This is a genomic window from Devosia sp. MC1541 (assembly GCF_012847305.1).
GTDB lineage: Bacteria > Pseudomonadota > Alphaproteobacteria > Rhizobiales > Devosiaceae > Devosia.
Map to the genome: position 1 here is coordinate 229694 of NZ_JABBDZ010000001.1, position 57398 is coordinate 287091.

The 57398-nt window shown below is 56.9% G+C and carries 54 protein-coding genes and 1 pseudogene (1 of these 55 cut by a window edge); 40 read left to right on the forward strand and 15 right to left on the reverse strand.

Annotated features, from left to right (window positions below):
• The 13 genes from HKD40_RS01035 to HKD40_RS01095 form a co-directional block, all read left to right on the forward strand.
• A protein-coding gene (locus HKD40_RS01035; protein ID WP_169193864.1) for an EAL domain-containing protein crosses the window boundary here: on the forward strand, positions 1 to 445 show its 3' end. 1157 nt of this gene lie to the left of the window's left edge; the window shows 445 of its 1602 coding nt (coding positions 1158-1602); its start codon lies off the left edge, out of view; the stop codon is at positions 443 to 445.
• 100 nt (positions 446 to 545) lie between these two features.
• Positions 546 to 2825, forward strand: coding sequence for an NADP-dependent malic enzyme (locus HKD40_RS01040; protein WP_282567626.1), 2280 nt, complete (start codon positions 546 to 548; stop codon positions 2823 to 2825).
• 4 nt (positions 2826 to 2829) lie between these two features.
• Entirely contained in the window at positions 2830 to 3120 is a 291-nt protein-coding gene (locus tag HKD40_RS01045) for a Dabb family protein (protein WP_169193865.1), read from the forward strand.
• 66 nt (positions 3121 to 3186) lie between these two features.
• Positions 3187 to 3585, forward strand: coding sequence for a septum formation initiator family protein (locus HKD40_RS01050; RefSeq protein WP_169193866.1), 399 nt, complete (start codon positions 3187 to 3189; stop codon positions 3583 to 3585).
• A gap of 114 nt (positions 3586 to 3699) precedes the next feature.
• Positions 3700 to 4707: a pyruvate dehydrogenase (acetyl-transferring) E1 component subunit alpha gene (gene pdhA, locus HKD40_RS01055; protein ID WP_210256988.1), complete on the forward strand. Its 1008-nt coding sequence runs from the start codon at positions 3700 to 3702 to the stop codon at positions 4705 to 4707.
• A 91-nt stretch (positions 4708 to 4798) separates the two neighbouring features.
• Complete coding sequence (locus HKD40_RS01060; RefSeq protein WP_169193868.1) at positions 4799 to 6178, forward strand: pyruvate dehydrogenase complex E1 component subunit beta; 1380 nt, start codon at positions 4799 to 4801, stop codon at positions 6176 to 6178.
• Between the two features lie 11 nt (positions 6179 to 6189).
• Entirely contained in the window at positions 6190 to 7521 is a 1332-nt protein-coding gene (locus HKD40_RS01065) for a pyruvate dehydrogenase complex dihydrolipoamide acetyltransferase (RefSeq protein ID WP_169193869.1), read from the forward strand.
• Positions 7522 to 7533: 12 nt separating this feature from the next.
• The gene (locus tag HKD40_RS01070) at positions 7534 to 8184 is read left to right on the forward strand and encodes a GDSL-type esterase/lipase family protein (protein ID WP_169193870.1); all 651 of its coding nucleotides are present in this window, start codon (positions 7534 to 7536) and stop codon (positions 8182 to 8184) included.
• A 23-nt stretch (positions 8185 to 8207) separates the two neighbouring features.
• On the forward strand, positions 8208 to 9647 hold the full coding sequence (gene lpdA, locus HKD40_RS01075; protein WP_169193871.1) for a dihydrolipoyl dehydrogenase: 1440 nt from the start codon (positions 8208 to 8210) through the stop codon (positions 9645 to 9647).
• Between the two features lie 121 nt (positions 9648 to 9768).
• Entirely contained in the window at positions 9769 to 10719 is a 951-nt protein-coding gene (lipA, locus tag HKD40_RS01080; protein ID WP_169193872.1) for a lipoyl synthase, read from the forward strand.
• A complete protein-coding gene (locus HKD40_RS01085) occupies positions 10720 to 11163 on the forward strand; it encodes a type II toxin-antitoxin system RatA family toxin (protein WP_169193873.1) in 444 nt (147 codons plus the stop codon).
• Positions 11163 to 11438 (forward strand): antibiotic biosynthesis monooxygenase, encoded by a 276-nt coding sequence (locus HKD40_RS01090; RefSeq protein ID WP_169193874.1) that lies wholly within the window; start codon positions 11163 to 11165, stop codon positions 11436 to 11438. The genes HKD40_RS01085 and HKD40_RS01090 overlap by 1 nt, the downstream gene beginning before the upstream one ends.
• 29 nt (positions 11439 to 11467) lie before the next feature.
• Positions 11468 to 11833 carry a VOC family protein gene (locus HKD40_RS01095; RefSeq protein WP_169193875.1) on the forward strand — a complete coding sequence of 122 codons (366 nt, stop codon included), beginning with the start codon at positions 11468 to 11470 and terminating at the stop codon, positions 11831 to 11833.
• Positions 11834 to 11867: 34 nt separating this feature from the next.
• Here the strand turns inward: HKD40_RS01095 and HKD40_RS01100 are convergent, their stop codons facing one another.
• Complete coding sequence (locus HKD40_RS01100) at positions 11868 to 13343, reverse strand: AMP nucleosidase (RefSeq protein WP_169193876.1); 1476 nt, start codon at positions 13341 to 13343, stop codon at positions 11868 to 11870.
• 296 nt (positions 13344 to 13639) lie between these two features.
• Positions 13640 to 14248: a DUF1176 domain-containing protein gene (locus HKD40_RS01105; protein WP_169193877.1), complete on the reverse strand. Its 609-nt coding sequence runs from the start codon at positions 14246 to 14248 to the stop codon at positions 13640 to 13642.
• Between the two features lie 75 nt (positions 14249 to 14323).
• Here HKD40_RS01105 and folD point away from each other — a divergent pair, with 75 nt between their 5' ends.
• Both folD and HKD40_RS01115 read left to right on the forward strand, forming a co-directional pair.
• Positions 14324 to 15226 (forward strand): bifunctional methylenetetrahydrofolate dehydrogenase/methenyltetrahydrofolate cyclohydrolase FolD, encoded by a 903-nt coding sequence (gene folD / locus HKD40_RS01110; RefSeq protein ID WP_169193878.1) that lies wholly within the window; start codon positions 14324 to 14326, stop codon positions 15224 to 15226.
• Complete coding sequence (locus tag HKD40_RS01115) at positions 15223 to 15783, forward strand: DUF1643 domain-containing protein (RefSeq protein WP_169193879.1); 561 nt, start codon at positions 15223 to 15225, stop codon at positions 15781 to 15783. The genes folD and HKD40_RS01115 overlap by 4 nt, the downstream gene beginning before the upstream one ends.
• 142 nt (positions 15784 to 15925) lie before the next feature.
• On the opposite strand, the gene HKD40_RS01120 is transcribed toward HKD40_RS01115, so the two are convergent.
• Together HKD40_RS01120 and HKD40_RS01125 are read right to left on the reverse strand one after the other, a co-directional pair.
• Positions 15926 to 16429 (reverse strand): CinA family protein, encoded by a 504-nt coding sequence (locus tag HKD40_RS01120; RefSeq protein WP_169193880.1) that lies wholly within the window; start codon positions 16427 to 16429, stop codon positions 15926 to 15928.
• A complete protein-coding gene (locus HKD40_RS01125) occupies positions 16430 to 17620 on the reverse strand; it encodes a bifunctional 2-C-methyl-D-erythritol 4-phosphate cytidylyltransferase/2-C-methyl-D-erythritol 2,4-cyclodiphosphate synthase (RefSeq protein ID WP_169193881.1) in 1191 nt (396 codons plus the stop codon). It abuts the gene before it with no gap.
• 166 nt (positions 17621 to 17786) lie between these two features.
• Between HKD40_RS01125 and dusB the strand changes: the two genes are divergently transcribed.
• The 8 genes from dusB to HKD40_RS01165 all read left to right on the forward strand — a co-directional run bounded on the left by dusB (position 17787) and on the right by HKD40_RS01165 (position 27584).
• Positions 17787 to 18797, forward strand: coding sequence for a tRNA dihydrouridine synthase DusB (dusB, locus tag HKD40_RS01130; RefSeq protein ID WP_349236776.1), 1011 nt, complete (start codon positions 17787 to 17789; stop codon positions 18795 to 18797).
• Positions 18794 to 19933 (forward strand): ATP-binding protein, encoded by a 1140-nt coding sequence (locus HKD40_RS01135; RefSeq protein WP_169193882.1) that lies wholly within the window; start codon positions 18794 to 18796, stop codon positions 19931 to 19933. The genes dusB and HKD40_RS01135 overlap by 4 nt, the downstream gene beginning before the upstream one ends.
• The gene (gene ntrC / locus HKD40_RS01140) at positions 19930 to 21381 is read left to right on the forward strand and encodes a nitrogen regulation protein NR(I) (RefSeq protein ID WP_169193883.1); all 1452 of its coding nucleotides are present in this window, start codon (positions 19930 to 19932) and stop codon (positions 21379 to 21381) included. Before HKD40_RS01135 ends, ntrC begins: the two co-directional genes overlap by 4 nt.
• Positions 21382 to 21553: 172 nt before the next feature.
• Entirely contained in the window at positions 21554 to 23884 is a 2331-nt protein-coding gene (locus HKD40_RS01145; RefSeq protein ID WP_169193884.1) for a PAS domain-containing sensor histidine kinase, read from the forward strand.
• Positions 23885 to 25267, forward strand: coding sequence for a sigma-54 dependent transcriptional regulator (locus HKD40_RS01150; protein ID WP_169193885.1), 1383 nt, complete (start codon positions 23885 to 23887; stop codon positions 25265 to 25267). It abuts the gene before it with no gap.
• Positions 25268 to 25440: 173 nt separating this feature from the next.
• Positions 25441 to 25692, forward strand: coding sequence for an RNA chaperone Hfq (gene hfq / locus HKD40_RS01155; RefSeq protein ID WP_169193886.1), 252 nt, complete (start codon positions 25441 to 25443; stop codon positions 25690 to 25692).
• A 6-nt stretch (positions 25693 to 25698) separates the two neighbouring features.
• A complete protein-coding gene (gene hflX, locus HKD40_RS01160) occupies positions 25699 to 27051 on the forward strand; it encodes a GTPase HflX (protein WP_169193887.1) in 1353 nt (450 codons plus the stop codon).
• 143 nt (positions 27052 to 27194) lie between these two features.
• Complete coding sequence (locus HKD40_RS01165) at positions 27195 to 27584, forward strand: hypothetical protein (protein WP_169193888.1); 390 nt, start codon at positions 27195 to 27197, stop codon at positions 27582 to 27584.
• 157 nt (positions 27585 to 27741) lie between these two features.
• On the opposite strand, the gene mazG is transcribed toward HKD40_RS01165, so the two are convergent.
• Positions 27742 to 28557 (reverse strand): nucleoside triphosphate pyrophosphohydrolase, encoded by an 816-nt coding sequence (mazG, locus tag HKD40_RS01170; protein WP_169193889.1) that lies wholly within the window; start codon positions 28555 to 28557, stop codon positions 27742 to 27744.
• A 270-nt stretch (positions 28558 to 28827) separates the two neighbouring features.
• On the opposite strand from mazG, the pseudogene HKD40_RS01180 reads away from it, so the two are divergent.
• The 4 genes and pseudogenes from HKD40_RS01180 to HKD40_RS01195 all read left to right on the forward strand — a co-directional run.
• Positions 28828 to 29451, forward strand: a pseudogene (locus HKD40_RS01180) (circularly permuted type 2 ATP-grasp protein); the annotation flags it as partial.
• Positions 29452 to 29472: 21 nt separating this feature from the next.
• The gene (locus tag HKD40_RS01185) at positions 29473 to 30414 is read left to right on the forward strand and encodes an alpha-E domain-containing protein (RefSeq protein ID WP_169193891.1); all 942 of its coding nucleotides are present in this window, start codon (positions 29473 to 29475) and stop codon (positions 30412 to 30414) included.
• A gap of 6 nt (positions 30415 to 30420) precedes the next feature.
• On the forward strand, positions 30421 to 31221 hold the full coding sequence (locus HKD40_RS01190) for a transglutaminase family protein (RefSeq protein WP_169193892.1): 801 nt from the start codon (positions 30421 to 30423) through the stop codon (positions 31219 to 31221).
• A gap of 17 nt (positions 31222 to 31238) precedes the next feature.
• On the forward strand, positions 31239 to 31964 hold the full coding sequence (locus HKD40_RS01195) for a proteasome-type protease (RefSeq protein WP_169193893.1): 726 nt from the start codon (positions 31239 to 31241) through the stop codon (positions 31962 to 31964).
• 225 nt (positions 31965 to 32189) lie between these two features.
• Here the strand turns inward: HKD40_RS01195 and HKD40_RS01200 are convergent, their stop codons facing one another.
• Positions 32190 to 33197: a LacI family DNA-binding transcriptional regulator gene (locus HKD40_RS01200; RefSeq protein ID WP_169193894.1), complete on the reverse strand. Its 1008-nt coding sequence runs from the start codon at positions 33195 to 33197 to the stop codon at positions 32190 to 32192.
• Between the two features lie 207 nt (positions 33198 to 33404).
• On the opposite strand from HKD40_RS01200, the gene HKD40_RS01205 reads away from it, so the two are divergent.
• The 9 genes from HKD40_RS01205 to HKD40_RS01245 all read left to right on the forward strand — a co-directional run bounded on the left by HKD40_RS01205 (position 33405) and on the right by HKD40_RS01245 (position 42608).
• Positions 33405 to 34733, forward strand: coding sequence for an alpha-L-fucosidase (locus HKD40_RS01205; protein ID WP_169193895.1), 1329 nt, complete (start codon positions 33405 to 33407; stop codon positions 34731 to 34733).
• Between the two features lie 4 nt (positions 34734 to 34737).
• Complete coding sequence (locus tag HKD40_RS01210) at positions 34738 to 35586, forward strand: DUF4037 domain-containing protein (RefSeq protein ID WP_169193896.1); 849 nt, start codon at positions 34738 to 34740, stop codon at positions 35584 to 35586.
• Between the two features lie 16 nt (positions 35587 to 35602).
• Positions 35603 to 36823: a sugar ABC transporter substrate-binding protein gene (locus HKD40_RS01215; RefSeq protein WP_169193897.1), complete on the forward strand. Its 1221-nt coding sequence runs from the start codon at positions 35603 to 35605 to the stop codon at positions 36821 to 36823.
• A 69-nt stretch (positions 36824 to 36892) separates the two neighbouring features.
• A complete protein-coding gene (locus tag HKD40_RS01220) occupies positions 36893 to 37828 on the forward strand; it encodes a sugar ABC transporter permease (RefSeq protein WP_169193898.1) in 936 nt (311 codons plus the stop codon).
• The gene (locus HKD40_RS01225; RefSeq protein WP_169193899.1) at positions 37818 to 38666 is read left to right on the forward strand and encodes a carbohydrate ABC transporter permease; all 849 of its coding nucleotides are present in this window, start codon (positions 37818 to 37820) and stop codon (positions 38664 to 38666) included. The genes HKD40_RS01220 and HKD40_RS01225 overlap by 11 nt, the downstream gene beginning before the upstream one ends.
• 21 nt (positions 38667 to 38687) lie before the next feature.
• Positions 38688 to 39764 carry a sn-glycerol-3-phosphate ABC transporter ATP-binding protein UgpC gene (ugpC, locus tag HKD40_RS01230; RefSeq protein WP_169193900.1) on the forward strand — a complete coding sequence of 359 codons (1077 nt, stop codon included), beginning with the start codon at positions 38688 to 38690 and terminating at the stop codon, positions 39762 to 39764.
• A 322-nt stretch (positions 39765 to 40086) separates the two neighbouring features.
• Positions 40087 to 41127, forward strand: coding sequence for a methionine ABC transporter ATP-binding protein (locus HKD40_RS01235; RefSeq protein ID WP_248306602.1), 1041 nt, complete (start codon positions 40087 to 40089; stop codon positions 41125 to 41127).
• Positions 41120 to 41794: a methionine ABC transporter permease gene (locus HKD40_RS01240; RefSeq protein ID WP_169193901.1), complete on the forward strand. Its 675-nt coding sequence runs from the start codon at positions 41120 to 41122 to the stop codon at positions 41792 to 41794. Before HKD40_RS01235 ends, HKD40_RS01240 begins: the two co-directional genes overlap by 8 nt.
• A gap of 28 nt (positions 41795 to 41822) precedes the next feature.
• Positions 41823 to 42608, forward strand: a complete 786-nt coding sequence (locus HKD40_RS01245; protein WP_169193902.1) for a MetQ/NlpA family ABC transporter substrate-binding protein — start codon at positions 41823 to 41825, stop codon at positions 42606 to 42608.
• A gap of 58 nt (positions 42609 to 42666) precedes the next feature.
• On the opposite strand, the gene HKD40_RS01250 is transcribed toward HKD40_RS01245, so the two are convergent.
• Genes HKD40_RS01250 through HKD40_RS01280 form a run of 7 tightly spaced genes read right to left on the reverse strand, consistent with a single transcriptional unit; the run spans position 42667 to position 49671 of the window.
• Positions 42667 to 43503 carry an MBL fold metallo-hydrolase gene (locus HKD40_RS01250; protein ID WP_169193903.1) on the reverse strand — a complete coding sequence of 279 codons (837 nt, stop codon included), beginning with the start codon at positions 43501 to 43503 and terminating at the stop codon, positions 42667 to 42669.
• Between the two features lie 3 nt (positions 43504 to 43506).
• On the reverse strand, positions 43507 to 44286 hold the full coding sequence (locus HKD40_RS01255; protein WP_169193904.1) for a TatD family hydrolase: 780 nt from the start codon (positions 44284 to 44286) through the stop codon (positions 43507 to 43509).
• Complete coding sequence (gene metG, locus HKD40_RS01260) at positions 44286 to 45833, reverse strand: methionine--tRNA ligase (protein ID WP_169193905.1); 1548 nt, start codon at positions 45831 to 45833, stop codon at positions 44286 to 44288. Before metG ends, HKD40_RS01255 begins: the two co-directional genes overlap by 1 nt.
• Complete coding sequence (locus HKD40_RS01265) at positions 45830 to 46855, reverse strand: AAA family ATPase (RefSeq protein WP_169193906.1); 1026 nt, start codon at positions 46853 to 46855, stop codon at positions 45830 to 45832. The genes metG and HKD40_RS01265 overlap by 4 nt, the downstream gene beginning before the upstream one ends.
• Complete coding sequence (tmk, locus tag HKD40_RS01270) at positions 46852 to 47538, reverse strand: dTMP kinase (protein WP_169193907.1); 687 nt, start codon at positions 47536 to 47538, stop codon at positions 46852 to 46854. The genes HKD40_RS01265 and tmk overlap by 4 nt, the downstream gene beginning before the upstream one ends.
• Before the next feature lie 18 nt (positions 47539 to 47556).
• The gene (locus HKD40_RS01275; protein WP_349236777.1) at positions 47557 to 48693 is read right to left on the reverse strand and encodes a D-alanyl-D-alanine carboxypeptidase family protein; all 1137 of its coding nucleotides are present in this window, start codon (positions 48691 to 48693) and stop codon (positions 47557 to 47559) included.
• A 57-nt stretch (positions 48694 to 48750) separates the two neighbouring features.
• Positions 48751 to 49671 carry a septal ring lytic transglycosylase RlpA family protein gene (locus HKD40_RS01280; protein WP_169194176.1) on the reverse strand — a complete coding sequence of 307 codons (921 nt, stop codon included), beginning with the start codon at positions 49669 to 49671 and terminating at the stop codon, positions 48751 to 48753.
• Between the two features lie 335 nt (positions 49672 to 50006).
• Here HKD40_RS01280 and metH point away from each other — a divergent pair, with 335 nt between their 5' ends.
• From metH to HKD40_RS01295, 3 genes are all read left to right on the forward strand, one after another.
• Positions 50007 to 53750, forward strand: a complete 3744-nt coding sequence (gene metH / locus HKD40_RS01285) for a methionine synthase (RefSeq protein ID WP_169193908.1) — start codon at positions 50007 to 50009, stop codon at positions 53748 to 53750.
• Positions 53751 to 53861: 111 nt separating this feature from the next.
• Complete coding sequence (locus HKD40_RS01290) at positions 53862 to 54212, forward strand: hypothetical protein (protein WP_169193909.1); 351 nt, start codon at positions 53862 to 53864, stop codon at positions 54210 to 54212.
• Between the two features lie 23 nt (positions 54213 to 54235).
• Positions 54236 to 54391: a hypothetical protein gene (locus HKD40_RS01295; protein WP_169193910.1), complete on the forward strand. Its 156-nt coding sequence runs from the start codon at positions 54236 to 54238 to the stop codon at positions 54389 to 54391.
• On the opposite strand, the gene aqpZ is transcribed toward HKD40_RS01295, so the two are convergent.
• Entirely contained in the window at positions 54377 to 55267 is an 891-nt protein-coding gene (gene aqpZ / locus HKD40_RS01300; RefSeq protein ID WP_282567869.1) for an aquaporin Z, read from the reverse strand. The two genes, HKD40_RS01295 and aqpZ, sit on opposite strands and share 15 nt — an antisense overlap.
• A gap of 108 nt (positions 55268 to 55375) precedes the next feature.
• Positions 55376 to 56653 carry a phosphopyruvate hydratase gene (eno, locus tag HKD40_RS01305; RefSeq protein ID WP_169193912.1) on the reverse strand — a complete coding sequence of 426 codons (1278 nt, stop codon included), beginning with the start codon at positions 56651 to 56653 and terminating at the stop codon, positions 55376 to 55378.
• A gap of 179 nt (positions 56654 to 56832) precedes the next feature.
• Here eno and HKD40_RS01310 point away from each other — a divergent pair, with 179 nt between their 5' ends.
• The gene (locus HKD40_RS01310; RefSeq protein ID WP_248305852.1) at positions 56833 to 57264 is read left to right on the forward strand and encodes a VOC family protein; all 432 of its coding nucleotides are present in this window, start codon (positions 56833 to 56835) and stop codon (positions 57262 to 57264) included.
• Positions 57265 to 57398: the final 134 nt, after the last annotated feature.

Below are 57398 nucleotides of genomic sequence, written 5' to 3' on the forward strand. Positions count from 1 at the left end.
TTTTGAAATCACTGAGCGCCGTCCGCTGCGCAATACACTAGCCGCGACGAGCGTGATTTCAGGTCTCCACGCGCTGGGTTGCCGTCTGGCGATGGATGACGTCGGTACGGGGCATTCAAACCTTGCGTACCTCGCGACGCTTGGCGTTGACGTGATTAAGATCGATCGCATCTTTGTCGATATGATCAAGAAAGACACCACCCAGGTGCCAGTGCTCGATGGCCTGATTGCCATGGGCAAAGACCTTGATTGCGAGATTGTTGCTGAAGGCGTCGAAACGGAAGAGCAAGCGCTCTACCTTCGCGCGCATGGCGTCGTTCATGCTCAGGGCTATATTTTTGCACCCGCACTCAAGGCTAAAATCTTCATCGAATTGGCCACGGCCCTCCATCGCTCGGGTGGAAATGCGCGTGACGTTCTCGCACGGGTTGCGACAGCCAATTAACCCGATTGCATTGGTGCGACACAAAATGCCGCACTTGGTCTTTTCATTGCCGTGAATCGGTGGCACGTACGCTCCCAGACGAGAGTTTGGGAGATAAGTCGTGTCCTCGGATGTGAATGAACAGCGCAAAGCGCTGCGTGATGCAGCGTTGCATTTTCATGAGTTTCCCAAACCCGGCAAGCTCGAGATTCAGCCGCTAAAACCTTTGGGCAATCAGCGCGACCTGGCGCTCGCCTATTCCCCGGGCGTTGCTGCGCCTTGCGAGGAGATCGCTGCCAATCCCGATAGCGTGGCCCGCTACACCTCGCGGCAAAACCTTGTTGCAGTGATTTCCAACGGAACTGCTGTGCTCGGCCTAGGCAATATTGGTGCGCTGGCATCTAAGCCTGTGATGGAAGGCAAAGCGGTTCTGTTCAAGAAGTTCGCAGGCATCGACGTCTTCGATCTCGAAATCGACGAGCTAAACCCACAGAAGTTCATTGACGCGGTAGCGCCGCTCTGGCCGACATTTGGCGGCATCAATCTCGAAGATATTCGCGCGCCCGATTGCTTCGAAATTGAAGAGCAGCTGCGCGAGCGCATGCCAATCCCGGTGTTCCATGACGATCAGCACGGGACGGCAATTATTGTCGGTGCCGCAGTGCTCAACGGCCTGGAGCTGGCGGGCAAGCGTATTGAAGACGTCAAAATCTGCACATCAGGGGCAGGGGCAGCGGCCATTGCATGCCTCAATGTTCTGGTTGGTCTTGGCGCCAAAATCGAAAATATCTGGGTGGCCGACAAAGACGGCCTCGTCACCCACAAGCGCAACGACGTGAATGACAAATGGCGGTCGCGATTCCGCCGGACCTCTGAGGCGACAACGCTGGCGGAAGTAATCGACGGCGCAGACGTTTTTCTGGGGCTCTCCGCTCCCGGCGTGCTCTCGCCAGAGATGATTGCCAAGATGGCGTCTAATCCACTCATTCTGGCTCTGGCTAATCCGACGCCGGAAGTTATGCCGGAAGTTGCAAAGCAAATTCGTCCAGACGCCATGGTGTGTACTGGGCGCTCGGACTATCCCAATCAGGTCAATAACGTCCTCTGCTTCCCCTTCATTTTCCGTGGCGCGCTGGATGTGCACGCCACGACGATCAACGAAGAAATGAAGCTGGCTGCAGTGCGGGCGATTGCCAAGTTAGCGCACGAACCGGGATTAGAGGTTTCGCCTTCCGGTGCGCCTGCCGTCTATGGGCCGGAGCACATTATCCCAAATCCCTTCGATCAGCGCCTGATCTTGCGCATCGCGCCGGCTGTGGCGCGCGCCGCGATGGAAACCGGCGTGGCCAAGAAGCCGATTGAAGATTGGGCTGCCTATCTCGACGGTCTCAACCGCTTTGTGTTCCGCTCTGGCCTCGTGATGAAGCCGATCATTGATCGGGCGCGGGGGCAGGAAAAGCGCGTGGCCTTCGCCGATGGTGAAGATGAGCGCGTGCTGCGGGCCACTCAAGTGCTGCTCGAAGAGCGGATTGCGCGGCCAATTCTGATCGGACGTCCGGCGGTTCTTGAAGCGCGTATCGAGCGCTTCGGTCTGTCGATTAAGCCGGGCAGGGATTTTGAAGTCATCAATCCCGAAGACGATCCGCGTTACCGCGATTACGTCAGTCTCTTCCATTCACTGGTTGGCCGGGATGGCGTGACGCCCGACACAGCGCGCCATATTGTGCGCACCAATACGACGGTGATTGGCGCGCTGGCCGTAAAGCGCGGCGAGGCTGATGCGATGCTCTGTGGCTTGCAAGGGCGGTTTATCAAACATGCCCGCGACATTGGCTCTGTCATTGGTTTGCAGGACGGGCTGAACACGGTTTCAGCGCTTTCGATGCTGATCATGCCGCGCGGTGCCTTCTTCCTTACGGACACCTACGTTAATCAGAACCCAAGTGCTGATGAAATCGTCGCAATTGCTTTGCAGGCACGTCAGCACCTCAAGCGCTTCAACATTGAGGCGCGAGCTGCCTTGCTCAGCTATTCGAACTTTGGGTCGCGCGATGGCGAAAGCGCTTACAAAATGCGCGAGGTCTACAAAAAGCTCAAACGCGTCGCGCCGGACTTCATTGTCGATGGCGAAATGCAGGGCGATTTGGCGCTGAACGAAGAGTTGCGCGAGCGCTACATTCCGGATTCGGTACTAAAGGGCGAAGCCAATCTGCTGGTCTTCCCAGATCTCGACGCTGCAAACCTGTCGGCGACCTTGCTCAAGGAGATGACCAATGCTCTGGCTGTTGGGCCGATCCTGATGGGGACCAAAGCGCCAGCCCATATTCTGGCACCCTCAGTGACCAGTCGTGGTATCGTCAACATGGCTGCTATCGCGGCCAATGAAGCTGTACAGGGGTAAGGCTTTGATCCGTCATACGGTTGTATTCACTCTGCGTCATGAGTCGGGCTCTGCTGAAGAGGCCGACTTCCTGACTGCAGCGAAAATTCTTGCGGACATTCCGGGTGTTGAAGCTTTCGAGCAGCTCCGTCAGGTCAGCCCCAAGGCGGACTTCGCCTTTGGGTTCTCAATGGAATTTGCAAATTCTGAGGCCTATCAATTCTATAACGACCACCCGCATCACGTCGCTTTCGTGCGGGATCGGTGGGTGCCCGAAGTGTTGGGGTTCCAAGAGATCGACTACACAGCGCTATAAGCTGTGTGGTCCCTAACCGGACATTAAGGCTCGTCGCGGATAATGGCGTATCTATAAGGTTTCGCCATGCCAACACGTCTTAAACGCCCGCCGTTCTGGCGCCATCTTGCTTTTACAGCGGCTCTGCTCGGCGTGCAGGGGTATCTTGGTTATTCGGCTATTTCCGGGCAGTTCGGGATCGAAAATCGTGCTCAGATAATTGAGGACATTCAGGTGCTTGAGGATAAATCCTCGGCACTGCAAGCCGAGATCGACGCCTTTAAGCATCGCGTTCAGTTGATGAACCCAAAACATCTCGATCCAGACCTTATCACGGAGCGGGCGCGGGCATTGCTCAACATGGCGCATACCGACGATATTTTGGTCATGGTGAACCCAGATAACGGTAAACCAGTTTCCGGTAAATTCCAAGAATTAATCGATTCTGAGTTAAGGTCTATTATTGAAGCGGATTCAACGCTCTAATAGAGTTTTTTAAATTCGCATTGCGGAATGTTATTATAGAGACGCTTGCGGTAAGGTGCGTGAAATGGCCTGATGGGCCAATCGCATACGACCCCGACCCAAGCGGAGTGCAGCATGGCGCGCAAGGCAACGGCCTCACAGCCCAACGTCCCTCAGTTTTCTAGCGAGCAGGACCTCGAAGCGTTCCGCGAAATGCTGCTTATTCGGCGTTTCGAAGAAAAGGCCGGCCAGATGTATGGCATGGGCCTGATCGGCGGTTTCTGCCACCTCTATATCGGTCAGGAAGCTGTTGTGACCGGCATCACCATGGCCTCGGAAAAGGGCCTTGATGCGCAGATTACCGGCTATCGTGATCACGGGCACATGCTGGTTATGGGTCTCGACCCTAAGAGCGTCATGGCTGAACTGACCGGTCGGCAGGGCGGCCTGTCGCGCGGCAAGGGCGGCTCGATGCACATGTTCTCGAACGAGCACAAGTTCTACGGCGGCAACGGTATCGTGGGTGCGCAGGTTGCGCTCGGCACCGGTCTGGGCTTTGCCAATAAGTACAAGGGTGATGGCGGTGTTTCGATTGCCTATTTTGGTGACGGCGCGGCCAACCAAGGTCAGGTCTATGAGAGCTTCAATATGGCCAAGCTCTGGAACCTGCCGGTCGTTTATGTGATCGAAAATAACAAGTACGCCATGGGGACCTCCATCGAGCGTGCTGCTGCAACAACCGATTTCTCCATGCGCGGCGCTTCCTTCGGCATCGACGGCGAGCAGGTCGATGGCATGGACGTCCGCATGGTCTATGATGCCGCCAAGCGCGCCATCGAGCATGCTCGTTCGGGCAAGGGCCCGTTCATTCTTGAAATGCTGACCTATCGTTACCGTGGTCACTCCATGTCCGATCCGGCGAAATATCGCTCCAAGGACGAAGTGACGAAGTATCGCCAGGAACGTGACCCGATCGAACAGGTCCGCGCGCGTCTTCTGGAAGCCGGTATTGTGACGGAAGATGATCTCAAGAAGATCGAAACCGATATCCGCGCTGTCGTCACTGAAGCGGCGGACTTCGCGACCAATGATGCAGAGCCCGATCCTAAGGAGCTCTGGACCGATATCACTATCGAGGCATGAGCCGGCTCGGCCGCGCGCCGAGCCCCCAAACAAGTTGAGTTTCGCCGTGCGGCTTCAAAAAGCCCGGCGTTAGAAATTCTGGAGAGCAAATATGCCCCAAATCCTCATGCCCGCCCTGTCTCCCACTATGGAAGAAGGCAAGCTGGCCAAGTGGCTGGTAAAAGTTGGTGATGTCGTAAAGTCTGGCGATGTGCTGGCGGAAATCGAAACCGATAAGGCGACGATGGAAGTTGAAGCGGTCGACGAAGGCACTGTTTCGGAAATCTTGATCGCCGACGGCACTGAAGGCGTAAAGGTCAACACCCCGATCGCCGTCATTCTGGCTGAAGGCGAAGTGGCCGGCGAAAAGGCGGCTCCGGCTGCCGTTGAAGCGACCACTACGGACACTGCGGCTCCTGCCGCTGATGCGCCCGTTGCGGCGGCACCAGCCACGGAAGCGCCAAAGTTTGTCGCGCAGAACGATCCGGACCTGCCGGAAGGCGTCGAAATGGTGGAGCTCACCGTTCGTCAGGCGCTGAACGAAGCCATGGCAGAAGAAATGCGCGCTGATGGCAACGTCTTCATCATGGGTGAAGAAGTCGCTGAATATCAGGGCGCCTATAAGGTCACTCAGGGCCTGCTGCAGGAATTTGGGCCGCAGCGCGTTATCGATACCCCGATTACCGAGCACGGTTTTGCCGGTCTCGCGGTTGGTGCGGCCTTTGCTGGCCTGAAACCAATCGTTGAATTCATGACCTGGAATTTTGGCATGCAGGCCATCGACCAGATCATCAACTCGGCTGCAAAGCAGCTCTATATGTCCGGCGGTCAGGTGACGGCACCTATGGTGTTCCGTGGCCCGAACGGCGCGGCAGCACGCGTGGGCGCGCAGCACAGCCAAGACTACTCGGCATGGTACAGCCATGTTCCGGGTCTGACCGTTATCGCGCCTTACAGCGCCGCTGACGCCAAGGGCCTGTTGAAGGCTGCGATCAAGTCGCCAAACCCGATCATCTTCCTCGAAAACGAAATCCTTTATAACTCCACTGGCCTCGTGCCGAAGATGGATGATTTCGTTCTGCCAATCGGTAAGGCTCGTGTTGCCCGTCAGGGTAAGGACGTCACCATCGTGTCGTTCTCCATGGGCATGCGCTACGCTACTCTGGCAACCGAAAAGCTGGTCGCGGCTGGCGTTGACGTTGAACTGATTGACCTGCGTACCCTCCGCCCAATGGACACCGATACCATTATTGCATCGGTCAAGAAGACCGGGCGCTTGGTGACGGTTGAAGAGGGTTGGCCGCAGGGTGGTATCGGCGCGGAAATCGCTGCCGTCGTCATGGAACAGGCGTTCGATTATCTCGACGCGCCGGTGACCCGCGTGACTGGCAAGGACGTGCCAATGCCTTACGCTGCGAACCTTGAAAAGCTGGCGCTGCCAAGCGTTGACGATGTGATCGCAGCGGTCAATGCTGTGACCTATCGCTCTTAAGGAGAAGCCGGATGCCAATTAACATCACCATGCCGGCGCTCTCTCCGACGATGGAAGAGGGCAAGCTCGCCAAGTGGCACGTTAAGGAAGGGGACAGCGTCTCCTCCGGCGACGTTATCGCGGAAATTGAAACCGACAAGGCGACCATGGAAGTGGAAGCTGTCGATGAAGGCAAGATCGGTAAGATCTTGGTTGCCGAAGGCACTGACAACGTCAAGGTGAACGCGGTTATCGCGGTTCTCCTGCAGGACGGTGAAGAGGCTTCGGCGGCAGATGCGGCTCCGGCCGCAGCGCCAGCGCCAAAGGCTGAACAGCCAAAAGCCGCTGCACCTGTGCCAGCGCCTGCTGCGATGGCAGAAGCACCAAAGGCGGCAGCTCCGGCTCCGGCCAAGGCCGAAGGTAGTCGCGTCTTCGCTTCGCCATTGGCAAAGCGCCTTGCCAAGGAAGCTGGCATCGAAATCGGTTCGGTTTCGGGCACGGGTCCAAAGGGCCGCGTGATCAAGGCTGACGTTGAAGCGGCAAAGTCGGGCAAGACCCCGCTCAAGGCTGCGGCTTCTGCTCCAGCTTCGACCCCATCTTCTGCTGGCACGATTTCGGCAGGCATGACCAAGGCTCAGGTCTTGGCGCTTTACGAAGAAGGCACCTACGAGCTGGTTCCTGCCGATGGCATGCGCAAGGTCGTGGCGGCGCGCCTCACCGAAAGCAAGCAGTCGGTTCCGCACTTCTACCTGACGCTCGATTGCAAGATCGATGCGCTCATGGCCGCGCGCGAGCAGATCAATGCCTCGGCTCCGAAGAACAAGGACGGCAAGCCAGCCTTCAAGCTCTCGGTCAATGACTTCGTCATGAAGGCTTGGGCTGTGGCGCTGCAGCGCGTGCCAATGGCCAATGCGACTTGGGCAGGTGACGCGATCCTCTATCACAAGCGTTCGGACGTGGCGGTTGCCGTGTCGGTGCCAGGTGGTCTCTTCACCCCAGTGGTGCGTTCGGCAGATACCAAGACGCTGCGCGAAATCTCTGATGCGGTGAAGGATCTGGCGACCCGCGCGAAGAACAAGAAGCTCGCGCCACAGGAATATCAAGGCGGTTCGTCTTCTGTGTCGAACCTCGGGATGTTCGGCATCAAAACCTTCTCGGCTGTGATCAACCCGCCGCATGGCACGATCCTGGCTGTGGGTGCGGGCGCAGAGCGCGTTTACCCAGAAAACGGTCAGATCAAGATCGGTCAGTTCATGACCGTCACGCTCTCCTGTGACCACCGTGCCGTTGACGGCGCGCTGGGTGCGGAACTCTTGGGCGTGTTCAAGAGCCTGATTGAAAACCCGGTGATGATGCTGGCGTAAAGGGGTTTGGCGATGAAGACCATTCTCGCCTTTGGCGACAGCCTGACGTACGGGGCCAATCCGGTAACGGGTGGCCCGCGTCACGCCTATGAACACCGCTGGCCGACTGCGCTTGAACAGGGGCTTGGCGGGGCTGCACGGGTGATTGCCGAGGGCATGGGTGGTCGCACCACCGTTTGCGACGACTGGTTTGCTCCGGGCGATCGCAATGGTGGGCGCATTCTGCCGACCTTGCTGGAAAGCCATTCCCCGCTCGATCTCGTCATCATCATGCTCGGCACCAATGACCTCAAGCCAGCCATCAATGGCTCGGCCTTGCAGGCATCCTTTGGTATCCGGCGGCTGGTTCAGATCATTCGCGAGCATGCAGCAGGCAAGGCGATTGCTGCGCCTGCGATCATCATCGCCGCGCCACCTCATATTTGTGACACCGACCATGCCGATATGATCGGCCATTTCGGTGGCTTTGCGCATGCGTCGAGCCAGTCACAGCTGTTCGCCGAGCATTATGCGCGTCGCGCGGCTGAGCTGAACACGGGCTTTTTCGACGCTTCGACAGTTGCGCAGGCAGACCCGCGTGATGGTGTTCACCTCGATGAAGCGAATACACGCGCGATTGGTCTCGGTCTTGTGCCGCTTGTTAAACAGACACTGGGTCTTTGACTCAAAAATTCGTGGAGGCCCTCATGGCTGACCAATACGACCTTCTCGTTATCGGCGCCGGTCCCGGCGGTTACATCGCAGCCATTCGTGGCGCGCAGCTCGGGATGAAGGTGGGGATCATTGAGCGCGAGCATATGGCTGGCATCTGCTCCAACTGGGGCTGTATCCCGACCAAGGCGCTGCTGCGCTCTGCCGAAATCTACGGTCACATGACCCACGCCAAAGACTATGGCCTTACGGCTGAAAAGTTCGGCTTTGACCTCGACGGTATTGTGGCCCGTTCGCGCGCGATTGCTGCGCAGATGAACAATGGCGTGCAGTTCCTGATGAAGAAGAACAAGGTCGACATCATCTGGGGCGAAGCGACCATCACCAAGGCCGGTGAAGTCAAGGTTTCCCCGACCAAGAAGGCGATTGTTCAGCCGCAGGGCCCTGTGCCGAAGAATGCGCTGGGCGAGGGCACCTACAAGGCCAAGAACATCATTATCGCCACTGGTGCACGTCCGCGTCAGCTGCCGGGCATTGAAGCCGATGGCGATAAGATTTGGACCTATTTTGAAGCGCTGAAGCCTGCCGCCATGCCGAAGTCGTTGGTGGTTATGGGCTCGGGCGCGATTGGTATCGAGTTCGCATCCTTCTACCGTTCGCTTGGCGCGGAAGTGACCGTTATCGAACTGCTTTCGCAGATCATGCCGGTGGAAGACGCTGAAATTTCCGGTCTCGTGCGCAAGCGTTTGGAAAAACGCGGCATCAAGATCATCACTGAAGCCAAGGTGGCCAAGGTCGAAAAGACCGCGACGGGCGTTATCGCTCACGTTAAAACCAAGGACGGCAAGACCCAGCAGATCGCTGGCGACAAGCTGATCTCGGCGGTTGGCGTGCAGTGCAACACCGAGGGCCTCGGCCTCGAGACCGTTGGTGTGCAGCTCGATCGCGGTGCCATTGTCACCGACGGTTATGGCAAGACCAATATCGAGGGCATCTGGGCCATCGGCGACGTTGCTGGCCCACCAATGCTGGCGCACAAGGCCGAGCATGAAGCGGTTATCACGGTCGAAAAGATCGCGGGCCTACCAGTGCATGGCCTCGACAAGAGCAAAATCCCGGGCTGCACCTATTGCGAGCCACAGGTGGCTAGTGTCGGTCTGACCGAAGCTAAGGCCAAGGAAGCTGGTCGCGAGATCCGTGTTGGTCGTTTCCCCTTCGTGGGCAATGGCAAGGCGATTGCTCTGGGCGAGCCTGATGGCCTTGTGAAGACCATTTTTGACGCCAAGACTGGCGAGCTTTTGGGCGCGCACATGGTCGGCGCGGAAGTGACCGAGCTGATCCAGGGCTTTGTGGTGGCGATGAACCTCGAAACCACTGAAGAAGACCTGATGCACACGATCTTCCCGCATCCGACCCTGTCGGAGTCGATGAAGGAATCCGTGCTCGATGCCTATGGTAAGGCTCTGAACATCTAAGTTCGATACAAGCTTTGCTGCTCCCGCTTTTGGCGGGGGTAGCCCAATAGCTGAGTGAGTTGGGGTTGAACCCGCCGCTCAAGGGAGCGATATAACGGGAAGTTTCCCAGTCAGGACTGATATGGTCACGCTCATCGACAATTCGGCCAAGCCGCGTCACCCGGAAAAGGCCAATCGCCCCGATAGTATCGTCTTGCGCAAGCCGGACTGGATCCGCGTGAAAGCGCCGGGCTCGCCAATCTATAAGGAAACCCAGCAGATCGTGCGCGAGAACAATCTCGTTACGGTTTGCGAAGAAGCGGGTTGCCCTAATATCGGTGAGTGCTGGAGCAAGAAGCACGCGACCATGATGATCATGGGGGAAATCTGCACCCGTGCTTGTGCATTCTGTAACGTCCGCACCGGCATGCCTGGGCCACTCGATCCGCTCGAGCCTGAAAACGTCGCTAAGGCCGTCAACAAACTTGGTCTTGAGCATGTGGTGATCACCTCGGTAGACCGTGACGATCTCGCTGATGGCGGTGCGCAGCACTTTGCCGATGTGATTTTGGCGATCCGTGCGCTCAATCCGAAGACCACCATCGAAATTCTGACCCCGGACTTCCTCCGCAAGGAAGGGGCTTTGGAAATCGTCGTGGCGGCAAAGCCAGACGTCTTCAACCACAATCTTGAAACCGTGCCGTCAAAATATTTGAAGGTACGTCCGGGTGCGCGTTACTTCCATTCGATCCGTCTGCTGGATCGGGTGAAGGAACTCGACCCAACCATTTTCACCAAGTCTGGCATCATGGTTGGCTTGGGCGAAGAGCGGAACGAAGTTTTGCAGCTGATGGACGATCTGCGTTCGGCCGACGTCGACTTCTTGACTATCGGGCAATACCTGCAGCCGACCAAGAAGCACTATCCGCTGCAGCGCTTTGTAACGCCGGAAGAATTCAAGTCGTTTGCCACAGTTGCGACGGCCAAGGGGTTCTTGTTGGTATCGTCCAGCCCGCTGACCCGCTCGTCTCACCACGCCGGCGAAGACTTTGCGCGCCTCAAGGCCAACCGCATGCAGAAGCTCGGTCACTGAATGAAACGCTTTTATGACCGCCACGTCCCTCATTTGCCCCAGCGCATGTATGAGATCGTGGCGGACCTTAACGACTATCCGCGCTTTATCCCGAATTGCGCAGCCATGCAGGTTCGCCCCGATCCGACAGCACAGTCGGATACCGTCGTTCTCGCCAAAATGACCATTGCTTTCGGTCCCATCACGCAAGGCTACACCAGCCGAGTGACCATGGACCCTGAGGCATTGACCATTCGCGCCAAAGCGGTTGATGGGCCGTTTTCCTATCTCGATAGCGTGTGGAGCTTTGAGCCTGAAGGGCAGGGCACGCGCGTCAAATTTGAGATCGATTTTAAGATCTCCAACCCATTTATTGCTGCCGTTGCAGAGCCAGCTTTTGCTGCCAAGCAGGAAGAGATCATGCGGGCATTTTCTGACGAAGCTGATCGACGGTTTGGTGCGTGATGATCGAGCTGTCCGGTAGCCTCATTTGCGCAAATGAAACCGAAGCGGCCCTCGTTCGCTCACTGCTGCCCCTGCACATAGAACTGACCCTGGCCGAGCCGGGTTGTTTGGTGTTTGAAGTGAAGGAAACTGACGTTCCCCTGGTGTGGAGCGTTTTCGAGCAGTTTTCGGACCGAGCATCTTTCGACGCTCATCAGGCTCGTGTGCGGGCGTCCAAGTGGGGCCAAGAGGGCGCTCATATCAAACGCGATTACAAAATCGTCGAAATGCGCTAGCGTCGCTCCACTGATCCGTGGCGGGCGACATGATTAGAAAACTCGAATGCGTCTGCATTCCGACAGACGATATCGTTGCCTCGGAGGCGTTCTATCTCAAACTTGGTCTGACTCGCGCTTGGAGCATCGAGCGTCCGCTCGCAGTTGGCGAAATGTGGACCTTGGTTGGCCTCAAATTTCCTGAAGCTCAGAGTTCAGAAATGGTCTTGAGCAATAATTCTGATGTTCGGCTCGTCGAGGTGGAGCTGTTGTGCGATGACGTGCGCCAGACCTTCGCCGAGCTTCATGGTGCCGCGGGTGTCGAATGGATTCGGGAGCCTTTTGCGACCGAGAGCGGCCATGTTGCGGTGATGAAAGCGCCAGACGGAAACGTCTTCGTGCTCGTCGGGCCATAAAAACTCTAGGCTCCCCGAAGGGAGCCCATTTCGTTCACTGGAAAGCGGTTTCGGCAAAACTACGCAGCTTGCGCGAGTGCAGGCGCTCGGCGGGTTGGTCGCGCAGAATTTCCATCGCCCGCAATCCAACCTGCAAATGACGATTGACCTGTGTGCGGTAAAAGTCGGAGGCCATGCCAGGGAGCTTTAGCTCGCCATGCAAAGGCTTGTCGGAGACGCAGAGCAAGGTGCCGTAGGGAACGCGGAACCTAAAACCGTTGGCGGCGATGGTGGCGCTTTCCATATCAAGGGCCACAGCACGTGATTGGCTGAGCTGGCGCGTGATCTGGGCCTGATCCCAGAGTTCCCAATTGCGGTTGTCAAACGTCGCGACCGTGCCGGTGCGCATGATCTTCTTGGTTTCGACGCCTTCTGTGTCGGTGATCTCGTGCACGGCCTGCTCGAGCGCGACCTGAATTTCGGCCAAGGCTGGGATTGGCACGGAGAGCGGCAAGTCAGCGTCGAGCACGTGGTCCTCACGCACATAGGCGTGGGCGAGGACATAGTCGCCCAGTTCCTGGCTGTTGCGGAGCCCCGCGCAGTGGCCCAGCATGATCCAGGCATGTGGGCGCAGCACCGCAATGTGGTCGGTGATGGTTTTGGCGTTCGACGGACCAACCCCGATATTGACCATGGTGATGCCGCGACCGCGCTCACCCACCAAGTGATAGGCCGGCATTTGCGGTGTGCGGATCGGTGGCGAGCCAGTGACCGCGCCGCCGGTCAGCATGTTATCGGTCGAGACGTTTCCTGGCTCGATAAACCGCAGATAATCCGGGTGATTTTTCGCCATATGGCTTTTGGCGATGGCGCAGAACTCGTCGATGTAGAACTGGTAATTCGTGAAGATCACAAAGTTCTGGAAATGCTCAGGGCTGGTGCCTGTGTAGTGCGACAGGCGTTGCAGCGAATAGTCGACGCGCGGGCCTGTGAAGGCTGACAGCGGGTATGGGCCACCGCGTGGCGGGACATAGGTTCCGTTGGCGATCTCATCGTCAGTATTGGCCAGGTCGGGCACGTCAAACACATCGCGCAGCGGTACGTTCAGCGCGTTGATCGCCTGACCATCGAGATGGTCATTGGGGTTGAGCGCGAAGTGCAAGGGCAGCGGCGTGTCGCTTTCAACGATGTCGATGGTGCCGCCGTGATTGGTGAGGATCACCGAGAACTGGTCAATGAGATAGCCCTTGAACAGGTCAGGCGCCGTAACGGTGGTGCGATAGATGCCCGGCGTATGCAGATAGCCGTAGGGAAGGGTACTTTCGTGCTTGGAATAGCTGGTCGAACGCACTTCCACCTGCGGGTAGTAGGCGCGGACGCGGCCAGCAGGCACCGTGCCCTTGGTGAGAGCCTCGAGATGGCTGCGGATGAAGGCGCAGTTGCGGTGATAGAGTTGGGCTAGGCATGCCCAAGCGGCCTCCGGATCTGTGAAAGATTGCTTTTCGAGACGCGGCGGAGACAGCGTGGTCATGGATACCTCATTGGACTCATCAGAGTGTTTCTCTGAACTGCGCCACAACTATAGTCGCCGTATGACATTGGCTCAACGGTAGGCGGAGATAAGTCCGGCCTTCACGCTTGCGTGAGCACTACTTTTCTTGCCGTAATTCTTAGCCATCTACTGGTGCATCTCATCGCAGTGGCAAACGACCCATGCAAGCGATGAGTGGGATGAAGTCAGCCGCTTGTCCCCCAAGCCCTCAACAGTGCGGCAGGCAAGATCCCAGAGGCCGTCCGGCAGTAATGCGGGACGGCCTTTTCTTGGATTTAGTTTTCGCCTGAGTAGTCAACGATCGTAACGGGGTTCATTTCGCCGTCATAGCTCGCGTCGACGTCGTATTTCTTTAGCGAAAATGTGCCGTCGCTGAACACCCAGGTACCGGCAGAGCTGGCATCGCCAAGGCCGCGCCACTTCGAATATTCGGTGATGGTCAAAGTCTCTTCGTCGAAGTGAGAATTGACCAAACCTAGGGTCGTGCCCATGCCCTTGACGGAGATGTCTTCGACTTCGCCCTCATAGTCATCATTGACATAGCGAACATCGATATCCGGCTGGGCGAAAGCGATGGGGCGCAGGCCTTCGGTGTCGGTGTAGAGGTAGTAGCTGTCCGTTATATTATAGGCTCCGGCCATGCAGAACATGCTGATGAGCGTGACTTTTTGCTTTTGCTCCTCGTCGTCTGTCCAGCTGGGCTGATAGGAAATCTCCCAGGCCCCATAAGCGTCGTCCTGAAAATACTCGTCTGGTTCTGAACAGACTTCGCCGCCCGCGGCTTGGTGCAATTTGGTTGCAGCTTCTCTGAGGTCGATATCGTTTGCGGCAGCAGCGCTGACCGAAAGCGCTATCAAAGGCAGCCAAAGCAATGGACGGATCATTTCTCTTCCCTTATGTCGTGCGCATCGCGCAGGACTCGCGATGTACTTCCGTTATTGAACCAGAATGAGGCCAAAATGACCGCAAAAATCATCGATGGCAAAGCCTTCGCCGAAAACTTGCGCAAGCGGGTCGCAGGTCACGTCGAACGCCTCAAGACGGAACACGGTATTACGCCGGGCCTCGCTGTGGTGATTGTCGGCGAAGATCCGGCAAGCCAAGTCTATGTCACCAACAAAGCCAAGCAGACGGCTGAAGTGGGCATGGCTTCGTTCAAGCACGAATTGCCAGCCGACGCTTCGGAAGCCGAACTCATCGCGCTGGTTCATAAGCTGAACAATGATCCGGCCGTGCATGGCATTCTGGTGCAAATGCCGGTGCCAAAGCACATCGACGGCAATAAGGTCATTGAGGCGATTTCACCGGCTAAAGACGTCGACAGCTTTACCGCTGAAAACGTTGGTAAGGTGCAGATTGGCCTGCCGGGCCCCGTGTCCTGCACGCCCCTTGGCTGCCTGATGCTGCTGCGCGATGAACTCGGCTCGCTCGAAGGCAAGAACGCTGTCATCATTGGTCGGTCCAACCTTGTTGGTAAGCCGATGATGCAGCTGTTGCTGCGCGACAATTGCACTGTCACCGTGGCGCACTCGCGCACCCAAAACCTTGCCGACGTTGTCCGCGCCGCTGACATTGTGGTCGCCGCTGTTGGCCGTCCGCACATGGTCAAGGGCGATTGGATCAAGCCAGGCGCTGTAGTCATCGACGTTGGCATCAATCGCATTCCGGCGCCGGAAAAGGGCGAAGGCAAAACCCGCCTCGTTGGCGACGTGGATACCGCCGCTGCGGCGGAAGTCGCGGGTGCGATTACCCCGGTTCCCGGTGGCGTTGGTCCGATGACCATCGCGTGCCTTCTGGCGAACACGATCACGACGGCATCGCTGATTAACGGCCTTGTGCCACCGAGCGATCTCACGGCATGAGTGATCTCTTCGGATATGAGCCGGACGCGCATGATCCGGGCGGTAAGGTGCGGTTGCGCCTTGGTGCCGGGGTCAATGGCGATGCGGTGATCTCCGAGGATGGCCGCTATAGACAAGTCATGCGCCGTTGGCTCGGGGAGCAATTTCCCGAGCGCTATATTCTGTTTATTGGCATGAACCCATCAACCGCCGACGCGAGTGTGGATGATCCAACTTGCGCGCGCGAGTGGGGCTTCTCCCGCCGCGAAGGCTTTGAGGGCATGGTGAAGTGCAACGTCGGCGATTATCGCGCGACACACCCCAAAATGCTGCTCGAAGACGGCGTGGAAGCAGTGTCGCCAGTCAATCTGCCGACCATATTAGGTCTGGCAACGAAGGCGGGGCGGGTCGTGCTCTGCCACGGCAAGCTCAACAAGGCGCTCGCGCCTGCCGGGCAGCAGCTGGTGAGTGCGCTGGAAGCCGCCAAAGTGCCGCTTTATTGCTTCGGCAAGAACGGCGATGGCTCCCCAAAACACCCGCTCTATCTTCGTGGCGATACGCAGCTGGTGCGCTTCTAAGACTATTATGATCAGTGTGGGGGCAGGCCGGATCACCCGGTCGCGCCGGGTGATGTCGATGGGAGGGGCGGGGGATTGGTCTGGACCATCGTCCTCACAACCGCGCTGCCGTCTTCGCCGACGTGACAGACGAAGCCCTTGATCAATCGTCGTCGCTGCTTACAACCTGCAGGACGAGTTCCAGCGCGGCCTCTACGGTTGCTTTGCGGATCTCGTCGCGGCCGATGTCGCCGAATTGGTGTTCAATGACGACCGTGGCGAGCTCTGTCGACACCGCGACATAGACCAAGCCAACGGGCTTTTTGTCTGAACCGCCATCCGGCCCGGCAATGCCCGTGCTCGACACGGCAATATCGGCATTGGCCGTGTTCCGCGCGCCGTCCGCCATAGCGCGGGCAACTTGATTGCTGACCGCGCCATAGTCCTGAATGAGGCGAGGCTGAACATGGATCATGCTCGCCTTAGCCTCGTTGGAATAGGTGATGAAACCACCGAAGAGAGCGGCTGAAGAGCCGGGAACATCAGTCAGCGCGGCGGCGATCATGCCGCCTGTGCAGCTTTCAGCGGTTACAATCGAAAGCTTCCGGTCCGAAAGGGCGGAAATAACCCGTTTTGCAGTGCTGAGTGGTGCAGATTTAGAAGCCAACTAGTCCTCCCTGGGTACCTCAATGCTCGCGCTGGCCATGGCAACCATGCCTTCCTCTCGCCCAATGAAACCGAGCTTTTCATTGGTTGTCGCCTTAACGTTGACACGCGAAGGCGAGATCCCGAGAGTTTCAGCAATAACTGCACACATGGCTGGTGCGTGTTTTGCAATCCTCGGCGCTTCTGCAACAATTGTCACGTCCAGATTTACGATACGTGCCTTGCGTTCAGCGACAAGCTTGCCCGCATGTTTGAGGAATATTGTAGAAGCAGCACCACGCCACTGCTCATCACTTGGTGGGAAGTGGATGCCGATGTCTCCCGCGCCAATTGCCCCGAGAATAGCGTCAGTCAAAGCATGGAGCGCAACGTCGGCATCGGAATGGCCATTGAGCTTCGAATGGTGCGGAATTTTGACGCCACAAAGCCATACGGCATCACCGGGCTCGAAATAATGCACGTCATAGCCGGTGCCAACACGCGTTTCGAACATGGTTTCTCCTGCCAGCAATCGCTCTGCACGAGCGAAGTCTTCCGGGTGTGTAATTTTGAAATTGTCGCGGTCGCCAGGGACCATTTTGACCCGCATACCCGCCCATTCGGCGATTTCGGCATCATCGGTAAATTCTCGACGGACAGTGCCGGTGCGCATGTGGGCAGAAAAGATTGGACCGAACCGGAAACCCTGAGGTGTTTGGGCGGCGAACAGCAGATTTCTGTCTTCAGTTTTGGAAATCAGACCGTCACCAAGGCTGCGCTTGATCGTGTCTGTTGTTGGAAGTGTCGGCAATGCGCCATCGTGCTCTTTAAGGGCTTCAATGACATCATCTATGATGCGATGCGAAACGAATGGACGTGCGGCATCTTGGATCAGCACGCGGTCAATGCGGAGTTTGGCAAGCGCTTTTAGGCCTTCCAGCACAGAGGCTTGACGAGTCGCTCCACCAGGCACTGCGTCGTGTAGCCGTTCATGGTGCAAGCCCAAATCGGCATAGCGTTGCGCATGATCTGGGTGGATTACGGGCAATACGAGGGTCACAGATTCGTGGCCTAGAAACGCTTCTATGGTTCTGGACAATACCGATTTTCCGGCGATTTCTCGGTATTGCTTGGGATCGGCGATCCCATTGGCATTGGCACGTTCGCCTTTTCCGGCCGCAACGACGATAACGGCTATGGATTTTGAAGACATGTCGATGTAGGCACTCACAAGAACCGCTATTGGTTAAAGGTCTAGCCCTCCGCCCGACATGCGGCAAGAGCAGGGCTGATTTGCTCAAGTTTTACAGCCAGTACGTGTTGCGCCCTGACTGAAAATGATTATTGTGCAGGCACTTCCTTACTTCTGACCAAAACTGGTGCAATTCTTGTCTTCAAATGCACGCCCGTTGAGCATCGGGGGCCACACATTGCGCAATCGTGCAATATTGGCGCCGATGGCCGGTATCACGGACCGACCCTTCCGCGAGATTGCGGAGCGGTTTGGCGCGGGCTTGGTTGTGTCAGAAATGGTCGCCAGCGCGGCCTTGACCACCGGCCACAGCGGCATGGTTCAAAAGCTCGGGCGAGCGGGCTCCTTGCCTCATATGGTCCAGTTGGCGGGCTGCGACCCGCATTGGATGTCTGAGGGTGCGCGCATTGCCGAAGATGCGGGTGCCGATATTATCGATATCAATTTCGGCTGTCCTGCCAAGCGCGTCACCACGGGTTACGCCGGCTCTGCGTTGATGCGCGTTCCAGACCAGGCTTTGGCTATTGTCGAGGCGGTTTCGGCCGCGACATCCAAGCCGGTGACCGTCAAGATGCGCCTCGGTTGGGATGATGACAGCCTCAATGCACCCCAGATTGCGAACCTTGCTGTGAGTGCAGGGGCGCAAATGATCACCGTTCACGGCCGTACTCGCCAGCAATTCTACAAGGGCACGGCCCGCTGGGCGCTGGTGCGCGAAGTTGTCGAAAGTGTTTCGGTTCCTGTCGTCGTTAACGGCGATATCGTCGATGAAGCCAGCGCACGAACAGCACTTGAGCAATCTGGTGCAGCCGCAGTGATGCTTGGGCGTGGCGCGCAGGGGCAACCGTGGAAGGTTGCGCAAATCGGGGCGGCCTTGGCGGGGCAGGTGGGGCCAGAAGCGCCAACCGGCGACGCCCTTATTGCGCTCATCAGAGAGCATTACGAGAATATGCTGAGCGATTATGGCATCGAAGTTGGTCTGCGCGCTGCGCGCAAGCATCTCGATTGGTATGCTGACGCAGCCAATCTTCAACTTGATAAGCCGACCCGTAAGGCTTTGCTAGACAACGACAATCCGAGTGCAGTTATAGCACTGATTGGTGACGTATTTTCCGGCCATTGGAGTGCCGCTGCATGACAAATGCGACTATCTCTGATGTTGACTCGATCGCAGCCCGATCTGTCCTTCAGGCTCTGCCACAGCCGATCATGGTTCTCACCGCAGAGCGGCACATCAGCTTTGCCAATTATGCCGCTGAGGCCTTCTTCGGCGCATCAATGAGCGTGCTGTCGCGCCAGACGCTAGACGATCTTATTGCGTTTGGGTCGCCCATCATCTCGCTGGTCGAAAGTGTGATCCAGCGTCGCGCACCAATGACTGAGTACCGCGTCTTGGTTGGTTCGTCCCGTTTTGGCGACGAACGCGTTGCTGACGTTTTCGCTAGTCCGCTAACCGACAGTGACGACCGCATCGCCATTCTTATCCAAGAGCGCACCATGGCCGATAAGATCGACCGCCAGATGGTGTCTCGCGGCGCGGCAAAATCGGTGACGGGCCTCGCGGCGATGTTGGCACACGAAATTAAGAACCCACTCTCTGGTATTCGCGGCGCAGCACAGTTGCTGGAATCCTCTATCCCGCCAGAGGAAATGCCGCTGGCGCGTCTCATTCGGGATGAGACCGATCGTATTGTTCATCTGATTGATCGCGTTGAAGTGTTCGGCGATGAACGCCCGCTGGAGCGTGAGCCGATCAATATTCACGTCGTTCTTGACCGGGTCAAACTGCTCGCTCGAAATGGCGTCTCTCGCGGCATTACCTTCTACGAAGAGTACGATCCTTCGCTGCCGCCTGTTCTGGGAAACCGCGATCGGCTGATCCAAGTCTTCTTGAATTTAATCAAGAACGCCTCGGAAGCCCTTGAAAAAACACATAATCCTGAAATCCGAATTTCGACAGCCTTCCGGCCCGGCATCCGCATAGCGGTGTCTGGTGTGGCGCAGCGCATTTCGCTGCCGCTTGAAATTTTGATTGAGGATAACGGCCCCGGCGTACCGCCAGATATTATGCCATTCCTATTCGACCCCTTCGTCACGACGAAGATGAACGGCTCAGGCTTAGGTCTGCCTTTGGTGGCAAAGATCATCGGCGATCATGGCGGTGTCATTGATTGCGAAAGCCGGCCGGGTCGTACCCGTTTCCGAATTCTTCTGCCGGTCGCTAAAGGCGATTTGCAGGACTCTGTTGAAGCTGAAGAGGGCGCGAATTCATGAGCCATGTCGTTCTGCTTGCCGATGACGATGCGGCGATCCGTATGGTGCTGAACCAAGCGTTGACCCGTGCAGGGTATGAAGTGCGCCCCACAGGCAATATCTCGACCATGTGGAATTGGGTGAGCCGTGGCGAAGGGGATATTCTGATCACCGACGTTGCCATGCCCGACGGCAGTGCTTTCGACGTCATGCCGAAAATCAAAAAGCTCCGTCCCGAGCTTCCGATGATCGTGATGAGCGCCCAGAATACTTTCATGACTGCGATCCGCGCGTCTGAAGTTGGTGCTTACGAATATCTTCCTAAGCCCTTTGATATTACTGAGGTTTTGTCTGTCGTATCGCGCGCTTTGGCCGATGCTAAGAAGCCAACCAAAGCTGAGCGCGAAGCGGAAGAGCCATCAGAATCCATGCCCTTGGTTGGTCGCTCCACGGCCATGCAGGACATTTATCGCGCGCTCGCACGCCTGATGCAGACCGACCTCACGGTCATGGTGACGGGCGAAAGCGGGACGGGTAAGGAGCTGGTCGCTCGTGCGCTTCATGACTTTGGTAAGCGGCGCAATGGCCCCTTCGTTGCCATTAACATGGCCGCCATTCCGCGCGACTTGATCGAAGCCGAATTGTTCGGCCACGAGAAGGGTGCCTTTACGGGCGCAAATGCCCGGTCATCGGGGCGCTTTGAACAAGCCGAAGGCGGCACGCTGTTCCTCGACGAAATTGGCGATATGCCGATGGATGCGCAAACCCGTTTGCTGCGCGTCTTGCAAGAGGGCGAATACACCATGGTCGGCGGGCGCACCCCGATCAAGACCAACGTCCGTATCGTCGCTGCGACGCACCGTGATCTTAGCCAGATGATCCGCCAGGGTCTCTTCCGTGAGGATCTGTACTACCGCCTCAACGTCGTGCCCATCCGCTTGCCACCACTGCGCGAGCGCACCGATGACATTGCGGATTTGGTCGCACATTTCCTCCGTGCAGCGCAGCGTGAAGGCGAGCCCTTAAAGACCGTCTCGCCTGAAGCCATCCGCCTCATGCAGAACTACTCTTGGCCGGGTAATATCCGCGAGCTTGAAAACCTCGTGCGTCGGCTTGCAGCGCTTTATGCCGACGAGCAGATTTCGGCTGAAATCGTCCAAAATGAGCTCAATATTGCTGACCGCATCTCGGCACCGACGATGGTTGCTGGCCCCGTCGATCTCTCGATGGCGGTTGAGACTCACGTTGGCGAAGTCTTGCGTGAGTATGAGCCGAACCTGCCGCCAGCAGGATTGTATCAGCGCGTAATTGATCGTGTCGAAGCACCGTTGATCGCAATGGCCCTCAATGCCTGTGGTGGCAATCAGATTAAGGCCGCGGACCTTTTAGGGCTCAACCGCAACACTTTACGCAAGAAGATCCGCACCCATTCCATCGAGATTGTTAAGCACAGCCGTCGGGGGCTTTAGGCCTCCGATCGGATCGCCCACAGGCACTGTCACATTTTGGCAACATTTATCTTGAAGGGTTGCTCGAATTGGGTCAGGCTTTGCCATCTCCCATAAGAAGTCACTGATTGACTGCGGGAGACAACTGGCGGCGCAGCCCTCTTGCGCCGACGATAGGGGTGTTAGGCGCTTAATGACCGAATGGATTTCGGCCACAGAGAAACGCGAATTGACCTCGGACGCTTTGCGTCCGGAGCGCCGCACTCTTTTGCTCACGCAGCAGAACAACGGCCTGCGCGTGCTGGGCTTTGTGGTCGTCACCGCATCGGTCATCCTCGCCTCTATTTCCTTCCTCATTCTATCCGGTGCTACCAATATTGAGCCATCACCGATGGTGTGGACGATCATTTGGATCGTCACTGCCGTTTTGGTGTTGCTCGTCATTGCCCTTGTGGTCACCGAGGCCGTTCTGCTGGTGCAAGCACATCGCCGCCGCACGCCAGGGGCGGGGCTCCAGGTCAGCATGGTCACCATGTTCGCCTTCGTAGCGGCAGCGCCTGCGGTGCTAGTCGCTGTTGTGGCGTCGATCTCGCTGAACCAAGGTCTCGACCAATGGTTCTCCGAACGCACGCGCGCGATGGTGGAAAGCTCGCGCCTCGTGGCGCGGTCCTACATGCTCGAGCATGCTCAGGTGCTGCGCGATGACATTATCTGGGTTGCCACGGAGCTTGAGCAAGCCGTCCAGACCTATGATGCCGACCCGCAGCGATTTGAACGCATTTTGACTGCGCTCGCGGTTACACGCTCGCTCCCATTCACCTCGCTCATCGACAAAGATGGCAACACGTTAGCTCGCGCCCAGATCAATGTCTCTGGGTCGTATCCGCAGCCGCCTCCGGGGGTTACGGATGGCGTGATTGAAGGTGTGCCGACGGCAATTGCACCGGGCTCAACGCAGTTTGTTGGCTCGGTCGTCAAATTGCGCGGCTATGCCGATGCGTTCCTTTTTGTGGTGCGCCCGGTTGACCCTGAAGTGCTCGAATATATGCGTCTGACCGACGAAAATATCTCCGAGTACCGCCAGTACACGTCCAATCGCCTCGTGTTCCAGATCACCTTTACAATCATGTACATCGGTCTGGCCGTGGTTCTTCTGCTCGGCGCTCTGTGGATCGGGATTGCACTGGCCAATCGGTTCGTCGACCCAATTCGTAATCTCATGATCGCATCGCGCCATGTGTCTGCGGGTGATTTGGATATTCGGGTGCCGGTCAAAGAGGAGCGGGGAGATCTCCATGATCTTTCCTCTGGGTTTAACCGCATGACCGAGCAGTTGCGCAGTCAACGCGAGGAATTGCTCAAAGCGAACGACGTCAACGAAAAGCGCCGGCAGTTTACTGAGGCCGTGGTGGAAGGCGTGTCCGCAGGGATCATCGGTTTGGACGCATTCGGATCGGTCACTTTGGTCAACGCGCGTGCGTGCGACATGCTGGGGCGTTCGGAAATCGAGCTGATGGGCGAACGCATCGAAGCCATCCTGCCCGAGATGGCACCGACACTTGAGAAGGCGCGTTCGGCGCGCCGTGGGCAGGTGCGTGACCAAATCCAAATCGGTAATGAAACCAACCGCCGTATTTATCAGGTTCAGCTCACGCGCGAGGGCACCATCACCGAGTCCAAGGGCTATGTCGTTACCTTCGACGATATTACCGATCTTGAATCGGCGCAGCGTACCTCGGCCTGGGCAGACGTAGCCCGACGCATTGCCCACGAAATTAAAAACCCGCTGACACCGATCCAGCTTTCAGCAGAGCGACTGCGCCGCCGCTATGGCAACAAGCTTGATGATGATCGGGAAGTCTTTGACAAGTGCATCAACACCATTGTCCGGCAGGTCGGCGACATTGGCCGCATGGTTGACGAATTTTCTGCGTTCGCGCGTATGCCAGAGGCAGCGCCTGAGCGCTCCGATTTGACGGACACCGTTCGCCAAGCCGTGTTCCTCGAAAGCGTGCGCTTGCCTGAGGTCAACATCACCACCCAACTCCCAGATGAAACCATCGTGGCTTGGTTTGATGCGCGTCTTATGGCGCAGGTGCTGACCAATCTTATCAAGAACGCCGTCGAGGCCTTTGAGGGCATCCCCCTCACAGCCGAATGGCAGCCAACAATCACAGTGGACGCTCATATCGAGGGACGTAACGCGCGCGTCTCTGTGTCGGACAACGGCAAGGGCTGGCCGAAGGACAATCGCCAGCGCCTGCTTGAGCCTTATATGACGACCCGCGAAAAAGGCACCGGCCTGGGCCTTGCGATCGTCGCTAGAATTATCGAACAACACGGCGGTATCGTCGAATTGGTCGATGCAGAACCAGACGTCAACGGTCGTGTTGGCGCCTGTGTCACTTTCACCCTGCCTTTGCAGAACCCCGCAATTAGCGGCCCGTCGGAAGGGGAAGACACCCCAGCTGACCAGACGCCCCAAAAGGAGGAACCGCTGGATACAGCGGTTGTTCACAAGTAGATGGCACTCGACATTCTCATTATCGACGATGAAGACGATATCCGCGATCTGATCGCAGGCATCCTCGAAGACGAAGGTTACGACGCCCGGCAGGCGCATGACGCTGACTCTGGGCTCAATGAAATCGCACGTCGTCGCCCAAGCCTTGTATTTTTGGACATCTGGATGCAGGGCTCCCGCCTCGACGGTCTGCAGCTTTTGGATGTGATCCAGAGCCAACACCCGGACATGCCCGTGGTGATGATTTCGGGTCACGGCAATGTTGAAACCGCGGTTTCGGCGATCAAGCGCGGCGCTTACGACTACATCGAAAAGCCGTTCAAGATTGACCGCCTTCTGCATGTCACCCAACGGGCTCTGGAGGCTACGCGACTGCGCACAGAAGTTGCGGAGCTCAAAGAACGTACGCCGTCCAAAAACTCCGAAATGGTCGGCAATTCTAACGCGCTCCAGCAGGTGCGTGCACTGATTGAAAAGTCGGCCCCGACCAATTCGCGCATCTTCATTTCCGGGCCGTCTGGCTCAGGCAAGGGCCTCGTTGCGCGCGCCATCCACACGCGTAGCCCGCGTTCTGATGCGCCGTTCATCGAGATCAACGCCTCGCTCTATGCGCCCGATGAAGTTGCCGTCGTGTTGTTCGGGCGCGAGGCTCGCGACAAGTCCGGTCTCCTGAAAGTCGAAGTGGGCGCCCTTGAGCGCGCGCACGGTGGGACGCTCTATCTTTCGGAAGTGACCGCTCTCCCAGCACCTGTCCAACAGACGCTGCTGCGCACCTTGGTTGAGAACAAGTTCAGCCGCGTTGGTGGTGCACAATCGGTGGCGATCGACGTTCGCATCATTGCGGCCTCGTCCCAGAATGTCGCTGCGCAGATCGACGCTGGCGAATTCCGCTCCGATCTCTTCCATCGTTTGTCTATTGTGCCTCTGCCTTTGTCGCCGCTCCGGGAGCGCCGCGAGGACGTACCACCACTGGTGCAGGTCTTTATCGACCAAGTTTGCCGTATGCATAATTTGCAGCGCGTCACGATTGGCGATGACGCGATGGCGGTTCTGCAGACACAAGAGTGGCCCGGCAATGCGCGCCAGCTGCGCAATTCGATCGAACGCTTGCTGATCTTGATGAAAGATCAGCAACCTGAGAATGGCATAATCACTGCCACTATGTTGCCGTCAGATATTGGTGAAGTCCTGCCGACCGTAGGTGACACCGATTCGTCGGCGCATCTGATGAGCCTGCCGTTGCGAGAAGCTCGCGAAGTTTTCGAACGCCAATATCTCTTGGCGCAAATCGAGCGTTTCGGCGGGAACATTTCCAAGACGGCAGAGTTTGTTGGTATGGAGCGCAGTGCGCTTCACCGTAAGATCAAGTCGTTGGGGTTGTGACAGATAATGCCGGACAGCCATGCGCGCGAGCGGGTAGGCATGTTCGGGTATTTATGTCATATTGAACTGACTACTGAAGACTAGGGTTTTGAAGCCTGTGCGGCAGTCCTTCAAAGTCCAGCGCACACAATGCGAAAACAACAGCGACAATAAAGCCGCGAAAGAGGCCAAAAATGGCTAGCGAAAAGCAGCAGAACTTACAGGATTCATTCCTGAACCACGTGCGTAAACAGAAAGTACCAGTCACTATATTCTTGGTGAACGGCGTTAAACTTCAAGGTGTGATCACCTGGTTTGACAATTTCTGCCTTCTTCTTCGTCGCGATTCCCAGTCTCAACTGGTTTACAAGCACGCCATCTCGACCATCATGCCAGGCGCGCCGATCCAGCTGTTCGATCCGGAAACGGCACAAGACAGCGACTGACCATATATGGATGATTTTGAGGAGGACGGCTGGGCTACCGGTCCCAAGCCGTACATAGATCGGCAAGAACAGCCGACACGCACCGGTTTGGTCGTTCCTGATGTTCGGGGACGCGCCACATATCACAATGTTGAATCACGCCTTGCCGAGTTTGTCGGCTTGGCTGGTGCTATACGTCTCGACATCATATTCGCTGAGGTCATGCGGGTCCGAGAAATTCGGCCCGCAACCTATCTTGGCGCAGGTCACGTCGAAACCATCGCCGAGAAGGTCAAAGCTGAGAAGATTGAGCTTCTGCTCGTCGACGCAGCGCTGACCCCTATTCAGCAACGCAATCTGGAACGCGAAACAGGCACCAAAGTGCTGGATCGCACTGCGCTCATCCTCGAGATTTTCGGGGAACGTGCTGCGACGCGCGAAGGCGTGTTGCAGGTTGAGTTGGCGCATCTCAATTACCAAAAGGGGCGCCTCGTGCGCTCCTGGACCCACTTGGAACGTCAGCGCGGCTCGGGCGGCACTGGCTTTATGGGTGGCCCGGGTGAAACCCAGATCGAAAGCGACCGCCGCCAGATCACTGAGCGTATCGTCCTGCTGGAAGATCGCCTCAATAAGGTGCGCAAGACGCGTGTTCAGCAACGCGCACAGCGGACCAAGGCCAAAATCCCGGTTGTGGCTTTGGTGGGTTACACCAACGCCGGCAAATCCAGCCTCTTCAATCGCCTCACAAATGCGGGCGTTTTCGCAGAAAACCTGCTGTTTGCGACACTGGATACGACAGTTCGCAAGATCGCTCTGCCGCATGGCCGTGAGGTCATGGTGTCAGACACTGTAGGCTTCGTTGCCGATCTTCCGCACGATCTTGTCGCCGCTTTCCGCGCCACGCTGGAAGAGGTCACGGACGCAGACATTATTCTGCACGTTCGGGACATCGCCAATCCAGACCACGCCGCACAGGCCCAGGACGTTCTCACCGTGCTCGATGAGCTTGGCGTGTCGTCGGAGACAAAGCCGGTCATCGAGATCTGGAATAAGGTCGATCTTCTCGAAGACCCGGCCTTGCAGCTGGCTGCCGCGCATCCGGCAGGTCGCGTTCTCGCATCCATTCCAGTGTCGGCGCATACAGGGCAGGGCGTTGATGCTCTTCTCACCAAGATCGAAGAAACGCTTGGCGAGCAAGGCCGGACCTATCAGGTCTTCGTCCCGCACGCGGCAGGTGCTGATATCGGCTGGCTCCACAAGAACGGCGAAGTGATCGAGCAAAAAGACCCGACCGAAAAAGGCACGGATTTTGTTGTTCGCATTGACGCCCGGCACCGTGATGAGTTTCTCGAGCGGTTCAATGGCCGGATAGAAGCCTAAGAAAGCGAAATCAAGGAACCCCGGACGAGAGTTCGGGGTTTTTTTGGATGTACCAAAGTGCTCCCACCACAATTTGACGTTTACGCCCTATCTGGTGATAGATATCTGCCACTAAAGAATATTCCAGATCTACAGGGGCGGGAATGGCGGAGACTAAGGGAAAAACTGCACAGATAATCGCAAGCGGCTTCGTGAGGGCGCTGGCAACTACTATGGTCCTCATATTTGGTGGCGTGGTGGCAATGACACTATCTGCTATCGTGAAATATGATAAAGTTTGGTATCAATACGCACCCTACATAAAGACCGTAGTCGAGAGTTTTAAGGATGTCAGCTTAGTCGGAATTGGTATTTCCAGTGTCGTGCTCAGCTATGCGGCGACGATGTCCATTCTCCACCGTGCTCCCCGCGTCTTGGCACGCATACTATCTGTGGCAGTCGCAATATCTTATGTACTCTACGTAGGCAGCGCATGCAGCATTTTGGCTTATCCAATCCGTCAAACAATTAAGACGGCCTACGGTGCATCCTGACGCGAACATTAGATGGTGTGATTTACGAAAGCGGTGCTTTTGTTGCCCACGTTGAGGCGCGGAACTCCGTTCGGAGACATGGGGGCGGGCAGCGAGGGGCACCCTTTGTGGTTGAAAATGGATTACCGCTGTCCTCCGTTGTAGCCGTTTTTTTCGCTTAAAGGCTGCCCTTGTCCTTCGCCCGGATTTCGTTCCAATACCCGTCCATGCGCTCAAGCCCAGCGTCGGCCGGCAAAACCCCGTCTTCACGGCAGCGGGCTTCAACATAGTGGAAGCGACGCGTGAACTTTGCATTGGCATCACGCAGCGCAGCCTCAGGATCAACCCCTGCCTTGCGCGCGAGATTGGAAACAGCAAACAACAGGTCACCGATTTCCTCGCGGATCGCGTCAGCATTTCCGGACGCTTCTGCTTCGGCGACTTCGTCGAGTTCCTCCGAAATTTTTGCGCGGACCTGTTCCAGATTTTCCCAATCAAATCCAACCTTTGCGGCGCGCTTGGTCAGCTTTTCTGCACGCATTAGGGCGGGAAGAACTTCCGGCACATCGTCAAGCAGCGAAGGTGTTTGCTCGCCCTTGCGCGCGGCCTTTGCGGCACGTTCCTGCGCTTTGATGGCTTCCCATTTGACCTGCGCATCGCTCGCGCTATCCGCATCCACATCGCCAAACACGTGCGGATGGCGCCGGATCAATTTCTCGGTGATGGCAAAGATGACGTCGCCAATATCGAAATGGCCGGCTTCCTTGGCCATTTGCGCGTGGTAGATCGGCTGAAGAATGAGATCGCCAAGTTCTTCGCGCAGATCGGCGAAATCTTCGCGTTCGATGGCGTCAGCGACTTCATAGGCTTCTTCGATCGTGTAGTGCCGGATAGATCGAAAATCCTGTTCCAGATCCCAGGGGCAGCCGCCATTGGGGTCGCGTAGCCGCGCCATGATTTCGATAAGGCGGGAAAGGTCACGGGAGGGCTGCATAGAATGCTCCAACGGGAGGGAATCGTCGTGCCTACCATAGTCAGGGGCGCTGTTTTTGAGTGCAAAATCTCCGATACGGATGGCGAGTGTCTCGTCCGACCACTGCGCTAATCATCGCTTAGTAGGCCGCAGCCTTGGATGTAGTTTTTCCTGCCATGGCAGTATTTTCCAAGAAACCCATGCGGCTTTAGCCCTTCGGGCCTCGCCTTCAGCGCGTGACTGCACAGATGTTAGTCATGGCTGCTATGTGCCTATCGTTTAAACAAAGACTTGCCATTCCCAATTTCCCGTTTGAATATCGAAGGACTGGGAGGGATTGAGTGAACCCATTTGACGAAATGCTGACCGCAGGTCAGGGAGTCAGAGCGCCTTATGCGGGTCTCCAGCAATGGTATGAAACGCAGACGCCAGAGAAGCTGAGCCGCAAGGTCTCCGATGCAGAGGGGGCCTTCCGTAATTATTGAGTTTTATACCGGACGCAAAGCGATCTTGGAGAATGTGCCGACCTACCGATGCGCGGAGGCAGATAGCCTGAAATACGTGCTCGAACACCTCCATGAGCTGGTCGTAAAAGAAGTCCACGGCTCGGGCGGTTACGGCATGCTGGTCGGTCCCGCAGCGTCCAAGAAGGAGCTGGAAGCCTTCTCTGAAAAGCTCAAGGCGCGGCCCAGCAACTACATTGCTCAACCGACCCTTGCGTTGTCGACGACACCCATCTTGACCGAAAAGGGTTTGGCCCCGCGTCACGTGGATTTGCGCCCCTTTGTATTGGTGTCTGATCGGGTACGCATTACCCCCGGTGGATTGACGCGCGTGGCTCTGAAAGAGGGTTCGCTCGTCGTCAATTCCAGCCAGGGCGGCGGCACCAAAGACACTTGGATACTGGACGATTAAGCGGGCGAGGGGACCTGACTAATGCTTCTTGGACGCACCGCGAGCGGTCTATTTTGGATGCATCGCTATATTGAGCGAGCGGAAAACGCAGCCCGTATTATTGATGCCGGCCTGCGCATGGCGCTGACGCGCACGAACAATGCCTCAGAGGAATGGTCCTCCGTGGTGTCCTCGGCGGGCGCGCACCAGCGTTTTGCCGATAAGTACAAGAGTTTTGATGCGGCGAATGTCTCGGACTTCATCCTACGGGACCGGGATAATCCGTCGAGTGTGCTCGCCACAATCGAGTCTGCTCGCGCTAATGCCCGCATGGTACGAACTGCGCTAACGCGCGACGCTTGGGAAGCGGTCAACGAGGCGTGGATGGCGCTCAATGACGTGCTGCGCGATCCAGTACCGCAGAGCGACATTCCGCCGGTGCTTGATCATATCAAGCGACAGACCTCGCTTATTCGCGGGGCTTTTCACGGCACCATGCTGCGCAATGAGATCTTCAATTTTGCCCGCATTGGCACCTTCATCGAGCGAGCGGATAATACGGCTCGTATTCTTGACGTGAAGTATTATGTGCTCTTGCCGGCTGTGTCTTATGTTGGCTCCACCATTGATAATTATCAATGGGAGTCGATCCTGCGCTCGGTTTCGGCGCACCGATCCTATCGTTGGGTCTATGCGGGGGATTATCGCCCGGCGCAGATTGCTGACTATCTCATTCTTGATGGCCGCATGCCGCGATCGCTGAATTTTGCGTATCGCAATATCGTCGAAAATCTCAATTTTCTGGCGAAGGATTATGGTGAGCGGCATGTGTGCCACAGCTCTGCTGAACGGACGTTGGCGACGCTGAACGACACCACTATCGAGCCAATTTTCGACGGCGGTCTCCACGAATTCCTCACCGACTTTATTGAATGCAACAATCGGCTGGGCGTGGAAATCGCCGAAGTCTACAACTTCGATTGATCCAAAGTGCTGCTCACCATCAATCACACCTCTCGCTATGACTATGACCAGCCCGTCAATTTTGCGCTGCAGCGGCTTCGCTTGTGGCCGCAAAATATCGCGGGGCAGGTTGTGCGTGAATGGAGCGTCGAAGTGAGTGGAGCTGATCGGGAGGTCAGCTATGTCGACGGTTTTGGCAACAAGGTCGAGCTGTTCAAGCACGAGCGCAGTGCCGACAGCATCATCGTGCAGGCCCATGGTGTAGTCGAGACGGAGGATCGGGCAGGGGTCGTTGGCAAGAGTGCTGGTGGCCCTCCACTTTGGATTTATGAGCGCGTGACCGACCTCACCAAAGCAGGCCCGCATATTCGCGAGCTGGCAGAGGGCATTCGCGATGAACAGGCCGATCAGCTCGCCTTACTGCACACTCTAATGAACACGATCCATTCCCGCGTAGTCTATTCGCCCGGCACAACGAGCGTCGCAACTGAGGCTGAAGTGGCGCTCGATAATGGAGCAGGGGTCTGCCAAGACCATTCCCATATCTTCCTCTCAGCGGCGCGGCTCCTCGGCATTCCTTCGCGCTATGTTTCGGGCTATTTGCGCATGGAAGGCGTAACCGACCAGACAGCGAGCCATGCCTGGGCCGAGGCCTATGTGGACAGTCTGGGCTGGGTTGGCTTCGATGCCGCCAACAATATCTGTCCAAACCACAATTATGTTCGAATCGCCGTCGGCCTAGACTATCGTTCGGCCGCTCCTGTCTCAGGCGTGCGGATGGGGGCAGCTGGCGAGACGCTAGACGTCCATATCAGCGTCGAACAGTAGGAATAGGACGAAGACCCATGACGTATTGCGTTGGTATGAAGCTGGATCGTGGGCTGATTTTCATGTCCGACACCCGCACCAATGCAGGGCTCGACAACATCTCTGTCTTCTCGAAAATGCGTAACTGGAGCGTTCCCGGAGAGCGTGCTATCGTCTTGCTGTCAGCGGGAAATTTGGCGACGACGCAAGCTGTTTCAAGCCTCTTGGACGAGCGTATTCGCACGCCAAAACCTGGGCAACCGACACTGCACAGCACTGGAAGCGTGTTCCAGACAGCACAGCTCATCGGCTCAGTGGTCAAAGAAGTCATCCGCGATGCCGCGCCGGGTGGGCAGAATGCAGATGCTTTTGGGGCGTCGTTTATCCTCGGTGGGCAGATCAAGGGTGAAGAGCCGCGGCTGTTCTACATCTACCCAGAGGGCAATTTTATTGAATCCTCCGCTGACACGCCGTTCTTCCAAATCGGCGAGCATAAGTACGGAAAGCCAATCCTGGTGCGCGCTTATGAGCGAGAAATGAGCGTTGATCAGGCGATCAAGCTCTTGCTGGTTTCCTTTGACTCTACGCTCAAATCCAATCTCTCGGTGGGGCTGCCGCTCGATCTGCAGATCTACAACAAGGATAGCTTCGACCTCGAGGCGCAAAGGCGGTTTGAGCGGAACGATCCATATTACGTGGCGATATCTGAAGGCTGGGGCGCTGCGCTCAAAGATGCATTCCATCAGCTGCCATCACTCGACTAGCCGCAGCCAACAATCCTTCACCGTTTTGGAGCCATCGCCAGTCTGATTGCCGTAGGGGGACATTATATAAAATAGCGCATAATATATATTATGGAACAATCTGATTGGTGAATTCTGATCGACATCCCATCGATTTGGCAAATGACAGCGCAGAAAGCTAAGGCGAACTGGTTGGCTAACTTGCTCCGTCACGGCTCATGTGACGCCTGCTGCACCGAGCCGTCACTAAAGCTTGCGACACGAAGCGCCAGCGACAAATCTTGGTGTCAGTGTAAAGTCCTGCGCAGGCTCTGCTGCAAACTCTGGTTTGGTTATGCGATGCACAAGCCGTTGCGCGATGATATTGCCCAGCTGCACGGAATCCTGAACCACGGTGGTGATCTTCGGCGTGATTACGTCGGCCCATTGCACGGTGTCGATCATTGCCAGCGAAATATCGTCCGGGCATCGGAAGCCAAGTTCCTGCATAGCCTGCAAGGCCGCCAGCGCAACCGTATTGTTCGCGCCGATTATGGCTGTGGGCCGCTGCGATTGCACCAAGAGGTTCATTGCAGCCGCATAGCCGCCAGATCGCGTGAATTTGCCATCCACCACATAGGCGGGATTAACATCAGCGCCCGCTCCGGCCATCGTTTGCACAAAGCCCCGATAGCGTTCCGCAGCGGTGTTGAAATGGTCCGGTCCTTTTATGAAGGCGATGCGCTTGTGACCGAGTTGTAGAAGATGCTCAGTGAGCATCGCGCCGGCCATAAAGTTATCCGAGCCCACAAAGTCGCGTTCCAGACCGGCGATCTTCTGGTCAAAACAAACCACGGGAATGTTCAGGGATTGGATAAAATCGACGTAATCCTTGCCCGAGCTGGCCGGCGCCAGGGCTAGACCGGCAATTTTGAGCCCGACAAGATGCTCAATGAGCGCCCGCTCCCGCTCCGGCTGGCCCGAGGTATCCGTGACCAAAACGAAGTGCTCATGGGTGAGTGCGTAGTTCTCTAGCTCACGTCGTATATCGCCAAAAAACGGGTTACCGACATTACCGACAACGAACCCAATCATACGACTACGGCCGCGCGCCAGACTCTGCGCCAGCGGATCAGCCGCATAACCAACGGTCGCAGCAGCGGCACGAATTTTCTCCAAGGTAGCCGCACTCACCCGCCCCGGATTGCTGAACGCAAGCGACACGGTGGAAACAGAAACTTCTGCAATTTTGGCAACGTCACGTATCGTGGCCATGCTCTTATCGAACCGTTTCAATTGCTAGAGCGCTGCGAACTTCGAATGATATACGTACCGCTTTCCTGCGCATTTCTAGGCAAAATCGGCCAGACTTCAAGCCCCATTTCAGTGACGTGCGATTTTTGATCTTACCCTTCTTGACAAAGTTAACATCTCGGCAAACTATTATATCGAACCGGTTCGATATGCTTCTGGGAGGAATTGATGGATAGCTCGCTGACGCTGAGCCGCGCCGATGATGGCGCAAGTGGCAAGGCCTGGTTTTCAGAAGATCGCTTTGGGATGTTCATCCACTTCGGTCTATACGCCCTGCCCGCTCGGCACGAATGGGTCATGAACCGCGAGGAAACATCGCCCGAAGACTACGCCAAGTATTTTGAGAATTTTAATCCGGACCTATACGACCCCAAGGAATGGGCACGTCATGCCCGTGAAGCGGGGATGAAATATGTGGTGCTGACTGCCAAGCACCACGAAGGCTTCTGTCTTTGGGACAGTAAGTTTACGGACTACAAGGCGACCAACACTCCATATGGCAAGGACCTCTTGAAGCCATATGTCGAAGCGTTTCGTGCCGAAGGCCTAAAGGTCGGCTTCTACTATTCGCTGATCGATTGGCATCATCCGGAATTCCCGATCGACGGCATTCATGCGCTGCGCAATCACCCTGATGCGCTCGAGATGAACAAGAGCCGCGACATCCGCAAATACGCTGAATACATGCGCAATCAGGTGACTGAGCTCCTGACAGAGTTCGGTGAAATTTCGGTCATCTGGTTCGACTTCTCTTATCCCAATCGCGACTATCGCGGCATGCCCGGAAAAGGTCGGACTGATTGGGAAAGCGAGGAACTCATTGGCCTCGTGCGCCAGCTCCAGCCCGACATTATTGTCGGCGACCGTCTCGACCTGCCAACCGATGGGAATTTCCCGAAGGATCTGGCGACCCCGGAGCAATATACGCCGCGCGAAGCCCCAACCATCAATGGCCGCCCGGTGCGCTGGGAAGTGTGCCATACCTTCTCGGGCTCTTGGGGCTATCACCGCGACGAAAGCACGTGGAAGGATGCTGATCAGCTCATCAATATCCTCGTCGACACCGTTGCTCTCGGCGGCAATCTACTTATGAATGTTGGCCCGACAGGTCGTGGCACCTTCGACAAGCGCGCCGTCACTGCGCTTCAGACCTATGGCGAGTGGTTGCATTATAATAGCCGCTCCATTTATGGCGCTGGGCCGTCCAAATATCAGGCACCGAACGGCTGCAAATTCACGCAAAAGGGTAACAGGCTCTATCTGCATTTGCAGACTTGGCCGTTCCGTCATGTTCACATCGCCAATCTGGGCGGCAAGGTGCGCTATGCCCAGCTCTTGCACGATGCGAGCGAGATCCACTGGCTGGACCCTAAGGCGGAAGTTGATAGCAATATCGGCGTCGCTGTCGGCGCCAATATGCTGACTTTGGAGCTACCGGTTCTCAAGCCAGACATGGTGTCGCCCGTCGTAGAACTCATTCTCCACGACGAGGCATAAGACAATGAGCCTGCGCGACGAACTTATCGCTGTCATGGTACCGCTGATCGCCGATCTGGCGGAAGACGGTGCGGCAGCGGTCGCGCTGGCCGGCTCGCACGGTAAAGGGCGTGCCGATGCGTTGTCGGATTATGATTTCCGCGCCTATTCGGACGCCTATCGTCCGCACTTGCAGCAAACCCCACAATGGCAGCGTTTCTTGCTGGAGCAGCGGCGCTTTCAGAAGCTTGGTGCCCGCATGGATGGCATTTGGATGCGCAGCTATCAAGGCGTGCGGCGTGATCTGAATGGTTGGCTGGCCGGACAAGTGGTCGAAAAGCAGTTCGAGTGGACGATCTGGGGGTATCAGCTCCCAACAGACCTCAGTACCCAGCTTATCGCTTACGATCCCCGCGGAGAGCTGCAATCCTGGAGGATGGAGCTCGCGGTGTTTCCGGAGATATTGCGTAGCGCGATCTTTACGCATTACCGCAAAATCTTGGATTATTGGAAGAGCGATTACCATTACACCAGTAAGGTCATCCGGCTCGACCTCGTGTTTCTCGCTGGCATCACTGGCAAGTTGGTGAATGCCATCATGCAGGTCGTGTTCGCCTTTAACCGGCGATACTTCCCGGGCGATGGCTGGAACCTAGTCTTGGCCCATGAACTGCCACAGCTGCCCCCGCATTTTGTTGAACGCATGGTCGAAATTGTCGAACCGGGAAACGCCCCGGATCGGTGGCATCGCCAACGCGAAAATATTGTCTCCATGATCAACGATGTGGAGACCCTGATATCGGCCGAGGTCGGTCGAAAACTTCCATCCGCAGTCGTGGAGCTGCGGCCGGAGGCCCGTGGAGATCTTTCGTAGGCTTGAGGAGACTATCGTGAGACGACATCTTGTTTTATTGGCCACAACGGCCTTAGCCAGTGCATCCCTGTTTGCTGCCCCAAGTTACAGTCAGGAACAGGTCAATCTGACCTGGCAAATGTGGGGCGATGAAAAAGACAGCGCCCTGTTCGGAAGCCTTGCAGCACTGGTCACCGAACAGTATCCGAATATTACGGTGACGCCACAGTTCTCGGGTTGGACGGATTATTGGACGCGCCTGCCCGTTCTTGCTTCATCCGGGCAAATTGCTGACATCGTCGCCATGCAGTCGATGCGCATGCCCACCTTCTACGGCATTCTTGAGCCGCTTGATCCATACTTCGAGAAGGAAGGGTTTGACGTCAATCTCTACGAAAGCTCCATTATGGAGGGGCTTTCACATGGCGATACGCAATACGCCCTGCCCTATGACGTTGGCCCTTGGGTCGTCTACTACAATATAGACCGTTTTGAAGAAGCGGGCATTCCGACCCCAGCCCCAGACTGGACCTTCAACGACTTCCGCGATGCCGCGCTCAAGCTTACCGGCGATGGCAAATACGGTTACGCCACTCAGGCATTTGACTTCATTGCCGGTCCGGTCGCTTTGGGCGCCGAATACCTTAATGACGCCGATGAGTTCGACGCAGCTAACCCTGGCTATGTCGAGGCCGTCGGAAAGTATGTTGATCTCGTCAATGTCGACAAGACGTCGCCAGTCTTCGCCTCAGGGGCAGGCGCAATCACTGGGAGTGGTCGATTTGCGACCGGTGAAGCAGCGATGTACATCGATGGTCCTTGGGTGCTGGTCCAGACCAAAGACAGCGTTGATTTCAAAATCGGCGTGGCGCCACTGCCGCGTGGCGATGGGCCGTCTCGTTTCATCACTGCAGGTTCTGGCTGGGGTGTTGCCGCCGCCAGCAAGCACAAGGATGAGGCTTTTAAGGCTCTCGCCGTTCTCACCGGCCCGAAAGCTGCCGAAATCCTTGCAACCGCTGGCCGGGCGCTGCCGGGCCGTCTCGACGCCCAAAAATTCTGGTACGACGAGGCCGCAAAGGATGTCGTCGGCGCACGCGAGGCGCTCACCTACGCTTTTGAGCACTCGACCAAGTTCCGTCTGAACGAAAAGTACAACGATTTTGAAAATCTGATCACCCAGTACATGCCACTGGCCTTGCAGGGTGACTCAACGACCGAAGCTGTCCTGACTGACATTCAGAACCAGCTGCCGTTCTAAAACCTTCTCCCCCCGATCCGGCGGGAGCAATTCCGCGGGGTCACCCTCAGTTTAGCAAGGGACGGAGCCATGACAGCGATAGAAACGGGCGCAACGCGCATAGTTGTGCCAGTGAACCCCAAGAAGAGCCGCATTGCGGCGCGGGAAGCCCGCACAGCATTGTTCTTCCTGCTGCCCGGCCTCATCGGCATGATCCTCTTCCTTGTGCTCCCCATTCTGGCCTCGGTGGTTCTGAGTTTCACCAATTGGAAGCTCCTTGGCACGCCAGAGTTCGTTGGTTTCGCCAATTATCAACGTCTGCTCACTGCTGATCCGCAGTTTTGGCCCGTTCTGCGCAACACCTTGTTCTTCACGGTCGAGTATCTGATCCTCAACCTCGTGATTTCATTGGCCCTTGCGACATGGATATCGAGCGCCAAGTTCGGCCAGAAATGGTTCCGGGTCATCTTCTTTCTCCCCACCTTCACGCCCGGCATTGCTGTCTCCATAGTGTGGCTGCTGATCTTCATGCCGGGCGGTTTTTTTGATGGGGTGATGCAGGCCATTTCCGTCACCATGCCAAACATGCTGACCAATCAAGGTCTGGCCATGCAGGCCGTGATCATCGTCTCGCTTTGGGCTGGCGTCGGCTACAACACGGTCTTGTTCAATGCTGCGCTCGATATGGTTCCTCAAAGCTACCTTGAGGCAGCGCGTATTGATGGAGCTACCGCTTGGGACCGGTTCTGGAAGATCCGCCTCCCCTTGATTTCCCCTACGCTGTTTTTTGGCATGGTGATGACGGCGATTTCCTCGCTGCAGGTGTTTGATCAGATCTATGTCATGACCCGCGGCGGTCCCGGCAATGCCACGGCGACCCTGGGCTACGTCATCTACCAGCGTGGCTTCCAGAACTTCCAGATGGGCTATGCCTCAACGATCGCGTGGGTGATGTTTGCCATGATCATGGCGCTCACCGCCTTCCAATTCTGGCTACAGCGCAAGTGGGTGCACTATGACAACTAAGCGCGAAAACCTGCACTTTACCCCGGCCGAACTGGTCAGCCATGTGTTGCTGATCATCGTGGCACTCATCTTCCTCTTCCCATTCTTCTGGATGGTGTCCAATGCCGTGCGCTCCAATGTGGAGGTTCTGGCAACACCCGTACGCCTGATCCCCCATCAGTTCGAATGGGACAATTTCGTGCGGGCTTGGACCGAGTTGCCGTTCGGGCGGTTTTTTCTCAACAGCATGATTGTCGCCGTGAGTGTGACCATCATCACCGTCATTGTTTCGTGCCTATCTGGTTACGCGTTTGCCCGACTGAACTTCCCCGGGCGCGACCTCTTGCTGATGGGCTACCTTGGCACGCTTATGGTTCCGGGGATCATGCTGATCATTCCGCTGTTTCTTATCGTCAACGCACTGGGCATGGTGAACACGTTCCAAGGGGTTATCCTACCCGTTGCCTTCGGCACCTTCGGCGCGTTTCTCATGCGGCAGTTCTTCCTCTCCATACCCATGGAGCTTGAAGAGGCTGCACGCATAGATGGCGCCTCGCGTTTGCGTATCCTCATCTCCATTATCGTGCCGCTCTCCATGCCAGCGATCGGCCTGCTGTCGCTCTTCACCTTCATTGGTCAATGGAACAACTTCCTCTGGCCGCTGATCGTCATGACCGGCACCGAGAATGCCACGCTGCCTGTGGGGTTGACCCAATTTCAAACCCAAGCGGGTACGCAATGGAACTTCATCATGGCGGGCGCGACCCTGTCCATGGTGCCAGGCATTGCTCTCGCTATTCTGCTCCAAAAACTCATCTACAAGTCCATCGCACTCAATGCCGGCATGGGCGGTCGATAGGCGCGAAAACAGGAGGTCATCATGGCCAGTGTTTCAATTCGTAATGTCGTCAAGGCCTACGGCGCTGCCCAGGTATTGCATGGGGTGTCCGTCAACGCCGAGGATGGCGAGTTCGTGGTGCTCGTGGGACCATCGGGCTGCGGAAAGTCGACCCTGCTGCGTATGATCGCGGGTCTCGAAACCATCACTGATGGCGAAATTGCCATAGGCGATCGCGTGGTCAATGACCTCGAACCCAAAGAGCGCGACATCGCGATGGTGTTCCAGAGCTACGCGCTCTACCCGCACATGACCGTTTACGACAACATGGCGTTTTCCCTAAAACTCGCCAAAAAGAGCAAGACTGACATTGCGTCAGAGGTGAACCGCGCCGCCGAAATCCTCCACCTTCAACCTCTGCTGGATCGCTACCCGCGCCAATTGTCCGGCGGCCAAAGGCAGCGTGTTGCGATGGGACGCGCCATTGTGCGTAATCCTGCTGTGTTTCTTTTTGACGAACCCCTGTCCAATCTCGACGCCAAGTTGCGCGTTCAAATGCGAAGTGAAATCAAAGCGCTGCATAGCCGCCTCGGCGCGACAATGATCTATGTCACCCATGACCAGATGGAAGCTATGACGATGGCAGACCGCATCGTGGTCATGCGCGCTGGCGTCATTGAACAAGTTGGCTCGCCCTTAGATATCTACGATCAACCGGCCAATAGTTTCGTCGCCAGCTTCATTGGGTCGCCTGCAATGAACTTTCTCATTGGGCAGGTTGATGCAACGAACGAACCCGTCTTGGTTGACGCAGATGGGCTTCGTTGGCCGCTTCCAGCTAGCGCGCGTGGCCTACACGGAAAATCCATTACCGCAGGCATACGTCCCGAGCACATCGCGCTTGGCGACGGGCCAATCTCCGGCACGTTGCAGAGCATAGAACCGACCGGGGCGGAAACCCATCTCGTTGTGCACGCTGGTGCGCATGATCTCACCGTACTCACACGGGATCGCTTGTTCGGATCAATTGGCTCACCAATGTCTGTGCGCACCGATGTATCGAAGATGATACTCTTCGATACGACCAGTGGTCACCGCATCGGTGATATCCCTTCCTAAGAATCTCGGTAGGCCAAAAACTCGAGCGTCGCCTCCCCCGCACAGCTTCACGAAGCCGAGCGTGGCCAGTCACTGTGCTGGCCACTTTTACGCGCAATCTGCTATAGTCGTTTTGGCTATAAACCCCGCCCATTCAAAGGGTTGAGAGGAAATTTGCGCAGAAGGCGTCTTCTAAAGACAAAAATCCTGAGGTGAACGGTTCATTTGAATTTCGTTCGCTCGACAGATTGGCGCATAAAGACGACAAAGTTAGTCGAGCAAAGGAATAACTGTGCCTGACCATCTAGACCACACATCGCCTCCCACACATGAGGCATCCGATATCGCGATCCGACTGCAAGGCGTAGAGAAGACTTATGCTGCCCGTGGTGGGAATGATCAGGTCTTCGCACTGCGCGGCATCAATCTCGATATCCCGCGTGGGAACATTGTCGGTGTCATCGGCAAGTCCGGCGCCGGCAAGTCGACCCTGATCCGGCTCATCAATGGCCTTGAACTGCCAACCGCGGGTAAGGTCATCGTTGATGGGGTTGAGGTTTCTGCGCTGTCCGAAAAGCAGCTGCGCGATGAACGTCGTTCAATCGGCATGATCTTCCAGCACTTTAACCTGCTGGCGCGACGCACGGCCTATGGCAATGTTGCGTTGCCTCTCGAAATCGCTGGCGTTCCGGCCGCCGAGATCAAAAAGCGCGTCCTGCCGCTGCTCGATCTGGTCGGGCTGGCCGATAAGGCCGATCGCTATCCGTCCGAACTGTCCGGCGGCCAAAAACAACGTGTCGGTATCGCTCGCGCTTTGGCGACCAAGCCCAAGGTTCTGCTGTCGGACGAAGCCACATCAGCGCTCGACCCAGAAACTACGGAATCTATTCTGGCGCTCCTGCGTCAGGTCAATGCCGAGTTTAACCTCACCGTTCTCCTGATCACCCACGAAATGAGCGTGATCAAGGCTGTGGCAGACCGTGTCGCGGTCATCGAAGGCGGTCATATCGTCGAGCAAGGCCCGACCTATGACGTCTTCACCCAGCCAACCAATGCGACGACGCGCAAGTTCGTGTCCGAATTAACAGGCACCGCCCTGCCCGAGCACATCCGCAACCGGATCGTTTCCGCTCCTGCGGTTGGCAAGCAGGCCTATGTCACCCTCACGTTCAAGGGTGAAGGCGCAGCGCAGCCCTTCCTTTCGGTCCTAACCCGCCGCCTAGGTCTCGATTTCGGTATTATTCAAGCCAAGGTCGACCATATCCACGGCAAACCTTTCGGCACACTGGTCATCAGCGCCGACGCAACTCCGGAAAAGCTGGCTGCACTGCAAACAGAGGCCAGCACCTTAGGTCTCGAAACGGAGGTTCTTGGCTATGCTTGAGATCTTCTCGCCTCAAATGCTGAACCTGTTCTGGAATAGCCTTGTCCAGACGTTCCACATGGTCTTGGTGTCCGGCATCGTCGGGACGGCTATCGGTTTGCCGCTGGGCGTCTTTCTGGCGACCAGCCAAAAGGGCGAACTGTTTGCGGCCCCTGCCCTCAACGCCATTCTTGGCCTTATCGTCAACGCCGCGCGTTCGACCCCATTTATCATTCTCGTCGTCGCCATCGTGCCGCTGACCCGACTTATCGCGGGGACCTCCATCGGCACCACGGCAGCGATTGTCCCTCTCACAATCGCAGCTGCGCCCTTTATCGCCCGCATCATCGAAGGCGCTATTCGTGGCGTTGACCGCGGCCTGATCGAAGCGGCCCGTTCAATGGGCGCAAGCCCTCTGCAGATCGTGCAAAAGGTCCTCCTCCCAGAGGCGCTTCCTGCCATCACCCTCGGCCTGACCCTGACCATTGTGAGCCTCATTGGCTTCTCGGCCATGGTCGGCGCTGTTGGTGGTGGTGGTTTGGGCGATCTGGGTATTCGTTTTGGTTATCAGCGCTTTATGCCAGACGTCATGTTGGCTGTGGTGCTGGTGCTCATCGTCATTGTCCAGAGCGTACAAAGCCTGGGCGACTTCCTCGCAAACCGCTTCGACAAGCGGTCGCGTCATTAATCTTTCTCCCAATAGTCGGATTGTTCAAATGAGCCTCAAGACTTTTACTGCTGCCCTGATCGCTGGTGCATCGCTGATCGCAGCCCCAGCCTTTGCTGAAGACGTCAAGATTGGCGTCACCCCTGGCCCACACGCCCAGATCATGGAACAGGTTAAGCCGATCTTCGAAGCCAAGGGGCACACCTTGGAAATCCTGGAGTTCTCGGATTACGTCATTCCGAACGAAGCGCTGTCGACCGGCGACCTCACCGCCAACTCGTTCCAGCACCAGCCATACCTCGACAACCAGATCGCTGATCGCGGCTACAAGATCGAAACCGTCGCTGTCACCGTGAACTTCCCGATCGCCGTTTACTCGGACAAGTTCGAGAAGTTTGAAGACCTGCCAGAAGGCGCAAAGATCGGCCTCCCGAACGACCCAACCAATGGCGGTCGTGTTCTGCTGCTTCTGGAATCCGCTGGCCTGATCAAGCTCAAGGAAGGCGTTGGTACGAAGGCTTCGGTGATCGACGTTATCGAAAACCCGAAGAACGTGCAGTTCCTCGAAATCGACGCTGCTCAGCTCGCGCGCACTCTGCCAGATCTGGATGCTGCTGGCATCAACACCAATTACGCTGAAGACGCTGGTCTCGACCCAGTCAACGGTTCGATCCTGCGCGAAAGCCCAACCGGCCCATACGTAAACGTCATTGCCGTCCGTTCGGAAGACAAGGACTTGCAGTGGGTCAAGGATCTGGTCGCGTCCTACCACAACGATGAAATCAAGGCGTTCATCGAAACCGAATTCAAGGGTTCGATACTCGCAGGCTGGTAAGCACTGCGCATAGCCAAATGAATGGGGCGCTTCGGATATCCGAGGCGCCCTTTTTTTGTCAGCGATTGAGAATGTGGCCGGTCAGCACATCGATGCACATGCCATCAAAGGCAGGCGTCACATTGGGCGGCGTTTCGTCGTCCGTCGTGTGATAGTCGAGGTCAATGTGCAGATTGGTGAGAATGCCTTGCTGCGGGGCAAAGCGCTCGATCATGTCCAAGGCTTCGGGCAGGCTCAAATGGCTCGGGTGGGGTGTCGGTCGCAAAGCATCGATAATCAACGTCTTGAGCGCGGTCATGCCAGCCTCGGAGCTTTGCGGCAGTGCTGAGAGATCGCAGCAATAAGCAAAATCTTCGACGCGGAACCCGAAGCACATAATATCGCCGTGGACCATGTCAAAGGCGAGAAAGTCGATTGTGCCGCCCGGCCCGTCAATGCTCACGGTGTCACCATCGGCAATGACGTGGGCGTCGAGAATTGGCGGGTAGGAACTGCCTGCAGGAGTTTTAAAGCAATAGCCGAACGCAAGATTCAGGCGTTCGCCGCACGCCTCAGAGTAATAAACGGCGACCCGCTTGCGGCTCTGTAGTGCCAGCACGCGCAGGTCGTCGATCCCATGAGTGTGGTCGGCATGCTCATGCGAATACAGCACGGCATCAAGACGCCCCACATTTGCAGCAAGCAATTGCTCGCGCATATCAGCGCCGGTGTCGATGAGCACGCGCGTCGGTTCATCCACGCCGTTCTGCCAGGCCTCAACCAGCAAGGCGCAACGGGTACGGCGGTTGCGGGGCTCGAGTGGATCACACGCGCCCCAGATATTGCCTAAACGCGGCACGCCGCCGGATGATGCGCATCCCAGAATGGTCGCGATGATCCGGTCGGGTTTGGCCATGAGTTATTTGAGCCCGGTCTTGGAAAACAGACGCGCAAAATTCGCCGTGCTTTCCACGCCGCACTGTTCAAGGCTGATGCCACGCACTTCGGCGACCTTGGCCGCGGTGTGACGGACATAGCTTGGCTCATTGCTTTCGCCCCGATGCGGGATCGGCGCGAGATAAGGCGCGTCGGTTTCGACGAGGTAACGATCCGCCGGCACCATTCTGGCGACCTCGCGGATTTCCTCGCCGTTCTTGAAGGTGATGATCCCCGAGAACGAGATATAGCCGCCCAGCTCGAGCGCAGTTTCAGCCAACGCCTTACCCGCCGTGAAGCAATGCAGCAGGAATGGGAAAGCCCCCTGCTCTGTCTCTTCGCGCAGGATAGCGGCCATGTCCTCATCGGCAGCGCGACTGTGGATAACCAGTGGAAGACCGGTGATCCGAGCTGCTGCAATGTGCCGACGCAATCCGATGGCCTGCGCTTCGCGCGGAGCATTGTCGTAAAAATAGTCGAGACCGGCTTCGCCGATAGCAACGCAACGCGGATGGGCACTTAGCCGTACGAGATCTTCCGTTTGAATATGGAGTTCTTCGTGGGCGTTGTGCGGATGTGTCCCAACGGAACACCAGATGTTCTGGTATCGTTCTGCAAGGTCTGTGTATGTTGAAAACTTTTCCACACGTGTGGAAATCGTCACCATTCCGGTGACGCCAGCGGCTTCGGCTCGGGCGAGAACGCCGTCCAAATCATTGGACAGCGCCTCAAAGTCGAGATGGCAGTGACTATCGATCAGCATTATTCAGCAGGCTTCTCGACACGCGCAAAGACGCCCTGCGGAACTGGCAGTTCGGTGCCCGAAATAAGGCCATTGGTCTTGGCAGCATGAGTGAGCGTACGTTCGTCGGCTGGAACTTCCAGCTGGTCGAGCAAACGCGCTGCCGAAGACGGTACGAAGGCCTGCATGGCGATGGCCAGACGGCGAACCGTATCTGCCGTGCGGTAAAGCACTGTGCCCATGCGGACTGGATCGGTCTTCTTCAGAGCCCAAGGTTCTTGGCCAGCGAAGTAGTTATTGGCAGAGCTGAGAGCGGCGATGATAGCGCCAGTGGCTTCGTGAACCAACTGCTCGTCCATGGCCTTCTGTGCTGCAACCAGAGCTTCGGTGACTTCATTTTCGATGGCCGTGTCAGCATCGGTGTAGTCGCCAAAGGCCGGGACCTTCGCTTCGCAGTTCTTGTTGATCATCGACAGCGAACGCTGGGCAAGGTTGCCAAGGTTGTTGGCGAGATCTGCATTGACGCGATTGACCAGCTTTTCGTGGCTGTAGTCGCCGTCATTGCCGAAGGAGACTTCGCGCAAGAAGAAGTAGCGAACAGCGTCTGGACCAAAGGTTTCGACCAGTTCGAACGGATCGATAACATTGCCGAGCGACTTGCTCATCTTCTGGCCGTCAACGGTCAGGAAGCCGTGCGCGAAGACGCGGTGCTGCACAGGCAGGCCGGCGCTCATCAGGAAAGCTGGCCAGTAGACGGTGTGGAAGCGAATGATGTCCTTGCCGATGACGTGCAGGTCAGCTGGCCAGAATTTTTTGAAGAGTTCGCTCTGTTCGTCCGGATAGCCGACGCCGGTGATGTAGTTGGTGAGGGCATCGACCCACACATACATCACGTGGCCTTCTGCGCCCGGAACTGGAATGCCCCAATCAAAGGTGGTGCGCGAAACAGAAAGGTCCTGTAACCCACCCTTTACGAAGGAGATGATTTCATTGCGACGTTCCTTCGGCGCGATGAAATCTGGGTTCTCTTCATAGAGCTTGAGGAGGCGATCCTGATAAGCCGAGAGACGGAAGAAATAGGTTGGTTCTTCGACCCATTCCACTTCCGCACCCGATGGGGCAAAGCGCTTGCCGTCCTTTTCGGTCAGCTCGGCTTCGTCGAAATAAGCTTCGTCGCGAACCGAATACCAGCCCTTATAGGTGGACTGGAAGATATCGCCATTGTGGCTCGCTTCCATCTGCTTCCAGATGGCCTGCGCGCTCTTATGGTGACGTTCTTCGGTGGTGCGGATGAAATCGTCGTTAGAGAGGTTGAGCATTCCTGCCAGCTTCTGGAACTGCGCCGAGTTCTCATCCGCCAGTTCGCGAACAGAAACACCCTTGGCGGCAGCGGTCTGCACCATCTTGATGCCGTGCTCGTCCGTGCCGGTCAGGAAATAGACATCGCGTCCTTCCAGACGCTTCCAACGCGCGATGGCGTCAGTCGCGATCATTTCATAGGCATGCCCGATGTGTGGGGCGCCATTGGGATAGGAAATCGCGGTCGTGACGTAAAAGGGCTTGGTCATTCTTGCTCAGCGGAATTTGCGGACAGGGCGCTATGCTTCCGGATCCAATCGAAGATCACGACCAGTGTCTGCTTGAAATCAAGATTGACACTATCGGCCTCGGACAGAAGCGCGTTTGCCTTCTCCCATAGCTCAGTTGCGGAGGCAAGTCGCCTACGATCTGGGCCCTGCATTGCCGCATCGCGCATTTCTGATGCCAGCCAATCACTCAGGATCTCGCGCGCAAAGGACATATCGGGGCCATTGGGATCGCTCCCAAGCGCATCACCGAGTTTTAGGTGCGCTTCTGTTGGCATGGCCGCCGGGTTCTGCAGCCATGTGATCAGCGCCCCAACGGGGGAAGTTTCAGCGAGAGCCAGTGTTTCAAACGCCCGACGCGGGCGACCGCCTGCCAATTGCACGGCGCGGTCTAGGGTTGAAGCATCAAGCTCAGGATGATTGTTCATCACCACATCTGCCACAAGCTGATCACTCAGCGGACGGAGAGCGATATTGTGGCAGCGCGATTTGATCGTCGGCAGCAGGCCACCTGGGCGATGGGAAATCAGGAAGAAGGTCGTGTCTGCTGGCGGCTCTTCGAGTGTCTTCAGCAGAGCATTGGCAGCGGATGGATTGCAGTCGTCGATCGAGTCGAGAACGGCGATGCGATGCCCCGACCGGCCGCGCGTCTGCTGCAAGGTTTCGCGCAGCTCACGCACGTCTTCGACGCGGATCACCGTATAAAACCCTTTAGCGTCCTTCATCCGCCGACGCAGCACGCTCAGGTTCGGATGCGAGCCAGCCGCGATCTGCTCGCGTACGCGCTCGGCGCTTTCATCGCCAGTGGCGGTGAATATCGCCGCTGCCAACTCGAAAGCGAGCGTTGCTTTGCCAATCCCCTCGGGCCCGTGAAGCATGATCGCGCCTGGTAGGCGGTGATCGGCCAATTGCGCCAAAATTGCTTGTCGCGCTTTGTCATGACCAACGGCAAGCTGCCGCTGTTCTGGCAGCGGGAGATCTTCGATTGCGTTTGGATCAATCACGCCTGCGGCCTACCCTGAAGTTCGGGGAAACGCTGCGTCACGACGGACCAAATGGCCATTTCGAGAGCCTCTTCGCTCTGATGCGCCGACAGCACGACACAACGGTCGGCATTGCGCGACGCTATATCGAGGAAATTGTCCCGCAGACGTTCGTGCCAGTCGAGATCTTCCTTCTCAAAGCGATCCCCTGTGAGCTGCAAACCATCCTCGACGGCACGCTGTTCGACGCGCTGGAAAGCCAGTTTGGGGTCCATGTCGAGAACAAGAGTCAAATCCGGCGTATGACCATCGAGCGCGAGATTTTCCAGCGCATCAATAAGCCCGTCTTCAACACCACCCGTCAGCCCCTGATAGGCGCGGGTTGAGTCACAGAAACGGTCGGAAATCACCCAGGTGCCGCGCTCGAGATTGGGCGCGATAAGTTGGTGGACGTGGTCATAGCGCGCTGCCGCGAACAAAATCGCTTCTGCCCCCGGCCCCCAGCTCTCGGACTTTCCCTGGAGAATGAAAGCGCGGATTGCTTCGGCCTTTGGCGTGCCACCGGGCTCGCGTGTGCGCACCGCCTCAATGTCATTGCGCGCCAAATTCTGCAGCAAGCGCTTGACCTGCGTAGACTTTCCTACGCCCTCTCCACCTTCAAAGGTGATAAATCGTGCTGTGCCTCGATTTGGCGCTTTTAGCATGGTCTCGTGTCATTCCGGTCAGAGCCAGCCAAGGGCGAGCTGTTTGAGCGCATCGGTTGCGCGACGAACAATATCACCCTGCGCTACTGATTCAGCAGCATAAAGCGGCGTCGATTGAATGAGCTGATCGTCGCAGAACACACGCAGTTCGGCAAGTTTCTGTCCTTGCTCCACGGGCGGCATGAGCGGCGCGGTATAATTGATGGTTGCAGCGAGGCACTGCTTCGTCCCACGCGGCAGGTAAAGCGCAACTTCGCCGTTACCGACAAGGCCGACACTGGCGACTTCGCCACCATACACATCTGCGGTGCCAACAATCTGCCCCGCCGCATAAGGCGTAACCTTTTCAAAGGCGCGCGCGCCCCAGGTCAGCAGCTTACGCGCTTCTTCGGTGCGCTCGCGCATCGACTCCAGACCGTGAACCACGGCCACGAGGCGACGATCGCCTTGGTTGGTCGACGTCACAGAGCCGTAGCCAGACGCTTGCGTATGTCCAGTCTTCAGACCATCGACGCCGATACCCATTTCCACGAGCGAGTTTCGGTTAGGCTGCTTGATCTTGTTCCACTCCATCTCCGGCTCAGAGAAGTAGTGATAAAACTCGGGGAACTCGCGGATGAGATAGCTCCCTAGCACCGCAAGATCGCGCGCCGTGGAATACTCATCAGGATCAGGCAAGCCGGTCGAGTTCACAAAATGCGAGCCGGACAAACCAATCTGGCCGCTCAACTCGTTCATCATCGCCGCAAAGCTGCCTTCGGAGCCGGCGATGCCTTCCGCCAGAACAATTGCCGCATCATTACCCGATTGAATAATGACCGAACGCACCAAATCTTCGACGCGAATTTGCGAGTTCAAAACGGCGAACATGGTGGAGCCACCAGAGGCAGCCCCGCCCGTACGCCAAGCATTTTCGGAAACCCAGAACTCGTCGTCCAGGGACAAACGCCCTGCCCGAACCTCAGTGAACACCACTGCCAGCGTCATGAGCTTGGTCATGCTCGCTGGCTCTAGGCGGTCATCTGCGCTTTTCTGGTAGAGGACCGTGCCAGATTCATGGTCGGTCAAAATGGCGAACTTCGCCTTACTATCAAACGCCACCTGAGCGTTCGCCTGAGAAATCAGGCCCAGCATAGCGATCGTAGCAAACAACACTCTCACGTCCGCCCCTCCGTGATGGAAATTAATCCGTTGCTCGCATTTAAATCAAAGTCAGAGCACTATTCCAACCTCGGCAGCGAGGTTACGAACGTCTTCTTCGGTCACGCCCGGTTTTAAATTGGTCAGCGTCAGTTTTAACGCCGAACCAGAGCTCAACGGCAAAGCGCTTTCTGTAACAGCACCAAGCACAGCGAAGCGCTCGGAAACAGACTGCACACTCGCATCGTCATAGAAAACGCCGAGATCCACATTGACTGGCACAGCGCCTGGCGTTGCGAAGGCCGCGAGGTCGAGCCCGCCTGCTGCCATTGCATTTGTGGCAGCCTGCGCCGAACTATCCGGAACAGCACCAGCCTCGGCATAAGCGAACAGACCGCCGAACATGCCGAAAATATTGTTCGTCACACCGAAATTGCCGGTCGCCACTTGCGTGTGCTTCCCGAATTCCTGCGGACCATTATAGCTCGCCATCAATTGGCGCGTATCATCGCCATTGAGCGGCGCTTCGCCAACATAAGCGATCTCGACATTGGCAGAGCCATTCTCGACATAGCCAAGCATGGCCGCCGAGCGATAGCTAAGGTCGATCACGCGACCAGCAACATAAGGACCACGATCGTTGACGCGCACCACGAGCGAGCGACCGTTGTCCTTATTCGTCACACGAACATAGGAGGGCAAAGGCAGAGTAGGATGCGCTGCCGTGATAGCATTGGCGGAGAAGATTTCGCCGTTCGCAGTTTTGCGACCATGGAAATCAGCGCCATACCAAGAGCCAGTACCAGCAGCAACATAGGCCGGATCGTGTTGCGGAACATAAGTCCTGCCCGCAACCGTATAGGGCTTTCCGACCTGATAGCGACCACCACCACGCGGAGGATGAGGATTCGTCGTTACGCGCGGCGAGGAGGTGACGCCGTACTTGGCCGAAGTGAAGGCACCACGCTTCACTGTCGGCCCGAGATTCCCCATGTTGCATGCGGCAATAGCCGGGACGAGCAGAGAGGTTAGAACCAAAAACCGTGCGTATTTGCGGTAATGTTTCGTCACTGTTCGCGCTTCTTTTTAAATGGAGCCTATCGCGCGTTAACCTACACGCCTGCGCCGATGCATAAAATTGAAGACAGTTTTGATGGTTTATAAACCCCTAATCTCACCAACCCCCGCTCGCACCACCAATCCGCCTGCGGCGCATGAACACAATTATGGGCAAAGCGAGCATCAAGCTTGCTCAGATATAAAGATATCTTTATATGCGTACGAGCCGGTACGCGGCACAGACTTCCTAAGTGTATAGAGGACGGTAGATGAGCCCCTCCGAGCTGAACATCTCAAGCCCAGTTTCCCAGGATTGGAACGAAGTGCGCTCCGCACTTTCAAAGGCTATGGAGGAGCGTATCCTCGTTCTCGACGGCGCTATGGGGACGATGATCCAGCGTCTCGGCCTGACGGAGGAAAACTTCCGCGGCGAGCGCTTCAAGGATTGGTCGCACCCACTCAAGGGCAATAACGACCTCCTCGTCATCACCGAACCGAAAATGATCGAGGACATCCACTACAACTATTATATGGCGGGTGCGGATATCGTTGAAACCAACACGTTTTCTGGCACCTCTGTGGCGCAGGCCGACTATGCCTGCGAAAGCGCTGTCTACGACATCAACTACCAAGGCGTGATCGTTGCCCGCCGCGCTGCACGGCGCGCTGAGGCAGAAGATGGTCGTCGCCGTTATGTTGCGGGCGCCCTCGGACCGACCACAAAAACCTCCTCCATGTCGACCGACGTCAACAATCCCGGTCACCGCTCCATCAGCTTCGACGAGCTGGCAATCGCCTATGAAGAAGCCCTGCGCGGCCTGATCGACGCTGGCGCTGACCTTCTGCTCTTTGAAACCATCACCGACACGCTCAACACCAAGGCCGGCCTGTTCGCTGCTCGCAAGATTTTTGACGAGCGCGGCATCGATGTGCCGATCATGATTTCGGGCACCATCACCGATCGTTCGGGCCGCACGCTCTCGGGCCAGACCCCGACCGCCTTCTGGTACTCGATCCGCCACGCCAACCCGATCACCATCGGGCTGAACTGCGCGCTCGGCGCCGATCTGATGCGCGATCACATCGCCGAACTCTCCAAGGTCGCCGATACCTTTATCTGCGCCTATCCGAACGCTGGCCTGCCCAATGAAATGGGTGCTTACGACGAAACGCCGGACGACATGGCGCGTCAGTTGCAAAGCTTTGCCTCCGAAGGCCTCCTCAATATCGTCGGCGGCTGCTGCGGCTCGACCCCAGACCATATCCGCGCCATCGCCCAGATGGTCGCGCAGTATGAGCCACGCAAAGTTCCCGAGATCGAGCGCCTGCTGCGTCTCGCGGGCCTAGAGCCGTTCACGCTCACCGCGGACATTCCTTTCGTCAACGTTGGCGAGCGCACCAATGTCACCGGCTCGGCCAAGTTCAAAAAACTGATCACCGCTGGCGACTACACCACAGCGCTCGACGTTGCGCGGGACCAAGTCGCGAATGGCGCTCAGGTCATCGACATCAATATGGACGAGGGCCTGATCGATAGTAAGCAGGTCATGGTTGACTACCTCAACCTGCTCGCCGCCGAACCCGATATCGCCAAGGTTCCGCTGATGATCGACAGCTCCAAGTGGGATGTCATCGAAGCTGGTCTGAAATGCGTTCAGGGCAAGGCGCTGGTCAACTCGATCTCGCTCAAGGAAGGCGAAGACGCCTTCATTCATCACGCCAAGCTCGTTCGCGCCTATGGCGCTGCGGTTGTGGTGATGGCCTTTGACGAAAGCGGTCAGGCCGATACCAAGCAGCGTAAGGTCGAAATCTGTACCCGTGCGTATAAGATCCTCACCGAGCAGGTCGGCTTCCCGCCAGAAGACATCATCTTCGACCCGAACGTGTTCGCGGTTGCGACCGGTATTGAAGAACATAACAATTACGGCGTCGACTTCATCGAAGCGACCAAGGAGATTGTTGAGACCCTGCCCCATGTTCACATCTCGGGCGGTATTTCCAACCTCTCCTTCTCGTTCCGCGGCAATGAGCCGGTGCGTGAAGCCATGCACGCGGTCTTCCTCTACCATGCCATCAAGGTCGGCATGGACATGGGCATCGTCAACGCCGGTCAGCTGGCGGTTTACGAAACCATCGACGTCGAACTGCGCGATGCCTGCGAGGACGTGATCCTCAACCGCACGCCAAATGCCACGGATCGTATGCTCGAGCTGGCGGAACGCTATCGCGGTCAGGGCGGCGCAGCGGGCAAGGCCAAGGACCTCTCTTGGCGCGAACTCCCCGTCGGTCAGCGCATTACCCATGCGCTGGTCAATGGCGTCACCGAATTCATCGAGGCAGACACCGAAGAAGCCCGCCTCGCTTATGACCGCCCGCTGCACGTCATCGAAGGCCCGCTGATGGACGGCATGAATGTCGTCGGCGACCTCTTCGGCTCGGGCAAGATGTTCCTGCCGCAGGTGGTAAAGTCCGCCCGCGTCATGAAGCAGGCCGTTGCCTATCTCCTGCCCTATATGGAAGAGGAAAAGGCTGCCAATGGCGGCACTGGCCGCTCCAGCGCGGGCAAGGTTCTGATGGCAACCGTGAAGGGCGACGTCCACGACATCGGCAAAAACATCGTCGGCGTGGTTCTGGCTTGCAACAACTACGAAATCATCGACCTCGGCGTTATGGTCCCGTCGGCGAAGATTTTGGAAGTGGCCAAGGCCGAGAACGTCGACATCATTGGCCTTTCGGGTCTCATCACCCCCTCGCTGGACGAAATGGTCCATGTCGCCGCCGAAATGGAGCGCGAAGGATTTAACATCCCGCTGCTGATTGGTGGGGCTACGACCAGCCGCGTTCACACGGCGGTAAAGATCCACCCGCGCTACAACCGTGGTCAGGCCGTTTACGTCAACGACGCCAGCCGCGCTGTGGGTGTTGTCTCTGCGCTCCTCTCGGACGATCAGAACGCCGCATTCGTCGAAACCACACGCGCGGAATACGCCAAGGCGGCGGCTGCGCACGAACGTGCTGAACTGGACAAAAAGCGCCTGCCGCTGGCCACTGCCCGCGCCAATGCGTTCAAGTCCAACTTTGATGGCTACACGCCACCAAAGCCGACTTTCCTCGGCACCAAGACCATCACCGATCTCGACCTGGGCGAAATCGCCCGCTACATCGATTGGACCCCGTTCTTCCAGAGCTGGGAACTCAAGGGCCGCTACCCGGCCATCCTTGAAGACGAGAAGCAGGGCGAAGCCGCTCGTGCGCTCTGGGCTGACGCTCAGAAAATGCTCAAGCAGATCATTGGCGAAAAATGGTTCAACCTGAAGGCCGTCATCGGCTTCTGGCCCGCAAACCGCGTCGAGGACGACATCCGTCTCTTTACCGGCGAAGATCGCGCCACTGAGCTGAATACCTTCTTCACCCTGCGCCAGCAGCTGTCCAAGCGCACCGATAGCGCCAATGTCGCCCTGTCCGACTTCGTCGCTCCCGTCGGCACGCCCGACTATCTTGGTGGTTTTGTTGTCACCGCAGGCCTTGAAGAAGTCGCCATTGCAGAGCGCTTCGAAAAGGCGAATGACGATTATTCGTCCATTCTCGTTAAGGCCCTCGCGGACCGTTATGCCGAAGCCCTAGCCGAATATATGCACGAGCGCGTCCGTAAGGAGCACTGGGGCTTTGGCAAGGACGAGACGTTTGCGCCAGACGAGTTGGTTGGCGAACCCTATGCCGGCATTCGCCCGGCTCCGGGCTACCCAGCTCAGCCAGACCACACTGAAAAGACCACTCTTTTCAATCTACTAGATGCAGAAGCTCAAGTCGGAGTTACACTCACTGAGAGCTATGCCATGTGGCCAGGCTCGTCCGTTTCCGGTCTCTATTTCAGCCATCCTGACGCCTATTATTTTGGCGTCGCCAAGGTCGAACGCGATCAGGTTCTGGACTATGCGGAACGCAAGGGCATGGCGGTTGCCGAAGTGGAACGTTGGCTCGGCCCTGTGCTGAACTACATTCCGGGTAAGTAACTTAGGATATAGGAGCAGGCTCCCGGCGCTGTCGGGAGCCTTATTTCTTCACCCTTCGGAACCCTTCGCCTCCTCACACGTCTCCTTCAGAACCCCCTCTCAGGTAGCACTATGTTGGCTCCCCAAATTCCAGTTCTGGTTGTGACCCAAGCGGACGCGCTGCCTCAACTCGCACCCGGCGACAGGCTTCTGCGCTTACCCCGCAACTCCGGCCACGGTCACGCCGATGGCGCCAGCTGCGTGGCCTGTTCCTCTCAGACAGATGTCCGTGCCCTGCTCTACAATCTGCTGTTGGACCGCGACAACGGTACTGACAATTTCACCCGCGTTATCGTGGATGCCAGCGCTATCCCTGAGCCCCTGCAGGTCATGTTCGCCTTAACGGGCAAGCTGCCTGCCCAAGCCCTTCGCGACCACACTGTCGCCAAACGCTTTTACCTTCAGGGCGTAGCGGGCCGGTAAAGATCTATAGGCGTGAGCCAATAGTGCTTCAGACCATTTATTCGATCCACCCCACCGTCGTTGCCGGACCTGTCCCAGCAATCCAGACAGGCCTCGCACAAAACAGGATCACCGGGACAAGCCCGGTGATGACGACGACGCTGAAGGCACCTAGCGCAACGACCTCAGTCGCGCTCTAGCAGTGCTTTCCAAATGATCCCGCCAATAGCGGCGCCTGCAAGTGGGGCGAGGATAAACACCCAGACTTGGCCCAAAGCCCCATTGTCCGCAAACAAGGCGGCCGCGATGGAGCGTGCTGGATTGACCGAAGTGTTGCTCACCGGGATCGAGATCAAGTGGATCAGGGTCAGCCCCAAACCGATAGCGATTGGCGCGAAACCAGCCGCGGCATTCTTATGCGTCGATCCCAAAATGATAATCAGGAAAAACGCCGTCAGCACCACTTCAGCTACGATAACGGACACCAACCCATAGCCATGCGGAGAAAGCGTGTCATAGCCGTTCGAAGCAAAGCCGCCAGCGACAAAACCAGTCACGCCCGACGCAATGACGAAGAGCACCAGTGCCCCGAGCGCACCGCCGATGATCTGAGCGACCCAATAAGGCACGAGGTCCTTGTAATCGAACCGACCAGCGACAGCGAGCCCGAGAGAAACAGCAGGATTGAAATGCCCGCCGGAGATGTGCCCGACCGCGTAAGCCATTGTCAGCACAGTTAAATCGAAGGCCAGCGAGACACCTGCATAGCCAATTCCAAGTTCCGGAATGCCCGCCGCAAGAACAGCTGAGCCACACCCTCCAAAGACAAGCCAAAACGTTCCGAATGCTTCAGCTGAAAGACGCTTAATCATGGCCTTCTCACTCCAAGAAGGTGATTCTGCTTTGGATATGCTGTCTAAAATTTCCGAAATCAGCAAAACAAATAAAACACGATCTAATTTGCGCAGCGCTATTCTCTGATGGGCCGGAGTTTTACATCGCGCGACTTCAGGATCGAAATCCGCAGCGGTGTTCCTCCCCCTTTCACGCCCTCTGCCCCACCCAGAAGACAGCATGGAGCGCAAGCGCTCACGAGCGGCACCTTGAGACCGCTCCACCACCCAAAACAAAAAAAGCCGGGCATTTCTGCCCAGCCTCAATTCTACAAAACTCGATAAGAGCGCTTAGCGGCCCTTGACCACCGAGTAGCCAGCATACTTCGCTGCCGTGCCGAGTTCTTCTTCGATACGGATGAGCTGGTTGTACTTCGCCAGACGGTCCGAACGCGAGAGCGAGCCGGTCTTGATCTGACCGCAGTTGAGCGCAACTGCGAGGTCAGCGATGGTCGCGTCTTCGGTTTCACCCGAGCGGTGCGACATGACCGAGGTGTAGCCTGCGCGGTGAGCGGTATCGACCGCGTTCAGCGTTTCGGACAGCGAACCGATCTGGTTCACCTTGACCAGGATCGAGTTCGCGACGCCCATCTTGATGCCCGATACGAGGCGTTCGGTGTTGGTCACGAACAGATCGTCGCCGACCAGCTGAACCTTCTTGCCGATTGCATCGGTCAGCGCCTTCCAGCCATCCCAATCGTCTTCGGCCATGCCGTCTTCGATGGTGATGATTGGGAAGCGGTTCACGAGGTCTTCGAGGAAACGTACGTTGTCGTCGGACGACAGCGACTTGCCCTCGCCGACCATCTCGTACTTGCCGTTCTTGAAATATTCGGTCGACGCGCAATCGAGACCGATGAAGACGTCTTCGCCTGGACGATAGCCTGCCTTTTCGATCGAGCGCATGATGAAGCCGAGCGCTTCGTCAGCCGAACCAAGGTTTGGTGCGAAACCGCCTTCGTCACCCACGTTGGTGTTGTGGCCTTCAGCCGACAGACCCTTCTTGAGGGTGTGGAAGATTTCCGAACCGATACGGACAGCGTCGGCGATGGAATCTGCGCCAGCTGGCAGGATCATGAATTCCTGCATGTCGATTGGATTGTCAGCGTGCTCGCCGCCATTGATGATGTTCATCATCGGCACAGGCAGAACATGGGCGTTTGGCCCACCGATGTAACGGTAGAGTGGCTGGGTAGCCGATTCAGCAGCGGCCTTCGCAACAGCGAGCGACACGCCCAGAATGGCGTTAGCGCCAAGACGGCCCTTGTTGTGGGTGCCGTCGAGATCGATCATTGCCTGGTCGATTGCCAGCTGATCGAAAGCGTCCATGCCGAGGATTTCTTCGGACAGCGCGGAGTTCACGTTTTCAACGGCCTGGGTCACGCCCTTGCCGGAAAAGAGCTTGCCGCCGTCGCGCAGTTCTACGGCTTCATGGGCACCGGTAGAAGCGCCTGATGGCACTGCGGCGCGGCCGAAACTGCCGTCGTCCAGAACCACATCGACTTCAACAGTGGGATTGCCGCGGCTGTCAAAGATTTGACGGCCATTGACGTGGATAATCGATGCCATGAGTGCCCTTCCAGAAGTTGCGCTGGTGATGTGTGCCTCTCTAGACCCAGTGTGTGACAGAAGGAAGGGGGACAGACGAAAAAAGCCAAATCTGCCGGATTGAAACGTTGTCATAACCGCAAAGAGCATACTAACATGTCACAGTGCTGTGGAGGATGAACGGCGCGGAGGAAACAGTTTTGACTAAGCCACTCGTAAAACAGGTCGCCCATACCTGCGTATTTGCTCGGGATTTGCGCGCCGTAGAGGCATTCTATCGAGACATTCTTGGTGTAAGCCCCAAGTTTGACTTCAAGCGTGGTGAAGAGCGCATCGGGTTTTACCTCGATTTCGGCAATCGCACCTTCGTTGAAGTCTTTCTGCGCGGCGATTCGGCATTCGAGGATCGCAATCAGATCAACCACATCTGTTTCGAGACCGACGATATTGATGCCTTCATGGCCAATGCCGCTCGGCATGGCGTCGCCGTCACGCCAAAGAAGCTCGGCGTAGACCACACATGGCAGTGCTGGTTGGCGGACCCGAGCGGTGTCAAAATCGAGATTTTCCAATACACCGAAAAGTCGATGCAGTTCGGACCATCTGGGGTCGTCTGTCAGGTGGATTGGTAGGCATCCTACCCGCTGGAAAGATAAAAACGCACCATGAGAGCGCATAATCGCGAAAGATTTTCGCCCTAAGTTAATAGCTACATCAAGCTGGAGTCGCGACTTGCGAGTTTCAACGGCAGCGCTTTGTCTATTCA

What these genes read in the sequence shown, in the direction of transcription:
- HKD40_RS01050 (WP_169193866.1), top strand. Translation starts at nt 3,187, where the DNA reads ATGCCAACACGTCTTAAACGCCCGCCGTTCTGGCGCCATCTTGCTTTT.
- pdhA (WP_210256988.1), top strand. Translation starts at nt 3,700, where the DNA reads ATGGCGCGCAAGGCAACGGCCTCACAGCCCAACGTCCCTCAGTTTTCT.
- HKD40_RS01060 (WP_169193868.1), top strand. Translation starts at nt 4,799, where the DNA reads ATGCCCCAAATCCTCATGCCCGCCCTGTCTCCCACTATGGAAGAAGGC.
- HKD40_RS01065 (WP_169193869.1), top strand. Translation starts at nt 6,190, where the DNA reads ATGCCAATTAACATCACCATGCCGGCGCTCTCTCCGACGATGGAAGAG.
- HKD40_RS01070 (WP_169193870.1), top strand. Translation starts at nt 7,534, where the DNA reads ATGAAGACCATTCTCGCCTTTGGCGACAGCCTGACGTACGGGGCCAAT.
- lpdA (WP_169193871.1), top strand. Translation starts at nt 8,208, where the DNA reads ATGGCTGACCAATACGACCTTCTCGTTATCGGCGCCGGTCCCGGCGGT.
- lipA (WP_169193872.1), top strand. Translation starts at nt 9,769, where the DNA reads ATGGTCACGCTCATCGACAATTCGGCCAAGCCGCGTCACCCGGAAAAG.
- HKD40_RS01085 (WP_169193873.1), top strand. Translation starts at nt 10,720, where the DNA reads ATGAAACGCTTTTATGACCGCCACGTCCCTCATTTGCCCCAGCGCATG.
- HKD40_RS01090 (WP_169193874.1), top strand. Translation starts at nt 11,163, where the DNA reads ATGATCGAGCTGTCCGGTAGCCTCATTTGCGCAAATGAAACCGAAGCG.
- HKD40_RS01095 (WP_169193875.1), top strand. Translation starts at nt 11,468, where the DNA reads ATGATTAGAAAACTCGAATGCGTCTGCATTCCGACAGACGATATCGTT.
- HKD40_RS01100 (WP_169193876.1), bottom strand. Translation starts at nt 13,343, where the DNA reads ATGACCACGCTGTCTCCGCCGCGTCTCGAAAAGCAATCTTTCACAGAT.
- HKD40_RS01105 (WP_169193877.1), bottom strand. Translation starts at nt 14,248, where the DNA reads ATGATCCGTCCATTGCTTTGGCTGCCTTTGATAGCGCTTTCGGTCAGC.
- folD (WP_169193878.1), top strand. Translation starts at nt 14,324, where the DNA reads ATGACCGCAAAAATCATCGATGGCAAAGCCTTCGCCGAAAACTTGCGC.
- HKD40_RS01115 (WP_169193879.1), top strand. Translation starts at nt 15,223, where the DNA reads ATGAGTGATCTCTTCGGATATGAGCCGGACGCGCATGATCCGGGCGGT.
- HKD40_RS01125 (WP_169193881.1), bottom strand. Translation starts at nt 17,620, where the DNA reads ATGTCTTCAAAATCCATAGCCGTTATCGTCGTTGCGGCCGGAAAAGGC.
- HKD40_RS01135 (WP_169193882.1), top strand. Translation starts at nt 18,794, where the DNA reads ATGACAAATGCGACTATCTCTGATGTTGACTCGATCGCAGCCCGATCT.
- ntrC (WP_169193883.1), top strand. Translation starts at nt 19,930, where the DNA reads ATGAGCCATGTCGTTCTGCTTGCCGATGACGATGCGGCGATCCGTATG.
- HKD40_RS01145 (WP_169193884.1), top strand. Translation starts at nt 21,554, where the DNA reads ATGACCGAATGGATTTCGGCCACAGAGAAACGCGAATTGACCTCGGAC.
- HKD40_RS01150 (WP_169193885.1), top strand. Translation starts at nt 23,885, where the DNA reads ATGGCACTCGACATTCTCATTATCGACGATGAAGACGATATCCGCGAT.
- hfq (WP_169193886.1), top strand. Translation starts at nt 25,441, where the DNA reads ATGGCTAGCGAAAAGCAGCAGAACTTACAGGATTCATTCCTGAACCAC.
- hflX (WP_169193887.1), top strand. Translation starts at nt 25,699, where the DNA reads ATGGATGATTTTGAGGAGGACGGCTGGGCTACCGGTCCCAAGCCGTAC.
- HKD40_RS01165 (WP_169193888.1), top strand. Translation starts at nt 27,195, where the DNA reads ATGGCGGAGACTAAGGGAAAAACTGCACAGATAATCGCAAGCGGCTTC.
- mazG (WP_169193889.1), bottom strand. Translation starts at nt 28,557, where the DNA reads ATGCAGCCCTCCCGTGACCTTTCCCGCCTTATCGAAATCATGGCGCGG.
- HKD40_RS01185 (WP_169193891.1), top strand. Translation starts at nt 29,473, where the DNA reads ATGCTTCTTGGACGCACCGCGAGCGGTCTATTTTGGATGCATCGCTAT.
- HKD40_RS01195 (WP_169193893.1), top strand. Translation starts at nt 31,239, where the DNA reads ATGACGTATTGCGTTGGTATGAAGCTGGATCGTGGGCTGATTTTCATG.
- HKD40_RS01200 (WP_169193894.1), bottom strand. Translation starts at nt 33,197, where the DNA reads ATGGCCACGATACGTGACGTTGCCAAAATTGCAGAAGTTTCTGTTTCC.
- HKD40_RS01205 (WP_169193895.1), top strand. Translation starts at nt 33,405, where the DNA reads ATGGATAGCTCGCTGACGCTGAGCCGCGCCGATGATGGCGCAAGTGGC.
- HKD40_RS01210 (WP_169193896.1), top strand. Translation starts at nt 34,738, where the DNA reads ATGAGCCTGCGCGACGAACTTATCGCTGTCATGGTACCGCTGATCGCC.
- HKD40_RS01220 (WP_169193898.1), top strand. Translation starts at nt 36,893, where the DNA reads ATGACAGCGATAGAAACGGGCGCAACGCGCATAGTTGTGCCAGTGAAC.
- HKD40_RS01225 (WP_169193899.1), top strand. Translation starts at nt 37,818, where the DNA reads ATGACAACTAAGCGCGAAAACCTGCACTTTACCCCGGCCGAACTGGTC.
- ugpC (WP_169193900.1), top strand. Translation starts at nt 38,688, where the DNA reads ATGGCCAGTGTTTCAATTCGTAATGTCGTCAAGGCCTACGGCGCTGCC.
- HKD40_RS01240 (WP_169193901.1), top strand. Translation starts at nt 41,120, where the DNA reads ATGCTTGAGATCTTCTCGCCTCAAATGCTGAACCTGTTCTGGAATAGC.
- HKD40_RS01245 (WP_169193902.1), top strand. Translation starts at nt 41,823, where the DNA reads ATGAGCCTCAAGACTTTTACTGCTGCCCTGATCGCTGGTGCATCGCTG.
- HKD40_RS01250 (WP_169193903.1), bottom strand. Translation starts at nt 43,503, where the DNA reads ATGGCCAAACCCGACCGGATCATCGCGACCATTCTGGGATGCGCATCA.
- HKD40_RS01255 (WP_169193904.1), bottom strand. Translation starts at nt 44,286, where the DNA reads ATGCTGATCGATAGTCACTGCCATCTCGACTTTGAGGCGCTGTCCAAT.
- metG (WP_169193905.1), bottom strand. Translation starts at nt 45,833, where the DNA reads ATGACCAAGCCCTTTTACGTCACGACCGCGATTTCCTATCCCAATGGC.
- tmk (WP_169193907.1), bottom strand. Translation starts at nt 47,538, where the DNA reads ATGCTAAAAGCGCCAAATCGAGGCACAGCACGATTTATCACCTTTGAA.
- HKD40_RS01280 (WP_169194176.1), bottom strand. Translation starts at nt 49,671, where the DNA reads ATGGGGAATCTCGGGCCGACAGTGAAGCGTGGTGCCTTCACTTCGGCC.
- metH (WP_169193908.1), top strand. Translation starts at nt 50,007, where the DNA reads ATGAGCCCCTCCGAGCTGAACATCTCAAGCCCAGTTTCCCAGGATTGG.
- HKD40_RS01290 (WP_169193909.1), top strand. Translation starts at nt 53,862, where the DNA reads ATGTTGGCTCCCCAAATTCCAGTTCTGGTTGTGACCCAAGCGGACGCG.
- aqpZ (WP_282567869.1), bottom strand. Translation starts at nt 55,267, where the DNA reads ATGCTGTCTTCTGGGTGGGGCAGAGGGCGTGAAAGGGGGAGGAACACC.
- eno (WP_169193912.1), bottom strand. Translation starts at nt 56,653, where the DNA reads ATGGCATCGATTATCCACGTCAATGGCCGTCAAATCTTTGACAGCCGC.